General features: G+C 68.0%; 49 protein-coding genes (1 of these 49 cut by a window edge). 31 read left to right on the top strand and 18 right to left on the bottom strand.

Features of this window, described 5'->3' with window-relative positions; translation table 11 throughout:
• The first annotated feature begins 128 nt into the window (after positions 1–128).
• The 7 genes from BM004_RS15055 to BM004_RS15025 all read left to right on the top strand — a co-directional run bounded on the left by BM004_RS15055 (position 129) and on the right by BM004_RS15025 (position 8,240).
• A complete protein-coding gene (locus BM004_RS15055; RefSeq protein WP_093214480.1) occupies positions 129–1,019 on the top strand; it encodes a helix-turn-helix domain-containing protein in 891 nt (296 codons plus the stop codon).
• A 125-nt stretch (positions 1,020–1,144) separates the two neighbouring features.
• Positions 1,145–2,065, top strand: coding sequence for an ABC transporter substrate-binding protein (locus tag BM004_RS15050; RefSeq protein ID WP_093127569.1), 921 nt, complete (start codon positions 1,145–1,147; stop codon positions 2,063–2,065).
• A gap of 37 nt (positions 2,066–2,102) precedes the next feature.
• Positions 2,103–3,635, top strand: coding sequence for a sugar ABC transporter ATP-binding protein (locus tag BM004_RS15045; RefSeq protein ID WP_093214962.1), 1,533 nt, complete (start codon positions 2,103–2,105; stop codon positions 3,633–3,635).
• Positions 3,632–4,612 (top strand): ABC transporter permease, encoded by a 981-nt coding sequence (locus BM004_RS15040; RefSeq protein ID WP_093214477.1) that lies wholly within the window; start codon positions 3,632–3,634, stop codon positions 4,610–4,612. Before BM004_RS15045 ends, BM004_RS15040 begins: the two co-directional genes overlap by 4 nt.
• A 176-nt stretch (positions 4,613–4,788) precedes the next feature.
• Entirely contained in the window at positions 4,789–5,919 is a 1,131-nt protein-coding gene (locus tag BM004_RS15035; RefSeq protein WP_093214475.1) for an alcohol dehydrogenase catalytic domain-containing protein, read from the top strand.
• 12 nt (positions 5,920–5,931) lie between these two features.
• Positions 5,932–7,458: an FGGY-family carbohydrate kinase gene (locus tag BM004_RS15030; protein WP_093214472.1), complete on the top strand. Its 1,527-nt coding sequence runs from the start codon at positions 5,932–5,934 to the stop codon at positions 7,456–7,458.
• A 44-nt stretch (positions 7,459–7,502) separates the two neighbouring features.
• On the top strand, positions 7,503–8,240 hold the full coding sequence (locus tag BM004_RS15025) for an SDR family oxidoreductase (RefSeq protein WP_093214470.1): 738 nt from the start codon (positions 7,503–7,505) through the stop codon (positions 8,238–8,240).
• Positions 8,241–8,274: 34 nt separating this feature from the next.
• Here the strand turns inward: BM004_RS15025 and BM004_RS15020 are convergent, their stop codons facing one another.
• The 3 genes from BM004_RS15020 to BM004_RS15010 are packed head-to-tail and all read right to left on the bottom strand — an operon-like array spanning position 8,275 to position 11,766.
• Positions 8,275–8,589 (bottom strand): polyhydroxyalkanoic acid system family protein, encoded by a 315-nt coding sequence (locus BM004_RS15020; RefSeq protein WP_093127581.1) that lies wholly within the window; start codon positions 8,587–8,589, stop codon positions 8,275–8,277.
• Positions 8,582–9,706, bottom strand: coding sequence for an aminopeptidase (locus BM004_RS15015; RefSeq protein WP_093214467.1), 1,125 nt, complete (start codon positions 9,704–9,706; stop codon positions 8,582–8,584). Before BM004_RS15015 ends, BM004_RS15020 begins: the two co-directional genes overlap by 8 nt.
• Entirely contained in the window at positions 9,703–11,766 is a 2,064-nt protein-coding gene (locus tag BM004_RS15010) for a molybdopterin-containing oxidoreductase family protein (protein ID WP_093214464.1), read from the bottom strand. The genes BM004_RS15015 and BM004_RS15010 overlap by 4 nt, the downstream gene beginning before the upstream one ends.
• Before the next feature lie 51 nt (positions 11,767–11,817).
• Between BM004_RS15010 and BM004_RS15005 the strand changes: the two genes are divergently transcribed.
• Positions 11,818–12,945, top strand: coding sequence for an ABC transporter substrate-binding protein (locus BM004_RS15005; protein ID WP_093128103.1), 1,128 nt, complete (start codon positions 11,818–11,820; stop codon positions 12,943–12,945).
• A gap of 62 nt (positions 12,946–13,007) precedes the next feature.
• Here BM004_RS15005 and BM004_RS15000 read toward each other — a convergent pair whose 3' ends face one another.
• The 3 genes from BM004_RS15000 to BM004_RS14990 form a co-directional block, all read right to left on the bottom strand.
• Positions 13,008–14,111, bottom strand: a complete 1,104-nt coding sequence (locus BM004_RS15000; protein ID WP_093214461.1) for a M14 family metallopeptidase — start codon at positions 14,109–14,111, stop codon at positions 13,008–13,010.
• Positions 14,112–14,180: 69 nt separating this feature from the next.
• Positions 14,181–15,380 (bottom strand): M20 aminoacylase family protein, encoded by a 1,200-nt coding sequence (locus tag BM004_RS14995; RefSeq protein ID WP_093214459.1) that lies wholly within the window; start codon positions 15,378–15,380, stop codon positions 14,181–14,183.
• Positions 15,381–15,533: 153 nt separating this feature from the next.
• The gene (locus BM004_RS14990) at positions 15,534–16,730 is read right to left on the bottom strand and encodes a glycerophosphodiester phosphodiesterase (RefSeq protein ID WP_093214456.1); all 1,197 of its coding nucleotides are present in this window, start codon (positions 16,728–16,730) and stop codon (positions 15,534–15,536) included.
• Positions 16,731–16,832: 102 nt separating this feature from the next.
• On the opposite strand from BM004_RS14990, the gene argE reads away from it, so the two are divergent.
• The 12 genes from argE to BM004_RS14930 all read left to right on the top strand — a co-directional run bounded on the left by argE (position 16,833) and on the right by BM004_RS14930 (position 30,610).
• Positions 16,833–17,999 (top strand): acetylornithine deacetylase, encoded by a 1,167-nt coding sequence (gene argE, locus BM004_RS14985; RefSeq protein WP_093127596.1) that lies wholly within the window; start codon positions 16,833–16,835, stop codon positions 17,997–17,999.
• Positions 18,000–18,001: 2 nt separating this feature from the next.
• Positions 18,002–19,255 (top strand): DUF445 domain-containing protein, encoded by a 1,254-nt coding sequence (locus BM004_RS14980; RefSeq protein ID WP_256219906.1) that lies wholly within the window; start codon positions 18,002–18,004, stop codon positions 19,253–19,255.
• Between the two features lie 147 nt (positions 19,256–19,402).
• A complete protein-coding gene (locus tag BM004_RS14975) occupies positions 19,403–21,094 on the top strand; it encodes an NHL repeat-containing protein (protein ID WP_093214454.1) in 1,692 nt (563 codons plus the stop codon).
• 133 nt (positions 21,095–21,227) lie between these two features.
• Positions 21,228–22,007, top strand: a complete 780-nt coding sequence (locus BM004_RS14970) for an MHYT domain-containing protein (RefSeq protein ID WP_093127601.1) — start codon at positions 21,228–21,230, stop codon at positions 22,005–22,007.
• A gap of 73 nt (positions 22,008–22,080) precedes the next feature.
• Positions 22,081–23,691 carry an acyl-CoA carboxylase subunit beta gene (locus BM004_RS14965; RefSeq protein WP_093214451.1) on the top strand — a complete coding sequence of 537 codons (1,611 nt, stop codon included), beginning with the start codon at positions 22,081–22,083 and terminating at the stop codon, positions 23,689–23,691.
• Entirely contained in the window at positions 23,688–25,655 is a 1,968-nt protein-coding gene (locus BM004_RS14960; RefSeq protein ID WP_093214449.1) for an acetyl/propionyl/methylcrotonyl-CoA carboxylase subunit alpha, read from the top strand. Before BM004_RS14965 ends, BM004_RS14960 begins: the two co-directional genes overlap by 4 nt.
• A gap of 34 nt (positions 25,656–25,689) precedes the next feature.
• Positions 25,690–26,592, top strand: coding sequence for an SDR family oxidoreductase (locus BM004_RS14955; protein ID WP_093214446.1), 903 nt, complete (start codon positions 25,690–25,692; stop codon positions 26,590–26,592).
• Positions 26,593–26,618: 26 nt separating this feature from the next.
• Positions 26,619–27,779 (top strand): acyl-CoA dehydrogenase family protein, encoded by a 1,161-nt coding sequence (locus tag BM004_RS14950; RefSeq protein ID WP_093214444.1) that lies wholly within the window; start codon positions 26,619–26,621, stop codon positions 27,777–27,779.
• A gap of 10 nt (positions 27,780–27,789) precedes the next feature.
• Positions 27,790–28,977: an acyl-CoA dehydrogenase family protein gene (locus tag BM004_RS14945; RefSeq protein WP_093214441.1), complete on the top strand. Its 1,188-nt coding sequence runs from the start codon at positions 27,790–27,792 to the stop codon at positions 28,975–28,977.
• Positions 28,978–29,080: 103 nt separating this feature from the next.
• The gene (locus BM004_RS14940) at positions 29,081–29,839 is read left to right on the top strand and encodes a slipin family protein (protein WP_093127616.1); all 759 of its coding nucleotides are present in this window, start codon (positions 29,081–29,083) and stop codon (positions 29,837–29,839) included.
• A gap of 145 nt (positions 29,840–29,984) precedes the next feature.
• Positions 29,985–30,290: a YciI family protein gene (locus BM004_RS14935; RefSeq protein WP_093214438.1), complete on the top strand. Its 306-nt coding sequence runs from the start codon at positions 29,985–29,987 to the stop codon at positions 30,288–30,290.
• A 17-nt stretch (positions 30,291–30,307) separates the two neighbouring features.
• Entirely contained in the window at positions 30,308–30,610 is a 303-nt protein-coding gene (locus tag BM004_RS14930) for a Dabb family protein (protein WP_093128107.1), read from the top strand.
• Here BM004_RS14930 and BM004_RS14925 read toward each other — a convergent pair.
• Positions 30,595–31,524 (bottom strand): LysR family transcriptional regulator, encoded by a 930-nt coding sequence (locus BM004_RS14925; RefSeq protein ID WP_093214436.1) that lies wholly within the window; start codon positions 31,522–31,524, stop codon positions 30,595–30,597. The genes BM004_RS14930 and BM004_RS14925 overlap by 16 nt on opposite strands.
• Before the next feature lie 124 nt (positions 31,525–31,648).
• On the opposite strand from BM004_RS14925, the gene BM004_RS14920 reads away from it, so the two are divergent.
• The 4 genes from BM004_RS14920 (at position 31,649) to BM004_RS14905 (ending at position 36,309) form a co-directional block, all read left to right on the top strand.
• Positions 31,649–32,650, top strand: a complete 1,002-nt coding sequence (locus tag BM004_RS14920; protein ID WP_093214433.1) for a Bug family tripartite tricarboxylate transporter substrate binding protein — start codon at positions 31,649–31,651, stop codon at positions 32,648–32,650.
• Positions 32,651–32,678: 28 nt separating this feature from the next.
• Positions 32,679–34,379 (top strand): carboxylesterase/lipase family protein, encoded by a 1,701-nt coding sequence (locus BM004_RS14915; RefSeq protein ID WP_093214431.1) that lies wholly within the window; start codon positions 32,679–32,681, stop codon positions 34,377–34,379.
• 50 nt (positions 34,380–34,429) lie between these two features.
• Positions 34,430–35,830, top strand: a complete 1,401-nt coding sequence (locus BM004_RS14910) for a dipeptidase (RefSeq protein ID WP_093214428.1) — start codon at positions 34,430–34,432, stop codon at positions 35,828–35,830.
• A 146-nt stretch (positions 35,831–35,976) separates the two neighbouring features.
• Entirely contained in the window at positions 35,977–36,309 is a 333-nt protein-coding gene (locus BM004_RS14905) for a hypothetical protein (RefSeq protein ID WP_093214426.1), read from the top strand.
• An 84-nt stretch (positions 36,310–36,393) separates the two neighbouring features.
• On the opposite strand, the gene BM004_RS14900 is transcribed toward BM004_RS14905, so the two are convergent.
• Positions 36,394–37,680: a DEAD/DEAH box helicase gene (locus tag BM004_RS14900; RefSeq protein WP_093214423.1), complete on the bottom strand. Its 1,287-nt coding sequence runs from the start codon at positions 37,678–37,680 to the stop codon at positions 36,394–36,396.
• Between the two features lie 55 nt (positions 37,681–37,735).
• On the opposite strand from BM004_RS14900, the gene BM004_RS14895 reads away from it, so the two are divergent.
• The 5 genes from BM004_RS14895 to BM004_RS14875 all read left to right on the top strand — a co-directional run bounded on the left by BM004_RS14895 (position 37,736) and on the right by BM004_RS14875 (position 41,172).
• Complete coding sequence (locus BM004_RS14895) at positions 37,736–38,116, top strand: translation initiation factor Sui1 (RefSeq protein ID WP_093214421.1); 381 nt, start codon at positions 37,736–37,738, stop codon at positions 38,114–38,116.
• Between the two features lie 7 nt (positions 38,117–38,123).
• Positions 38,124–38,360, top strand: a complete 237-nt coding sequence (locus tag BM004_RS14890) for a DUF3820 family protein (protein WP_093127638.1) — start codon at positions 38,124–38,126, stop codon at positions 38,358–38,360.
• Between the two features lie 180 nt (positions 38,361–38,540).
• Positions 38,541–38,954, top strand: a complete 414-nt coding sequence (locus BM004_RS14885) for an RNA recognition motif domain-containing protein (protein WP_093214418.1) — start codon at positions 38,541–38,543, stop codon at positions 38,952–38,954.
• 205 nt (positions 38,955–39,159) lie between these two features.
• Positions 39,160–39,648 carry a tripartite tricarboxylate transporter TctB family protein gene (locus tag BM004_RS14880; protein WP_093127642.1) on the top strand — a complete coding sequence of 163 codons (489 nt, stop codon included), beginning with the start codon at positions 39,160–39,162 and terminating at the stop codon, positions 39,646–39,648.
• 12 nt (positions 39,649–39,660) lie between these two features.
• Positions 39,661–41,172, top strand: a complete 1,512-nt coding sequence (locus tag BM004_RS14875) for a tripartite tricarboxylate transporter permease (RefSeq protein ID WP_093127645.1) — start codon at positions 39,661–39,663, stop codon at positions 41,170–41,172.
• Between the two features lie 100 nt (positions 41,173–41,272).
• On the opposite strand, the gene BM004_RS14870 is transcribed toward BM004_RS14875, so the two are convergent.
• A complete protein-coding gene (locus BM004_RS14870; RefSeq protein ID WP_093127648.1) occupies positions 41,273–42,031 on the bottom strand; it encodes a TSUP family transporter in 759 nt (252 codons plus the stop codon).
• A gap of 417 nt (positions 42,032–42,448) precedes the next feature.
• Here BM004_RS14870 and BM004_RS14865 point away from each other — a divergent pair, with 417 nt between their 5' ends.
• A complete protein-coding gene (locus tag BM004_RS14865) occupies positions 42,449–43,684 on the top strand; it encodes an ammonium transporter (RefSeq protein ID WP_093214416.1) in 1,236 nt (411 codons plus the stop codon).
• A gap of 22 nt (positions 43,685–43,706) precedes the next feature.
• Positions 43,707–44,009 (top strand): hypothetical protein, encoded by a 303-nt coding sequence (locus BM004_RS14860; protein ID WP_093127653.1) that lies wholly within the window; start codon positions 43,707–43,709, stop codon positions 44,007–44,009.
• A 316-nt stretch (positions 44,010–44,325) separates the two neighbouring features.
• Here the strand turns inward: BM004_RS14860 and BM004_RS14855 are convergent, their stop codons facing one another.
• From BM004_RS14855 to BM004_RS14815, 9 genes are all read right to left on the bottom strand, one after another.
• Positions 44,326–44,820 (bottom strand): pentapeptide repeat-containing protein, encoded by a 495-nt coding sequence (locus BM004_RS14855; protein WP_093127655.1) that lies wholly within the window; start codon positions 44,818–44,820, stop codon positions 44,326–44,328.
• Positions 44,821–44,955: 135 nt separating this feature from the next.
• Complete coding sequence (locus BM004_RS14850; RefSeq protein ID WP_093127658.1) at positions 44,956–46,953, bottom strand: T6SS phospholipase effector Tle1-like catalytic domain-containing protein; 1,998 nt, start codon at positions 46,951–46,953, stop codon at positions 44,956–44,958.
• A 21-nt stretch (positions 46,954–46,974) separates the two neighbouring features.
• Entirely contained in the window at positions 46,975–47,517 is a 543-nt protein-coding gene (locus tag BM004_RS14845; RefSeq protein WP_093214413.1) for a Tli1a family immunity protein, read from the bottom strand.
• Complete coding sequence (locus tag BM004_RS14840) at positions 47,514–48,542, bottom strand: DUF4123 domain-containing protein (RefSeq protein WP_093214411.1); 1,029 nt, start codon at positions 48,540–48,542, stop codon at positions 47,514–47,516. The genes BM004_RS14845 and BM004_RS14840 overlap by 4 nt, the downstream gene beginning before the upstream one ends.
• A complete protein-coding gene (locus BM004_RS14835; protein WP_093214408.1) occupies positions 48,494–51,049 on the bottom strand; it encodes a type VI secretion system Vgr family protein in 2,556 nt (851 codons plus the stop codon). The genes BM004_RS14840 and BM004_RS14835 overlap by 49 nt, the downstream gene beginning before the upstream one ends.
• Positions 51,050–51,234: 185 nt before the next feature.
• A complete protein-coding gene (locus BM004_RS14830) occupies positions 51,235–52,908 on the bottom strand; it encodes a thiamine pyrophosphate-binding protein (RefSeq protein WP_093214406.1) in 1,674 nt (557 codons plus the stop codon).
• 157 nt (positions 52,909–53,065) lie between these two features.
• Complete coding sequence (locus BM004_RS14825; RefSeq protein WP_093214403.1) at positions 53,066–54,295, bottom strand: pyridoxal phosphate-dependent aminotransferase; 1,230 nt, start codon at positions 54,293–54,295, stop codon at positions 53,066–53,068.
• Entirely contained in the window at positions 54,292–55,200 is a 909-nt protein-coding gene (locus BM004_RS14820) for an amino acid ABC transporter substrate-binding protein (RefSeq protein ID WP_093127674.1), read from the bottom strand. The genes BM004_RS14825 and BM004_RS14820 overlap by 4 nt, the downstream gene beginning before the upstream one ends.
• Before the next feature lie 107 nt (positions 55,201–55,307).
• A protein-coding gene (locus BM004_RS14815) for an L-piperidine-6-carboxylate dehydrogenase (protein ID WP_093127676.1) crosses the window boundary here: on the bottom strand, positions 55,308–56,469 show its 3' portion. Its footprint extends 377 nt past the window's final position; the window shows 1,162 of its 1,539 coding nt (coding positions 378–1,539); its start codon lies off the right edge, out of view — the gene reads right to left on this strand; it ends in the stop codon at positions 55,308–55,310.

Here is a 56,469-nt window from a genome sequence, read left to right as displayed (position 1 = left end):
GAGGTTTGCTGCAGCGCAATGCAGGCCGCCGGGCGCGCCGACGCGGCCCGCGTCGAAGTCAAAAAAGTATCGGTTTCGCGGCCCATCTCTGGTTGTTGGCGCCGGGAGCGATTCGTACAGTCCGCCCCATGCAACCCGACCTGGAAATCGTCGAAGTCCGCGGTGACGAATCGTTCACCTGCTGGGCGCACGGCTACCCGTACCGCACGGTGCGCTGGCACTTCCACCCGGAGTACGAGATCCAGCTGATCGTGGAAACCCAGGGCGTGTATTTCGTGGGCGACCACGTCGGCCACTTCGAGCCCGGCAACCTCGTGCTGATGGGCCCCGACCTGCCGCACAACTGGATCAGCGACGTGCCCGCCGGCCAGAGCGTGGAGCGGCGCGGCATCGTGATCCAGTTCCCGGCCGCGCTGGTGCAGCACATGTCCGCCAGCTTTCCCGAGTTCCAGCACATCGCGCCGCTGCTGGCCGAATCGGGCTCGGGCCTGCTGTTCTCGGCGCAGACCGCCGCGGCCGCCAAGCCGCTCATGGAATCGCTGCTGGAGGCGCGCGGCCTGCGCCGCGTGATCCTGCTGCTGTCGCTGCTCGAGCTGCTGGCCGGCGGCCACGACCGCCAGCGCCTGGCAAGCCCGGCGTTCCGGCCCGACCCGAAGGCCTTCATGTCGCACGCCATCAACAACGTGCTGGCGCACATCACGGCCAACCTGGCCGACGACCTGCGCGAGCCGATGCTGGCCGAGCTGGTGGGCCAGAGCCCGAGCGCGTTCTCGCGCGCCTTTCGCAAGCACACGGGCCAGTCGTTCGTGCGCTACGTGAACCGGCTGCGCATCAGCCGCGCCTGCGAGCTGCTCACCAACAGCGAGAAGCCGGTGCTCGACGTCTGCATGGACGTGGGCTTCAACAACGTGTCGAACTTCAACCGGCAGTTCCTGCTGCACAAGCGCATGCCGCCGACCAAGTTCCGCAACTTCCACCGCATGCAGGCCGCCGCCTCGCGTGCCGCCAGCCCGCCGTAGCAGGGCCCGCCGCGTTCCCCCGTGCCGCTTGCGGCGCGGCGCTCCGGGCGCCGCGCGGGGCGGAGCTTTGCCAGCGTTTGTTCCGCGTTCTTCCACACAGAGACAACCCCCAGGAGACAGCCACCATGACGACACTTCTCAAGGCCATCGCCATCACCGCCGCGCTGGTCTGCGGCGCATCCGCCGCGCAGGCGCAGGCACCGAAACAGCCGCTGCGCATCGGCATGACCTTCCAGGAACTCAACAACCCCTACTTCGTGACCATGAAGCAGGCGCTGGAGGAGGCCGCCGCCAGCATCGGCGCCACGGTGGTCACCACCGACGCGCGGCACGACGTGGCCAAGCAGATCGGCGACGTGGAAGACATGATCCAGAAGAAGGTCGACATCCTGCTGCTGAACCCGACCGACTCCACCGGCGTGCAGTCGGCCGTGCGCTCGGCCAAGAAGGCGGGCCTGGTGGTGGTGGCGGTGGACGCCAACGCGCAGGGCCCGGTCGACTCCTTCGTGGGCTCGAAGAACACCGACGCGGGCCGCCTGGCCTGCGAGTACCTGGCCAAAAGCATCGGCGAGAAGGGCGATGTGGCCATCCTCGACGGCATTCCGGTGGTGCCGATCCTGGAGCGCGTGAAGGGCTGCCGCGAGGCACTGGCCAGGTACCCCGGCATCAAGGTGGTGAGCACGCAGAACGGCAAGCAGGAGCGCGCCACCGCGCTCACCGTGACCGAGAACATCCTGCAGGCCAACAAGGACCTGAAGGGCGTGTTCAGCGTGAACGACGGCGGCGCGATGGGCGCGCTCGCGGCCATCGAAGCGAGCGGCAAGGACGTGAAGCTCACCAGCGTGGACGGCGCGCCCGAGGCCATCAAGGCCATGCAGAAGCCGGGCTCCAAGTTCATCGCCACCACCGCGCAGTACCCGCGCGACCAGATCCGCCTGGCCATCGGCATCGCGCTGGCGAAGAAGTGGGGCGCCAACGTGCCGGCCGCTGTGCCGGTCGACGTGAAGCTGATCGACGCCGAAGGCGCGAAGACCTTCACCTGGTGAGCCGCGGTACACGTTGCACACACGGCAGCAGACCACCATGAACGACACCGTCGAAATGCTGCGGCTCGAAGGCGTCTCCAAGCGCTTTCCCGGCGTGAAGGCGCTCTCGGGCATCGACCTCTCGATCCGCAAGGGCGAGGTGCACGCGCTGCTCGGCGAGAACGGCGCGGGCAAGTCGACGCTGATGAAGATCCTCGGCGGCATCTACCGGGCCGACGAGGGCCGCATCTTCATCGACGGCAGCGAGCGCAGCTTCGCGGGCTACAGCGACGCCATCGCGGCGGGGGTGGGCATCATCTTCCAGGAGTTCAGCCTCATCCCGCACCTGAACGCGGTGGAGAACATCTTCCTGGGGCGCTACCTGAAGAACCGCTTCGGCCTGATGGACACGGCCGCGATGAAGCGCTCGGCGCAACAGCTCTTCGACGAGCTGGGCGTGCGTATCGACCTCGGCGTGCCGACCTGCCGGCTCTCGGTGGCGCAGCAGCAGTTCGTGGAAATCGGCAAGGCGCTGTCGCTGAAGGCGCGGCTGCTGGTGCTCGACGAGCCGACCGCCACGCTCACGCCGAACGAGGCCGGGCACCTGTTCAAGATCATGCGGGAGCTGCGCGCCAAGGGCGTGGCGATGATCTTCATCTCGCACCACCTCGACGAGATCTTCGAGGTGTGCGACCGCATCAGCGTGCTGCGCGACGGCGCTAATGCGGGGCATGCGGAGGTCGGCGCGACCGACGTCGACGCGCTGGTCGAGATGATGGTGGGGCGGCGCATCGAGCAGAACTTTCCGCCCAAGCCGGTGCCCGCGCCTCATGCGGGCCACGCGCGCAAGCTGCTGGAGGTGCCGCACATCCAGCTCGCGAAGGGCGGGCCCGTGAACGCCTTCGAGCTGCACGAAGGCGAGATCCTCGGCTTCGCCGGCCTCGTGGGCTCGGGCCGCACCGAGCTGGCGCTGGGCATGATGGGCGCCGACCGCGCCCACCGCAAGACGGTGCTGCGCAACGGCAGGCCCGTGCGCCTGAACGACCCGACGCAGGCACTCGAAGCCGGCATCGGCCTGCTGCCCGAAAGCCGAAAGGCCGAGGGGCTCATCACCGACTTCACGATCCGCTTCAACATCTCGCTGAACAACCTCGCCCGGCACCGCAGCGCCGGGCTGGTGAGCCAGGCGTCGGAGAAGCAGGCGGCCGGCGAACTGTCGCGCCGCGTGGGCGTGAAGGCGCCGGGCGTGGAGACGCGCGTGGCCACGCTGTCGGGCGGCAACCAGCAGAAGGTGGTGATCGCGCGCTGGCTCGGCCACGACTGCGAGGTGCTGATCTTCGACGAGCCCACGCGCGGCATCGACGTGGGCGCCAAGGCAGAGATCTACGGCCTCATGCGCGAGCTCACGCGCCAGGGCAAGGCCATCCTGATGATCTCCAGCGAGCTGCCCGAGATCGTGGGCATGTGCGACCGCGTCGCGGTGTTCTCGGGCGGCGCCATCGTGGCGACGCTGGAGGGCGACGCCATCAACGCGGGCGACATCATGCGCCACGCCACGTCAACCTCCATCACCTCAGGGAGCTTGCAATGAACGCAACCGCCACCCATCCCGTGCCGCCGGCGCCCGCCGGCGGCCTCTTCACCCGGCTGCGCCGCTCCACGGCCTTTCTTCCGCTGGTGGGGCTGGTCGCGATCTCGGTCTTCATGATCGTGGCGACCGACAACTTTCTGTCGTGGGGCAACCTGCAGAACATTGCGCTGCAGTCGTCGATCAACGCGATCATCGCGGTGGGCATGACGGCCGCCATCCTCACCGGCGGCATCGACCTGTCGGTGGGCGCGGTGGTGGCGCTGTCGGGCACGCTGGCCTCGGGGCTGATGGTGCAGTTCGGCCTGCCGCCGGTGCTCGCGGTGCCGCTCGGGCTGGCGGTGGGCGTGGTGATCGGCCTGTTCAACGGCTACTGCGTGGCCTGCCTGCGCATGCCGCCGATCATCGTGACGCTGGCCACCATGGGCATCGCGCGCGGCATTGCGCTGATCTACACCGGCGGCTACCCGATCGACGGCCTGCCCGAGTCGTTCGCCTTCCTGGGCGGCGGCGTGCTCGCGGGCGTCAAGGTGCCGATCCTCATCATGCTGGCGACCTACCTCGTGGCCTACGTGCTGCTGAACATGGCGCCGTTCGGGCGCTATGTGCATGCCATCGGCGGCAACGAGGAGGCCACGCGGCTGTCGGGCGTGCGGGTGTCGCGCTACAAGCTGCTGGTGTATGCGCTGAGCGGGCTGACCGCCGCCGTCGCGGGCATCGTGCAGGCCTCGCGCGTGACCAGCGGACAGCCCGGCGTGGGCGTGGGCTTCGAGCTCGACGCCATCGCGGCGGTGGTGATGGGCGGCACCTCGATCGCGGGCGGCCGCGGCGCCATCGTGGGCACGCTGGTGGGCGCGCTGCTGCTGGGCGTGCTGAACAACGGTCTCAACATGATCGGCGTGTCGCCGTACCTGCAACTGATCATCAAGGGCGCGATCGTGCTGCTGGCCATCTTCATCAGCCGGGAAGCCAAGCGCTGAGCCTCTTCGTCTCCTGTCTTGCTCCTTCCCCCTCCGGGGGAAGGCTGGGATGGGGGCAGGCAGAGCGTGCCCATCGGTGACGCCGCTTGCCCCCACCCCTGCCCTCCCCAGAGGGGGAGGGAGCCGACACCGACACCAACACCAATCCCAACACCCTCTTCGACCACAAGGAACCCATGTCTTATCAAAAGCTCCAGCCCGGCGCATCGGGCGCCATCGGTGAACTCGCCGCCATGCAGGCCGTCGTCTGCCACGGCCCCAAGGACTACCGGCTCGAAACCGTCGCCCTGCCCGCCATCGGCCCGAACGAGCTGCTGATCTCCATCGCCGCCTGCGGCATCTGCGCCTCAGACTGCAAGTGCCACTCGGGCGCGAAGATGTTCTGGGGCGGCGACGGCCAGCCCTCGTGGGTCAAGGCGCCGGTCATTCCGGGCCATGAATTCTTCGGCTACGTCGAGGCACTCGGCGAAGGCGCGGCGGACCACTTCGGCGTGGAAAAAGGCGACCGCGTGATCGCCGAGCAGATCGTGCCCTGCGGCAAGTGCCGCTTCTGCACCACCGGCAAGTACTGGATGTGCGAGGTGCACAACATCTTCGGCTTCCAGCGCGTCGTGGCCGACGGCGGCATGGCCGACTTCATGCGACTGCCGTCCACCTCGCGCGTGCACAAAATCCCCGACGGCATCCCGCTGGAAGACGCGGCCATCATCGAGCCGCTCGCCTGCGCGATCCACACCGTGAACCGCGGCGACATCCAGCTCGACGACGTGGTGGTGATCGCCGGCGCCGGCCCGCTGGGCCTGATGATGGTGCAGGTGGCCGCGCTGAAGACGCCGAAGAAGCTGATCGTGATCGACCTCGTGCCCGAGCGCCTCGCGCTGGCGAAGCAGTACGGCGCCGACGTCGTCGTCAACCCGAAGGCCGAGGACGCCGGCGCCGTCGTCAAGGACCTGACCGAAGGCTACGGCTGCGACGTGTACATCGAGACCACGGGCGCGCCCATCGGCGTGACGCAGGGCCTGGACATGATCCGCCGGCTCGGGCGTTTCGTGGAGTTCAGCGTGTTCGGCGCGGAAACCAGTGCCGACTGGTCGATCATCGGCGACCGCAAGGAGCTCGACGTGCGCGGCGCGCACCTCGGTCCCTACTGCTACCCCATCGCCATCGACCTGCTGGCGCGCGGCCTCGCCACCTCGAAGGGCATCGTCACGCACGACTTCCCGCTGACCGAATGGGAGCGCGCCTTCGCGCTGGCAAACTCGCTGGATTCCATCAAGGTGCTGCTCAAGCCGCAGCCCCGATCCTGAGAGACAACACCCATGAAATACGTGATCGGCGTCGACATCGGCACGCAGAGCACCAAGTGCCTGCTGGTCGGCATCGACGGCAAGGTGCATTCGCAACGCAGCGTGGCCTACCAGCCCGAAACACCCAAGCCCCTGTGGGCCCAGCAGGACTGCGCGGTGTGGTTCGACGCGGTGTGCGAGAGCGTGCGCGCCTGCGTGGCGGCCAGCGGCGTGGCCCCGGCCGACATCGCGGCGATGTGCGTGAGCAGCCTGTACGGCGGCGCGGGCATTCCGGTCGATGACGCGATGCAGCCGCTGCACCCCTGCCTGATCTGGATGGACCGCCGCGCCACCGACGAAGTGGCATGGGTGAACGCGAACGTCGACGTGCCGCGGCTCGAGGCCATCACCGGCAACGGCGTGGACAGCTACCACGGCTTCACCAAGATCCTGTGGGTGCGCGAGCACCTGCCGCGGGTGTGGGAGAACACGCGCCACTTCCTGCCGCCTAACAGCTACATCAACTGGCGGCTCACGGGCGAGCTCGCGGTGGACCACAGTTCGGCCGGAAACATCGGCGGCGTGTACGACGCGCAGCGGCGCCAGTGGTCCGGCGAGGCGATGGGCATGCTCGGCATTCCGGCGCGCATGATGCCGCCGCGCCTCGTGGAGTCGAGCGACGTGGTCGGCGGGCTGAGCGCCGAATGGGCCGAGAAGCTGGGCCTTGCCGAAGGCATGCCGCTGATGGCGGGCGGCGTCGATGCGGCGGTGGCCACCTTCTGCGCGGGCGTCACCGGCAGCGGCGACCACGTCGCGATGATCGGCACCAGCATGTGCTGGGGCTTCGTGAGCCCGACGGTCGATGCGCGGCACCAGCTCATCACCATGCCGCACGTGTACCGCGGCGCCGACCGCAGCTATGTGTTCGGCGGCGCGATCACCGCGGGCGCGGCCATCACGTGGTTCCGCGAAGCCTTCTGCCAGGCCGAGGTGGCCGAGGCCGCGCGCACCGGCGAGGACGCGCACGCGCTCATCGAGCGCAAGGCCGTCGACGTGCCGCCGGGCGCGCAGGGCCTGGTGTTCCTGCCCTACCTGATGGGCGAGCGCAGCCCCATCTGGGACGCGCAGGCCAAGGGCGCGTTCATCGGCCTGTCGCTCGCGCACAGCCGCGCGCACCTGTACCGCGCGGTGCTCGAAGGCGTGAGCTTCGCGCTGCAGCACAACATCGAGGCGGGGCGGCAAAGCGGCCAGCCGCTGGACGACCGGCTCATCGTGGTCGGCGGCGCGGCGCACTCCGACCTGTGGATGCAGATCGTGGCCGACATCACGGGCTACCCGGTGTTCACCATCGAGGAAGAGGTCGAGGCGGCACTCGGCGCGGCCATGCTCGCCGCGCTGGGCGCGGGGCTGGTCGATGCGGCGACGGCCGAGCGCGGCTGGGTCACGCTGGTGGAACGCGCGCGGCCCGAACCCGCGGCGCAGGCGGTGTACCGCGAGCGCTTCGAGATCTACAAGTCGCTTTATCCGGCGTTGCGCGATGCGATGCATCGGCTGAAGTGAATGGCTGCGCCCCGAGCACGAACGCCCATCGCGATGCATTCGACATGACAACCTCCTTCGACTTCTCCAACAAACGAGCGCTGGTGACGGGCGCGAGCAGCGGCATCGGCCGCGCGGTGGCCGCGCGCCTGGCGCAGGCCGGCGCGCAGGTCACGGCCGTGGGCCGCAACGCCGCGGCGCTGGCGGCCCTGCACATGGAGGCCGGCTGCACGCCGCTGGTGCTCGATGTGGCCGACACAGGCGCGCTGGAAAACGCACTGGCGGCATTGCCCGCATTCGACCTCGTGGTGAATTGCGCAGGCATCGCATTGCTCGAGCCGGCCGTCGACCTGCGGGCCGACAACTTCGACGCCGTGATGGCCGTGAACGCGCGCGCCGCGGCGCTCGTGGCCTCGCGCTGCGGCAAGGCGATGATCGCGGCCGGCGTGCGCGGCAGCATCGTCAACGTGTCGAGCCAGGCCGCGCTGGTGGCGCTCGACGCGCACCTTTGCTATTGCGCGTCGAAGGCCGCGATGGACGCGATCACGCGCTCGCTGTGCCTGGAGTTCGGGCCGCACGGCATCCGCGTGAACAGCGTGAACCCGACCGTCACGCTCACGCCGATGGCCGAGCAGGCCTGGGCCGATCCAGACAAGAGCGCCGCGGCCATCCGCGGGATTCCGCTGGGCCGCTTCGCGCAGGTCGAGGAAGTGGTGGCGCCGGTCCTGTTCCTGCTGAGCGACGGCGCGTCGATGGTGAGCGGCGTGGCGCTGCCGGTGGACGGCGGCTACACGATCGCCTGACTTCTCGAACCTGGCGGTGTCAGCTCAGCCCAGGTCAGGCGAGGCGGGTGCCGCCGCGCCGGGATTCGAGCATCGCGTCGAGGTTGCGCGTGATCTTCTGCTCGATCATTTCGCTGAAGCTGCTGAACAGGAAGCCCAGCGTCGCGTCGAGCTTGAAGGTGCTCTCGGTGACCTCGACGGTGCCGTCGATGCCGGCGCGGGTGAAGGTGGCCACGTCGAGGCCGTCGCCCTGGGTGTAGACGCATTCGAGGCCGAACTCCTGTTCGGCCTGCTGGATCCATTTGTGCGCGACGGCGCGCGCGCCGGCAATGCCCAGCGTGTGGTTGCGTTCGATGTGGATGTCAGGCACCGTGATCTCCGATTTTGTGTTCCGGGCTGGAATGGGTTTGCAGGACGCCGCTGGCCGCCTGGAGCGCGCTGCGGCGCTGCGCATCGGTCGGCAGCGCGGCAATGCGCTTGACTGCAGTGTAAAAGCGCGGCCAGTCGCGGCCTTCGCGGTCGAACAGCGCCTCGAAGCCGGGCACCAGGTCGTCGTAGGCGCCCTGCGCGCCGAACGCCGCGTTGTTGGCGCGCGCCACCCAGGCGTCGTAGGCGTTCTGGCGCGGGCCGCTCCAGGCGGCCTTGAGCTTCTGGTAGCGATCGCGGAAGTCGGCCATGGCGGCCTGCTTCATGGCTTCGACCCTGGTCCAGTCCTCGGCCTTGGCTTCGGGCGACTCGTAGACCTTCGTGAGCGCGCGGCGGGTGTCCAGCGCGAGCGCCCGGAAGTCCTGCCGCTGGCCGTCGAACTGCGCATACTCGCGCCGCGCCGGCTCGCCGGCCTCGCGCTGCAGCCACATCGCGCCGCCGATACGCTCGACCGCGGTGGCGTACGACTCGTTGAACACCGTGTCGCCGGCCACGTAGAGCACCTGGTGCGCGAGTTCGTGGAACACAAGGCGCGCCAGCTCGCCTTCGGGGTAGCCGATGAAGGTGGACAGCAGCGGATCGCCGCCGGCCCAGTTCATCCAGCCGAGCGTGGAGTACGCGGGCACGGGGTACACGGCCACTTCCATGCCGCTCGTCTTCTGCGTCTGGGCTTCGGCCTTGGCCGCCGCCTCGTCGTAGTAGCCGCGGTAGCCCACGCAACCCGCCACCGGGAAGCACCAGCTCTTCAGCGTGAGCGAGTACGGCGGCGCGGCCACCACGTTCCACACGGCGGCGGCGCGGTGCAGGTCGGCGTACGACTTGTAGCTGGGGTTGTCGGGCAGGCCCAGCTGCGACGAGGCGAAGGCGCGGATGCGCTGCGTGAGTTCGAGCTTGGCCTTCAGCGCCGCCGACACGGCCGGGTCGGCCAGCCACTCGGGCACGGGCTTGGCCGCCCGCATGATGCCGATGTGGCCGCTGGCCGACTGCCAGTAGTAGCCCAGGTCGGCGCAGCCGCCCAGCAACAGCGGGCCGGCCAGCGCGAGCGCGGAAAGAAGCCTCACGCCTTCTCGACCTCGACGAGGCAGTCGTAGAAGGTCGGGCCGCGGCCGATGTCGGTCAGGCGCTGGCTGGTCAGCTCGTTGACGTTGGTGCCGTCCATGCCGAGCTTGCGCCACCAGATGCCCATGCCGTGCACCACGCCCTGGCGCGCGCGGCGCGACACCTCGGCGCGGCAGCGGTGCTCGCCGCGCTTGTTGAACACGCGCACGAGCGAGCCGTCCTCGATGCCGCGGGCGGCGGCGTCTTCCGCATGGATCTCCAGCAGCGGCTCCACCTCGATGGCGCGCAGGCTGGTCACATTCACGAAGGTCGAATTGAGGAAGTTGCGCGCCGGCGGCGAGATCATGGCCAGCGGGAAGTCGGTCGAGCTGCCGGCCGGCTCCCAGTTGGGCACGTGGTCGGGCACGCCGTTCATGCCCATGGCCTCCAGCCGGGCGCTGAAGAATTCGCAGCGGCCCGAGGGCGTGGGGAACTTGCCTTCGGCGAACGGGGCCTCGGGCAGCTTCACGCTGGTGAAGCCCTGTTCCAGCAACTGGGGAAAGTCGATGGCGTTCTCGGCGAAGGCGGTGCGGCACAGCGCCTCGTCGGAATCGGAGAAGCAGGGCTCGGTGAAGCCCATGCGGCGCGCCAGTTCGCGGAACACCCAGGCGTTGCTGCGGGCCTCGCCGCGCGGCGCCACGGCCGGGCGGTTCAGCAGCACGTCGGTGTGGCCGTAGCTGCAGTGGATGTCCCAGTGCTCCAGCTGTGTGGTGGCGGGCAGCAGGTAGTCGGCGTAGTCGGCGGTGTCGGTGCGGAACTGCTCCAGCACCACGGTGAACAGGTCTTCGCGCGCGAAGCCCGCCGCCACCTTGGCCGACTCGGGCGCCACGGCCACCGGGTTGCTGTTGTAGACCACGATGGCCTTCACCGGGTGGGCGGTGTCCAGCAGCGCGTCGCCGATGGTGCTCATGTTGATGGTGCGCGGCTTGCGCCCGGCCAGCAGGTCGGGGCGCTGCAACGCGGCGCGGTCCACCGGGTAGTGGCCCGAGCTGCTCAGCAGCAGGCCGCCCGCGCGGTCGCGCCAGGCGCCCATCAGCGCCGGCAGGCAGGCGATGGCGCGCGCCGCGTTGCCGCCGCCGCGCACGCGCTGCATGCCGTAGTTCAGGCGGATGGCGGCCGGCTTGGTGGTGCCGTAGGCCTGGGCCAGCGCCACGATCTGCGCTTCGGGAATGCCGCAGACCTCGGCCGCGCGCGACGGCGGCCACTGCAGCGCGCGCTCGCGCAGTTGCTCCCAGCCCAGCGTGTGGCTGGCGATGTAGTCGTGGTCGAGCCAGTCGTGCACGATGAGCTCGTGCATCAGCGCCAGCGCCAGCGCGGCGTCGGTGCCGGGCAGCAGCGCGACGTGCTCGTCGCACTTGTCGGCGGTTTCGGTGCGGCGCGGGTCGATGCACACCAGCCGCGCGCCGGCGCGTTTGGCGGCCTGGGCGTGGCGCCAGAAATGCAGGTTGCTGGCGATCGAGTTGCTGCCCCAGATCAGGATCAGCTTGGCCTCGGCGAAGAACTCGATCCGCATGCCGACCTTGGCGCCCAGCGTGTAGACCATGGCCTCGCCGCCGGCCATGGAGCAGATCGTGCGGTCCAGCAGGGTGGCGCCCAGCTTGTGGAAAAAACGACGGTCCATCGACTCGCCCTGCACCAGACCCATGGTTCCCGCATAGCTGTAGGGGACAATGTCTTCGGGTTTTCCCTGTAATACTTCAAGATGCCTGGCGATGTCGTCCAGCGCGTCGTCCCAGCTCACCGGCTCGAACTGGCCGGAACCCTTGGGGCCGACGCGCTTGAGCGGCTGTACCAGCCTTTCGGCATGGTCGTTGCGCTCGATGTAGCGCGACACCTTGGTGCACAGCACACCCCCGGTATGCGAATGCGCGGCATTGCCCTGCAGCTTCACGGCCACCCCGTCCTTGACGGTGGTGACCAGGGCGCAGGTGTCCGGGCAGTCGTGGGGGCAGGCGCCCAGCACCGTGGAAACGGTGGCGGGCAGGGGTGCTTCTTCGAGCAGGGAATCCGGTGCGTGGGGCATCGGGCAAGTCTAATTTGTGCGCGAGACAGCGCGCGGGAGGGGGTTTTGAACATGACGATGAATCGACGACATTTTTCTTTGGCCGCAGGCGCGGCGGCGCTGGGCGGCTTCGGCATCGCCCGCGCGCAGGGCGACACGCCACTGGTGCTCGGCCAGTCGGCGCCTTTCACCGGCCCGGCGGCACAGCTGGGCGTGCAGTTCCACCAGGGCGCCAAGCTGTTCCTGGACCAGTACAACGCCCAGCCGGGCCGCCGCAACGTGGTGATCAAGAACCTCGACGACGGCTACGAGCCCGACCGCTGCGCGGCCAATACGCAGAAGCTCATCGACGAGGACGTGTTTGCGCTGTTCGGCTACGTCGGCACGCCGACCAGCCTGGCCGCGCTGCCGCTGGCGGTGAAGGACCGGGTGCCGTTCATCGCCCCGCTCACCGGCGCGATGTCGCTGCGCGAGCCGTTCCAGAAGAACGTGTTCCACCTGCGCGCCTCGTACAACGACGAGACGGCGCTGATGGTCAAGCAGCTCACCCACCTGGGCCTGAAGAAGATCGCGGTCTTCTATCAGAACGACGCCTACGGCAAGGCCGGCCTCGACGGCGTGACGCAGGCGCTCGAGCAGCAGCAGCTCAAGCCGGTGGCGCTGGGCACGGTGGAGCGCAACTCGTCCGACGTGGCCCAGGCGGTGAAGAACATCATGGACGCGCGGCCCGACGCCGTGGTGCAAGTGGGTGCTTACAAGGCCTGCGCCACGTTCATCCGCGAGGCGCGCAAGGCCGGCTTCGGCGGCACCTTCTTCAACCTGTCGTTCGTGGGCACGCAGGCGCTGTCGGACGAGCTGGGCAAGGACGCCTCGGGCGTGATGGTGACGCAGGTGATGCCGTCGCCCTTCAACCCCGCCAACGCGCTGGCGCGCGAGTTCACCGAGGCGGTGCGCAAGGCCGGCAACGGCGCCACCGCCAATTTCTCGGGCATCGAAGGCTACCTGGCCGCCAAGGTGCTGACCGAAGGCCTGCGCAAGGCGCCGGGCAAGCCCACGCGCGAGAGCCTGATCGCCGGGCTGGAAAGCATCGACCGCCAGCCGTTCGGCGGGTTCGAGGTGTCGTTCTCGCCGAAGAGCCACGTGGCGTCGAAGTTCGTGGAACTGTCGATGCTCACGGGCGACGGCAAGGTCCGGACCTGAAGACCTGAAAATCTGAAGACCGAGGAACGGACCCGCAAAAGGTCCGGGTCTCGGGATGCGGATCAGGCGGCGGTGCCGCTCAGGCCGTTCACGGCCTGGAACATCGCCTGCCTCGCCTGGCTGACGATCTGCCCGCGCCAGGCGTCGGTGTCCGTGTAGAACGCCTCCAGCATCCGCGCCCGGATGCCGTCGGCCAGGTCGGCCGGCGCCTGCGGGTGCTTGTGCAGCCAGTGGTCGGCGCGCAATGCGCCGGTCACCTCCAGGATGGGCAGCGTGCCGTATTCGAGCGCGATGCCGGTGTACTCGGCCTGCGGGCACTCTTCGTACACCGAGTCCCACATCAGCCCGCGCAGCAGCGCCGAGGTGGAAGAACCGTCGTAGATCGAGGTCACCGGCGCCGCCGGCGTACCCCACCACGCGTTGGCGCGGCCATAGGCGGTCTTGTCGTCCTTGCCGGCGTAGATGCGCTCGCCCAGGCCGTTCGGCCCGAGCCCCGTGTGCAGGTCGATCCAGGCGATGCGCCGGGCGTGGCCCGCGTGCCGGCGCAGCACGCCGCGAATGGTCTTGTTGCTCCAGGTCGGCGCCTTGCCGCCGAAGAACAGGCCGTCGTCGAACTGGTACTGCCCGCTGGTCACGGCCGCCTGGTAGGCGGTGGCGCCGTGCTTGTCGATCCACTTGGCCACGCCCGCCTGGTTCTCGGGCGTGGGCGGCCAGGTGGCGGGCAGCAGCAGCTCGTGCAGCTTGGCGTAGGGCTCGTTCACCGGTACCGGCTTCGAGAAGTCGATGAAGTTGCGGTTCAGGTCGACGTTCTCGTGCGTCACGCGCCGGCCGTGCGAAAAGCCGTGCGGGTTGAGCGCGTGCACGTACAGCACGGCCACGCCCTGCGCCCTGGCCTTCTCGCGCCATTCGGCGTCGTGCAGCGCGAACACCTGCACGCCGCTGCCGCAATGGCCCTCCACGCCGTGGCAGGCGCTGGTGACCACCAGCAGGTTGTCGGCATCGGCGTTGCCGTCGAGCGCGACGTCCATCGACAGTTCCTCGCCGTCGCGCCCCTTGAGCGGGTGCGCATGCGGCTCGACCGTGAGGCCGGCGCTCACGCAGCCCTGCAGGAACTTCTGGCGCGCCTGGGCGTAGCGCGAAGAAAAGGCCTCGGCGATTCCGATCATCTGGCGATCACCTCGCTACGGATTAGGGAAGGGACTGCGAACTCTGCGACTCGGCGAACAGCGCGCCGGTCAGCCGGCCGCGCCGGGCTTGAGGAACTGCTCGGCAATCTGCACCCAGCAGGTCGCGCCCAGCGGGATCAGGTCGTCGTTGAAGTCGTAGCTCGCGTTGTGCAGCGTGCACGGGCCTTCGCCGTGGTGCACGTCGCGGTGCGCGCCGTCGCCGTTGCCGATGAAGGCATAGGCGCCGGGCTTGGCCTGCAGCATGAAGGCGAAGTCTTCCGAGGTCATGGCGGCCTCCTGCCTGAGCACGTTGTCGGGGCCGACGATCTCGCCCATCACGCGGCGCGCGAAGTCGGCCTCGGCCTCGGTGTTGATGGTCGGCGGGTAGTAGCGCTCGAAGCGGAAGTCGCAGGTGGCGTCGTGCGCCGCGCAGATGTGCTCCGAGATCTGCTTCATCTTCGCCTCGATCATGTCGAGCACTTCCAGCGAGAAGGTGCGCACCGTGCCCGTCAGCTCGCAGTTGTCGGGAATCACGTTGTTGGTTTCGCCCGCGTGGATGGTCGTGACCGAGATCACGGCCGAATCGGTCGGCTTCATCTTGCGCGTGAGGATGGTCTGGAACGCCTGCACGATCTCGCAGGCGATCGGCACCGGGTCGACGCCGGTCTGCGGCAGCGCGGCGTGACCGCCCTTGCCGATCACGTTGACGTGGAACTTGTTGCCCGAGGCCATCACCGGCCCGGGGCTCACGGCGAACTGGCCGGCCTTCATGCCGGGCCAGTTGTGCATGCCGAACACGGCGTCCATGGGGAACTGCTCGAAGAGCCCTTCCTTGATCATCTCGCGCGCGCCGCCGCCGCCCTCTTCCGCCGGCTGGAAGATCAGGTAGACGGTGCCGTCGAAGTTGCGGTTCTTCGCCAGATGCTGCGCGGCCGCCAGCAGCATGGCGGTGTGGCCGTCGTGCCCGCAGGCGTGCATCTTGCCGTGGTGCTGGCTGGCGTGGGCGAAGGTGTTGAGCTCGGTGACGGGCAGCGCGTCCATGTCGGCGCGCAGGCCCACGGCGCGGTTGCCGGTGCCGTTCTTGATGATGCCCACCACGCCGGTGGTGCCCAGGCCGCGGTGAATGGGAATGCCCCATTCGGTGAGCTTGCCTGCCACCACGTCGGCGGTGCGGACTTCTTCGAAGCAGAGTTCGGGATGGGCGTGGAGGTCACGTCGGACGGCGGCGATGCCGGCCGCCTGCGTGACGAGCGAATCGATGAGTTTCATGTTTCACAGTCTAGGCTTTGCCACGACACCCGCAAAGACCGTGCCGGGTAATTCCTACGCTTGCCTCAAGCTGCGCGCACTTCGCTCCCCCCTGCCGGAGGCAACACCTGCGGCCCGGGAAAGCCGGTTGCGCGGTGTTCCTCCCCAAAAGATTCAGCGCCCGATGCTCTTCAGGTAGTCCGCGCGCGCGGCCAGCGCGGTGTCGGTGAAGTCGGTGAACACGCCGTCCACGCCGAGCTTGTAGTACACGCCGTATTCGTTCCTGCCGTCCTTGGCGTAGTCGGCCGCCAGGCGGCGCGACTCGTTGCGGAAGGTGAAGGGGTGCACGAACAGGCCGGCCTTGTGCGCGTCGGCGATCAGCGAGGTGGGCGCGGTGGAGGTGGCGTCGGCGTCGTTGATCTTGCCGTCCTTGTTCACGTCCACCGGCTTGCCGTCGGCGCCGATCGTGCCCTTGATGCTCACGATGTAGCGCTTCCACGGCCCGATGCCGTCGGCATAGGTCTTGATCTCGGCCAGCCCCGCGGGCGTGACCATGGCGTCGAAGTTGCGCTTGTCGCCGGCCTTGGTCCAGTCGTAGGGGCGGTCGCTGGGCACGGCGAAGGTCACGGCGCCGGTCTTCAGGTCGACGCTGTCGCCGTCGATCAGCTGGATGAGCCGGGTGTTCAGGCCCTTGCTCTTCATGTACTTCAGGCTGCCCGGCTCGAACGACTGCACATAGATGGGCGCGGTCTTGCTGTTCCAGCCGGCGGCGTTGATGGCGGCGATCATCTTGTCTTCCAGCGGCAGCCCCAGGTCGCGGAAGTAGGTCGGGTTCTTCGACTCGGGATAGATCGCGATGGTGCGGCCGGTTTCCTTCGACTTGGCCTTGGCGAAGTCGATGATCTCCTGGAAGGTGACGATCTTGTACTTGCCGTTGAATTCCTGCGGCCGCTCGGCGTCGGTCGAGATGCCGCCCAGCGTCCTGATCTCGGCCAGCGTGAAGTCGTTGCTGAACCAGCCGGTCTGGGTCTCGCCGTCGACCTTGATGGTCTTCTTGCGCGAGGCGAAGCGCGGGTGCCTGGCCACGTCGGTGCTGATGGCCAGGTTGGGGTCGTGGCGGGCGATGAGCACGCCGTCCTTGGTGGAGACCAGGTCCATCTCGATGACGTCGGCGCCGAGCTCGACGGCGCGCGCGTAGGCCTCGAGGGTTTCCTCCGGCAGGTAGCCCGAGGCGCCGCGGTGGGCAATGACCAGCGGCGGCTTGCCGTCGAGCGTCATCGGCTTGTTGGTGGAACCGGTGGGGCCGCTGGTGCTGCAGGCCGCAACACAAAGGGCGGCGGTGGCCGTCAGGGCGAGTTGAAGGGTGCGCATGGTCTTGGGCTCTCCATCCAAAAGAAGCGCAGGGTACCCGCTGCGCGTGACAGCCGCGACTCGCGCGCACACGCGGCGCCGACTTCCGGGAGAATGCGCCGCATGCTCCATACGCTTTCACCCCAAAGCCTTCTGATGGCCCAGACCCTGGTGCGCATGAACACCGTCAGTGCCAACAGCAACCTCCAACTGATCGACTTCGCACAGAGCCACCTCGCGGGCCTGGGCGTGAAAAGCCGCATCACCTACAACGCCGAGCGCACCAAGGCGAACCTGTTCGCCACGCTGGGCGAAGGCAAGCCGGCCGGCGTGATCGTCTCGGGCCACACCGACACGGTGCCCTGGGACGGCCAGGACTGGAGCGTCGACCCGCTCTCCGCGGTGGTGCAGAACGAGCGCCTGTACGGGCGTGGCTCGGCCGACATGAAGAGCTTCATCGCCATTGCACTGTCGAACGCCCACCGCTTCCTGGAAAGCGACTCGCCCTTCGCGGTGCACTTCGCCTTCAGCTACGAGGAAGAGATCGGCTGCTTCGGCGTGAAGGAACTCATTGCCGACATGCGCGAAGCCGGCATCAAGCCGCTGGCCTGCATCGTGGGCGAGCCCACCAGCATGGTGCCGGCCATCGCGCACAAGGGCGTGTACCGCTACAAGTGCTGCGTGCGCGGCAAGGAAGCGCACTCGTCGCTCACGCCGAAGTCGGTCAACGCCATCGAGATGGCGGCCCGGGTGATCGGCAAGGTGCGCGACATGGCCGAGGACTTCGAGCGCAGCGAGCCGCGCTACGAAGGCTTCGACGTGCCCTTCAGCACCGCCAGCGTGGGCCAGTTCCACGGCGGCATCGCCGACAACGTGGTGCCGCGCGACGCCGAGTTCCGCTACGAATTCCGCGACCTGCCCACCGCCGACGCCAAGCGCATGCAGGCCGACGTGGTGGCCTACGCGGGCAGCCTGGAGCCGGCCATGAAGAAGGTCGCGCAGGACACCGGCTTCCAGTTCGAGACCATCTGCGAGATCCCCAGCTTCCTGGGTTCGGCCGACGACCCCATCACGCTGCTGGCACAGCGCCTGGCCAGCGAAGACCGCACCACGCTGGTGGCCTTCGGCACCGAAGCGGGCCTGTTCAAGAACGCCGGCATCCCCACCGTGGTGTGCGGCCCCGGCAGCATCGAGCAGGCGCACCAGCCCGACGAGTTCGTGAGCCTCGAGCAGCTCGCGCGCTGCGAGCTGTTCATGGAGCGCCTGGCGTCCAGCCCCACCATCGGTTGAGATTGGCCGAAGGCAACGACGCACTGCAGCGCATGAAGCGCGTCGCGCTCGGCCTGCTGTGCGGCGCGGCGCTGCTCTATGCGCTGGCCAGCGCGCTGCACGCGCAGCATCCGGCCTGGGGCTACGTGGCGGCCTTTGCCGAGGCCGCCATGGTCGGCGCCATTGCCGACTGGTTCGCGGTGGTGGCGCTGTTTCGCCATCCGCTGGGCCTGCCGATTCCGCACACGGCCATCATCCCCAGCAACAAGGACCGCATCGGCGCCAAGCTCGCCGGCTTCATCTGCGACAACTTCCTGAGCACCGCGCAGGTGCTCGACAAGGTGCGCCAGTTCGACACCGCCGGGCGCATTGCCGGCTGGCTCGCGCGCCCCGCCAGCGGCCAGAAGCTCGGTGAATGGGGCGTGGCCGCCACGCGCTACGGCCTCTCGGCCTTCGACGACGAACGCGTGCGCGACTTCATGGGCCGCGCCGCCGCGGCGGGCCTGCAGAAGATCGACCTGTCGCGCCTCACCGGCCAGGCACTCGACGCGCTCACGGCCGGCGGGCGCCACCAGGCGCTGCTCGACGACGTGCTGCAGCAGGTGGCCGGGCTGCTCGAGGGCGACGAGCTGCAGGCGCACATCACCGAGGCCATTGCGCGCGAGATCAAGACGCTGCGCTACGTGGGCCTGGACCAGGTGGCGGCCAAGCTGGCCACGCGCAAGATCGTGGCCGCCGTGGCGCGCACCATCGGCGAGCTGGCGGCCGAGCCCGACCACCCCATGCGCAAGCGCTTCGACCATTTCGTCGACGACTTCGTGGTGCGCCTGAAGCTCGACCCCGAGTTCCAGCAGCGCGGCGAGCAGATCCGCGCCGAGCTCATCGCGCACCCCGCGCTGGGCGACTACCTGCACGGGCTGTGGGGCGAGCTGCTGGCCTGGCTGCACGACGACCTGGGCCGCGGCGACTCCACCATCCGCCAGCGCATCGCCTCGATGGCCGGCGCGCTGGGCACGCGGCTGCAGGGCGACGAGGCCATCCGCCGCTGGATCAACGAGCAGGTCGAGGCCGCCGCGCCGCTGGCCATCGAGCGCTACCGCGAGGACATCCGCCGCTACATCGAGGAGCGCGTGGGCGAGTGGAACGCACAGGAGATGACGCTGGAGCTGGAGCGCCACATCGGGCGCGACCTGCAGTTCATCCGCATCAACGGCACGCTGGTGGGCGGGCTGGTGGGGCTGCTGATCCACACCGTCACGCAGCTGCTGCGCGGCTGACCCGCCGGCCGGACGACGGCCCGCGCAGGCCCGGGTAATCCACAGCGGACGAAAGTCCGCATCGTGTCCCCCGAGAGACTTCAGGGCCGCGGCCTCCTCCTAGACTGCTTCGCGCACCCAGCATCAACAGAAGAGGAGACACGCACCATGCCCCGTCGAAGCCTTCGCGCGAACCTGCAAGCGAGCCTGCAAGCGAACCTGCGAGCCGCCGCGCTGACCGCCACCCTCACCCTGCTGGCCGCCTGCAGCAGCCTCTCGCCACCGCCCACCCGGCCCGCCGCGTGGGCCGCGCCCGAGGTGCTGGTGGCGCCCTCGTCCTTCGCCGGCGTGCACGGCCTGGCCATCGACGCCAAGGGCCGCCTGCTCGCGGGCTCGGTGCTGGGCAACACGCTGTGGGAGGTCGACCGCACCACCGGCGCGGCCAAGGTGCTCGTCGATGCGCCCGAAGGCCAGGCCGACGACATCGCCGTGGGCCCCAAGGGCGAGCTGGCGTGGACCAACTACCTCATGGGCATGCTGCGCTACCGCGAGAACGACGGCGCGCCGCTGCAGGTGCTCGCCAAGGACCTGCCCGGCCTCAACTCGCTCGACTTCGACCGCCGCAACGGCAAGCTCTACGCCTCGCAGGTGTTCCTGGGCGACGCGCTCTGGGAAATCGACCGCGCGGGCCAGAAGCCGCCGCGGCTCATCAAGAAGGACATGGGCGGCTTCAACGGCTTCGAGGTCAGGCCCGACGGCCTGCTCTACGGCCCGCTGTGGTTCAAGGGGCAGGTGGTGAAGATCGATCCGGCGAACGGCAACATGACCGTGATCGCCGACGGCTTCAAGATTCCGGCCGCGGCCAACCTCGACGGCAAGGGCAACCTCTGGGTGGTCGATGCGCGCAGCGGCGAACTGGTCAAGGTGGACCTGGCCACCGGCCGCAAGACCGTGGCCAAGCAGCTGCGGCCCTCGCTCGACAACCTGGCCATCGCCAAGGACACGCCGGACGGCACCATCTACGTATCGAACATGGCCAACAACGAGGTGCAGGCCTTCAACCCCGCCACCGGCGAGCTGCGCACGCTCACCAGCGGCAAGGTGGCGGTGCCGGCCGGCATGAAGATCGACGGCAACGACCTCTGGGTGGCCGACGTGTTCGGCTTCCGCCAGGTCGACGTGCGCACGGGCGAGGTGCGCGACGTGTTCCGCATGCAGCGCGAGCCCGAGCTCGACTACCCGTTCGCGGTCGGCCTGTCGCCCCAGTTGTTCGCGCTGACCTCGTGGTTCACCGGCACGGTGCAGCTGGTGGACCGCCAGACGCTGAAGACCGTGGAAATCGTGCACGGCCTGAAGGCCCCGTTCGACGCCATTCCCATGCCCGACGGCAGCCTGGTCTACGCGGAGATCGCCACCGGCAGCATCACGCGCGCCAGCGGTCCGAAGTTTGCCCAGAAGTCGGTGCTTGCCAGCGGCCTGAACGGCCCGGTGCAGATGGTCATCGGGCAGGACGGCGCGCTCTACGTGACCGAGGCGGCCGGCAAGCTGCTGCGCATTCCGCTGGACGCCAGCGCGCCGCTGCGCACCGTGGCCGACGGGCTCGCCCTGCCCGAGGGCCTGGCGCAGACGCCGTGGGGCAGCTTCATCGTGGCCGAGAGCGCGGCGCGCCGGCTGCTCGAGATCGACCCCGTCACCGGCAGCCGCCGCACGGTGGCCGAGAACCTGCCGATCGGCCTCGCCCCCGGGGCCGGCCTGCCGCCGCCGTACGTGGTCACGGGCGTGGCCGTGGGCCGCGACGGCACGGTCTACATGAGCGCCGACAAGAACAATGCGATATATCGGATTCGCGCCGTAAGGTAGGGTAACAAGAAGTGTAATTACCTGTTTACTTTTTAAAACAAACATTACAGACTGGCCGGGACGCCCTGCGGTGTCCCGGCTGCAATCCGGCCGTCGGGGGTCCGCGAAGCGTTCTTTCTCGAAAGGAAAACGCATGACTCCGCTCGTCGTAGGCCAGTTGCTGTCGCCCGAGTACACCCCGGGCATGGTGGCGCTCTCCTTCCTCATCTCCTTCGCGGGCTCGCTGGTGGCCCTCATCTGCGCCGGGCGCATGGTCGGCCCCGACGGCAAGCCCAACCTGGCCATCGTGGCCTGCGCCGCGGTGGCGCTGGGCGGCATCGGCATCTGGTCGATGCACTTCATCGGCATGCTGGCGTACCGCCTGCCGATCGCCATCTCGTACAACATTCCGCTCACCGTGGTGTCGCTGGTGGCGGCCATCCTGATCTCGGGCATCGCGCTGTACATGGCGGGCGGCCAAAGCCGGTTCAGCCGCTCGGGCTGGCTGGGCGGCAGCCTGCTGGCCGGTGCCGGCGTGTGCGTGATGCACTACATGGGCATGTTCGCGATGAACATGCGCGCCTCGATGGACTTCGACCTCGCGCGCGTCGCCCTGTCGGTGGTGATTGCCGTGAGCGCGGCCGCGGCGGCGCTGTGGTTGGCCTTCAACCTGCGCAAGTTCACGCACAAGGTGGCCGCGGCCGCCGTGATGGGCGTGGCCGTGTGCACAATGCACTACGTGGGCATGAGCGCGGCCGGCATGGTGTGCACCGCCGCCGCGCCGATCGACGCGCTGGCCATCGGCGGCAGCTCGATGGGGCTCACGGTGTTCGGCACGGCCGGCGCGGTGCTGATCTTCATCTACTGGGTGGTCACGGGCAGCAGCCTGGACACCACGCCGGCCGCGGGCGTGCGCCGCCCCCACACCAGCTAATTGGCACAAGCGGGCGCGGCACCCGCCTCCTACAGTCTGTGCAGAGCGACAACAGCGACCTGCACAGACCTTCATGCCCCTCATCGAATCCCGGCTGCACGCGGCCAGCGACACCTTCCAGGCCAACCGCGCCAGCATGCTCGCGCTGCTCGGCGAGGTGCGCGCGCACGAGGCCCGCGCCGCGGCCGCCTCGAACGCCTCGGCCGAGCGCTTCGCCAGGCGCGGGCAGCTGCTGCCGCGCGAGCGCCTCGCGCTGCTGCTGGACACCGGCGCGCCCTTCCTGCCGCTGGCCTCGCTCGCGGGGCTGGGCCAGGACAACCCCGACCTGTCGAAGAGCGTGCCGGGCGGCGGCCTGCTCTCGGGCATCGGCCGCGTGGCGGGCGTGCGCTGCATGGTGAACGCCTCCGACTCGGGCATCGACGCCGGCGCGCTGCAGCCCATGGGGCTGGACAAGCAGCTGCGCGTGCAGGAGATCGCGCTGGAGAACAAGCTGCCCTACGTGCAGCTGGTGGAAAGCGCCGGCGCCAACCTCATGCAGTACCGCGTGCAGGACTTCGTGCGCGGCGGCAACATCTTTCGCAACCTCGCGCGCCTGTCGGCCGCGGGGCTGCCGGTGGTGACGGTGACGCACGGCTCCTCGACCGCGGGCGGCGCCTACCAGACGGGCCTGTCCGACTACATCGTGATGGTGCGCGACCGCACGCGGGCCTTCCTGGCCGGGCCGCCGCTGCTGAAGGCCGCCACCGGCGAGATCGCCACCGAAGAAGAACTGGGCGGCGCCGTGATGCACACGCACATCTCCGGCCTGGGCGACTACCTGGCCGAGGACGACCGCGACGCGATCCGCATCGCGCGCGCCATCCTCGGCGGCATCGACTGGGCGCGCGACGAAGCGCCGCGCACGTTCGCGCCGCCGCGCTGCGACGCCGAAGACCTGCTGGGCCTCATGCCCAGCGACGGACGGCGTCCGGTGGACATGCGCGAGGTCATCGCGCGCATCGCCGACGGCTCGGAGTTCCTCGAATTCAGCGCGCACTACGGCAGCGCCACCGTCTGCGGCCACATCCGGCTCGAGGGGCATGCGGTGGGCCTCATCACCAACAACGGCCCCATCGACTCCGACGGCGCCACCAAGGCCACGCACTTCATCCAGGCCTGCTGCCAGTCGCGCACGCCCATCGTCTACCTGCAGAACATCACCGGCTACATGGTGGGCCGCGCGCACGAGGAGGCCGGCATCATCAAGCACGGCGCCAAGATGATCCAGGCCGTGACCAGCGCCACCGTGCCGCAGATCACGCTGCACTGCGGCGCCTCGTACGGCGCGGGCAACTACGGTATGTGCGGGCGGGGCTTTGCGCCGCGCTTCTGCTTCAGCTGGCCCAACGCGCGCACCGCGGTGATGGGCGGCGAGCAGGCCGCGAAAACCATGGCCATCGTGATGGAGGCGGGCATGGCCAGAAAAGGCAGCGTCGACCACGCAAAGATCGACGCCATGCAGCAGCAGATCGTCGAGCGCTTCGAGCGCCAGATGAGCGTGTTCACCACCAGCGCGCTGCTGCTGGACGACGGCGTGATCGACCCGCGCGACACGCGCGCGGTGCTGGCCGAAGCGCTGTCCGTGTGCCGCGACGCCGACGCGCGCGTGCCGCAACCCATGCAGTTCTCGGTGGCACGGCCATGAGCGCATTTCACAAGATCCTGATCGCCAACCGCGGCGAGATCGCGGTGCGCGTGATGCGCACGGCGCGCGCCATGGGCTACCGCACGGTGGCCGTGTACTCGAGCGCCGACGCCGATGCCGAGCACGTGCGCCAGGCCGACCAGTCGGTGTGGATCGGCGAGCCGCTGCCCGCGCAGAGCTACCTGGACATCGCCGCCATCGTCGAGGCCGCGCGCATCAGCGGCGCCGACGCGGTGCACCCCGGCTACGGTTTCCTCGCCGAGAACGCCGCTTTCGCGCAGGCCTGCCGCGATGCGGGCCTGGTCTTCATCGGGCCGTCGCCCGAGGCCATTCGCGCCATGGGCGACAAGGCCGGCGCCAAGCGGCTGATGCAGGCAGCGGGCGTGCCGTGCATTCCGGGCTACCAGGGCACGGACCAGAGCCCGCAGAAGCTGGCGGCGGAGGCCGCGCGCATCGGCTGGCCCGTGATGATCAAGGCCACGGCCGGCGGCGGCGGGCGCGGCATGCGCCTGGTCGGCTCGGCCGCGCAGTTCGGCGAACTGCTGCACAGCGCGCAGTCGGAAGCGCTCAATGCCTTCGGCGACGCCACCGTGATCCTGGAGCGCGCCATCGTCGCGCCGCGCCACATCGAGATCCAGGTGTTCGCCGACCGGCACGGCAACGCCATCCACCTCGGCGAGCGCGACTGCTCGGTGCAGCGCCGGCACCAGAAGGTGATCGAGGAAGCGCCCTCGCCCGCGGTGTCCGGCGCCCTGCGCGAGCGCATGGGCGCCACGGCCGTCGCGGCGGCGAAGGCGATTGCGTACGAAGGCGCGGGCACGCTCGAATTCCTGCTCGACGCCGAAGGCCAGTACTGGTTCATGGAAATGAACACGCGCCTGCAGGTCGAGCACCCGGTGACCGAGGCGGTGACCGGGCTCGACCTGGTCGAGCTGCAACTGCGCGTGGCGGCCGGCGAGCCGCTGCCGCTCACGCAAGAAGACGTGCGCATCGACGGCCATGCGATCGAGGTGCGCCTGTGCGCCGAAGACCCGCGGCAGGGCTTCATGCCGCAGAGCGGCACCTTCGCGGCCTGGCGGCCTTCACCGTCGCTGCGCACCGAACACGCGCTGCGCGACGGTGCGGCCGTGCCGCCCTACTACGACTCGATGGTTGCCAAGCTGGTGGCGCACGGCCGCACGCGCGATGAAGCCAGGCACCGGCTCGTCGCGGGCCTGCAGGACACCGTCGCGCTCGGCATTGCGACCAACCAGCCACTGCTGCTGCGCGCGCTGTCGCACGAGGTGTTCGCCAGCGGCGCGGCCACGACGGCCTTCATTGCCGATCATCTCGATGCGCTGCTCGCGCCCGACGCGGCCACCGATGCCCAAGCGGCGCTGCTGGCCGCGCTGCTGCTGCAACTCGGCGAGCACGGATGGCCGTCGCCGCTGGCGCACACGCTGCCCAATGCCTTGCGCTTCGCACTCGACGGCACCGTGCACACGGCCCGCGTGACGCCGCGCGGCAAGGGCGCCTTCGATGTCGCACTCGACGACCGCGACGCCGTGCAGCTCACGCTGCTCGCGTGGCAGGACGACGGCACCGTGCGCTTCTCGTGCGGCGGTCTCTCCGAACAGGCGCTTGCCGTGCGCGAGACAGAACACGCGGGCGATCGCGTCCTGTTCAATTTCCGTGGCCGCGCCTTCCGGCTCGACAACCTCACGCACGTGGCCGTGGCCCGCGGCGGCAACGCCGGGGCCGACGGCCTGCTGCGCGCCTCGATGAACGGCCGCGTCATCGCCCTGCTGGTGGCCGAGGGCGATGCCGTCGCCGCCGGGCAGCCGCTGGTCACGCTCGAAGCGATGAAGATGGAGCACGTGCACTGCGCGCCGCGCGCCGGCCGGGTCGCGCTGCATGTCGCGGTGGGCGCGCAGGTGGCGGCGCGCCACGTGGTCGCAGAGATTGCCGAGATCGCCGGCGCCTGATGCGCGTCCCCCCAAATTTCCGAAAGCCTGTCGCATGAACACTCCGTCGTCCCGCTATCGCTCCGTCTTCACGCCCGGCCTGTTCGACGGCCAGGTCATCGTCGTCACGGGCGGCGGCTCCGGCATCGGCCGCTGCACCGCGCACGAACTCGCCGCGCTCGGCGCGCACGTCGTGCTGGTCGGGCGCAAGCAGGAGAAGCTCGACGCAGTGAAGGCCGAGATCGAGGCCGCCGGCGGCAAGGCCGGCACGCAGGCCTTCGACATCCGCCAGGAAGAGGCCGTGCGCGCGGCCGTGGCCGCCATCGTCGCCGCGCAGGGCCGCATCGACGGCCTGGTGAACAACGCGGGCGGCCAGTACATCACGCCGCTGCACGCCATCTCGGCCAAGGGCTGGGAGGCGGTGATCCACACCAACCTCACGGGCGGCTTCCTGGTCGCGCGCGAGTGCTACCTGCAGAGCATGCAGGCGCGCGGCGGCGCCATCGTCAACATCGTGGCCGACATCTGGGGCTCCATGCCCAACATGGGCCACAGCGGCGCGGCGCGCGCCGGCATGGTGAGCTTCACCGAGACGGCCGCCGCCGAATGGGCCGTGAGCGGCGTGCGCGTGAACGCGGTGGCGCCCGGCTACATCGCCTCCAGCGGCATGGACCACTACCCGCCCGAGGCCGGCGACATGCTGCGCGCCATGCGCAAGACCCTGCCCGCGGGCCGCTTCGGCACCGAAGCCGAGACCTCCGCCGCCATCGCTTTCCTGCTGTGCCCGGCGGCCAGCTTCATCAGCGGCACCGTGCTGCGCGTGGACGGCGCACGGCCGCAGGTGCGCATGGGCTGGCCGATGGAGCTGCCCGATGCGCAGGCGCAGCAGCGCGCGGCCGTGAAGCCTTTCGACGGCTTTCACCTGGCGCAGACGCCGCGCGTGTTCCAGGACAACTGAAGAACGACGACAGACGGAGACACCCCATGCACTACACCCACGAACACCTCGAGATCCAGAAGACCCTGCGCCGCTTCATCGACGAAGAGATCAACCCCCATGTGGACGAATGGGAGGAGGCCGAGATCTTTCCCGCGCACGAGGTCTTCAAGAAGCTCGGCGACCTCGGGCTGCTGGGGCTGAACAAGCCCGAGGCCTTCGGCGGCGGCGGGCTCGACTATTCGTATGCCATGGCCATGGCCGAGGCGCTGGGCCACATCAGCTGTGGCGGCGTACCCATGGCCATCGGCGTGCAGACCGACATGTGCACGCCCGCGCTTGCGCGCTTCGGCAGCGACGCGCTGCGCCGCGAGTTCCTGGCACCCGCCATTGCCGGCGACATGGTCGGCTGCATCGGCGTGAGCGAGCCCGGCGCGGGCAGCGACGTGGCGGGCCTGAAGAGCCACGCGCGCAAGGACGGCGACGACTACCTCATCAGCGGCCAGAAGATGTGGATCACCAACAGCCTGCAGGCCGACTGGATGTGCATGCTGGTCAACACCAGCGACGGGCCCGTGCACCGCAACAAGTCGCTGGTGATGGTGCCGATGGACAGCCCCGGCATCGAGAAGGCGAAGAAGATCCGCAAGATCGGCATGAACTCGAGCGACACCGGGCTCATCTACTTCGACAACGTGCGCGTGCCGCAGCGCTACCGCATCGGCGAGGAGGGCCAGGGCTTCATCTACCAGATGCAGCAGTTCCAGGAAGAGCGGCTGTGGGCCGCCGCGAGTTCGCTCGAGTCGATGGAAGACTGCATCGCGCAGACCATCGAGTGGGCGCAGCAACGCCAGATGTTCGGCGCCACGCTGGCCGACCAGCAGTGGGTGCAGTTCAAGCTGGCCGAGCTCAAGACCGAGGTGGAGGCGCTGCGCGCGCTCACCTACCGCGCCTGCGACCTGCATGTGCAGGGCGAGGACGTGCTCGAACTCGCGTCGATGGCCAAGCTCAAGACCGGGCGCCTCACGCGGCAGGTGGCCGACACCTGCCTGCAGTTCTGGGGCGGCATGGGCTTCACGCTGGAAAACCGCGTGTCGCGCCTGTACCGCGACGGCCGGCTGGGCTCCATCGGCGGCGGCGCGGACGAGGTGATGCTCGGCATCCTCGCCAAGACCATGGGCATCGCCAAGCGGCCGCCGCGCGGCTGAGCACCGCCGCATGAACGCCGAACTGCAAGCCGACCGCGCGGCGCTCGCCGACACGGTGCGCCGCTTCGCCGAAAACGAGATCGCGCCGAACGTGCAGGCCTGGGACGACGCGGGCGAGTTTCCGCGCGCGCTGTACACGCGCGCCGCCGAGCTCGGCCTGCTCGGGCTGAGCTACCCCGAGGAGCTGGGCGGCACGCCCGCTTCGTATTCGCTGAAGCTGCCCGCATGGGTCGCGCTCGCGCGCCACGGCAAGAGCGGCGGCGTGCTCGCCAGCCTGTTCTCGCACAACATCGGCCTGCCGCCGGTGGTGCTGCATGGAAGCGACGCGGTGCGCCGCGAGGTCGTGCCGCCGGTGCTGCGCGGCGAGAAGATCGCGGCGCTGGCCATCACCGAACCCGGCGGCGGCTCCGACGTGGCCGCGCTGCGAACCACCGCGCGCCGGGAAAGCGGCGGCGGCGGCGGCAGCGATGGCGATCACTACGTGGTGAACGGCGAGAAGACCTTCATCACCTCCGGCATGCGCGCCGACTGGATCACCGTGGCCGTGCGCACCGGCGAAGGCCGCGGCGCGGGCGGCATCTCGATGCTGCTGGTGCCGGGCGACACGCCGGGCCTTTCGCGCACGCGCCTGGCGAAGATGGGCTGGCTGTGCTCGGACACCGCCGCGCTGCACTTCGACAACGTGCGCGTGCCGGCGCGCTACCTGCTCGGCGACGAAGGCGCGGGTTTCCGCATGGTCATGGGCAACTTCAACGGCGAACGCATCGGCCTGGCCGCGGGCGCGCTGGGCTTCGCGCAGGCCTGCCTCGACGAGGCGCTGGCCTGGGCGCGCGAGCGCAAGACCTTCGGCCACGCGCTCATCGAGCACCAGGCGGTGCGCCACAAGCTGGTCGACATGCAGATGCGCATCGCCTCCACCGAGGCGTGGATCGAGGCCGTGTCCACCGAGGGCGATGCCCTCGAGGCTGCCGGGCGCTTCAACGCGCCGGAGTGGGTGGCGCAGATCTGCATGCTGAAGAACCACGCCACGCAGACCATGCAGTTCTGCGCCGACCAGGCGGTGCAGATCCTGGGCGGCATGGGCTTCATGCGCGGCACGGTGAGCGAGCGCATCTACCGCGAGGTGAAGGTGATGATGATCGGCGGCGGGGCCGAGGAGATCATGAAAGAGCTGGCCGCCAGGCAGATGGGCTGGTAGGCACGGGGGCTCCAGCGGGGCCTTTATTCGCGCCGGGGCGGAACGCCGCCGCGCGCCGGGTGTCCAACGCTCCAGCACTCTCGCTGGGTCGCAGGAGACCGACATGCTCTCTTTCACCTCCGGCATTGGCGCCGTCGTCATCGTCCTGTTGGCGGTGCTGCTTTTTTGCGCAATCTGGATCTTCCGGGAATACGAGCGCGGCATCGTGTTCACCCTGGGGCGCTTCTCGAAAGTGTCGGGGCCCGGGCTGGTGCTCGTGATCCCGGGCATCCAGCAGGTGGTGCGCGTCGACCTGCGCACCGTGGTGCTCGAGGTGCCCACGCAGGACGTGATCTCGCGCGACAACGTGTCGGTGAAGGTCAGCGCGGTCGTGTACTTCCGCATCGTCGACGCCGAGAAGGCCATCGTCGAAGTGAAGGACTTCTTCAACGCCACCAGCCAGCTGGCGCAGACCACGCTGCGTTCGGTGCTGGGCAAGCACCAGCTCGACGACATGCTCGCCGAGCGCGAGAAGCTCAACCTCGACGTGCGCGAATCGCTCGACGTGCAGACCGCCTCTTGGGGCATCAAGGTGTCGAACGTGGAGATCAAGCAGATCGACCTGACCGAGTCGATGGTGCGCGCCATTGCGCGGCAGGCCGAGGCCGAGCGCGAACGGCGCGCCAAGGTGATCCATGCCGAGGGCGAACTGCAGGCCTCGGAAAAGCTGTTCCAGGCCGCGCGCGTGCTGGCGCAGGAGCCACAGGCCATCCAGCTGCGCTACCTGGAGACGCTCACCGTGATCGGCGCGGACAAGAACACCACCATCGTGTTCCCGCTGCCGGTGGACCTGCTCACGAGCTTCCTCGGACCGCGCGGCTGATGCGCCTGGCAAGCCCGCCGCGGATCACGCACATCACGCACATCACGCAAGCGGAAAACTGTTCTTCACCGGCGAGCCCGGCGGTGCATGGCGTTTCGCGCGCGGCGTGCTTACCATCGCCCGGACACCCCCAGCAGGAGCCCGCGTGATCTTCGTCTTCCATCTTCTCGACAAGCCCGATTCGGCCGCGCTGCGCACCGCGGTGCGCCCCGAACACAAGGCCTGCATCGCGCAAGTGGCCGACCGCATGGCCTTCGCCGGCCCGCTGCTGGCCGACGACGGCAAGACCATGCTCGGCAGCCTGCTGGCCATCGACTTCGACAGCCGCGCGGCCGCCGAGGCATGGCAGGCGAACGAGCCCTTCACGCGCGCCGGGCTCTACGCCAGCAGTTCGGTGCTTGCCTTCACGAACCTCTGGCCGCAGAAGGTCGGCTTCGCGCCCGCCGAATGAGCGAGCGCGCCGCCGCCATGTTCAAGCACATCGTGATGTGGGACCTGCGTGGCGACACGCCGGAAGAAAAAGCGCGGGCCCGCGACCTGCTCAAGCGCCGGTTCGAATCGCTGCGCGGTCAGATCCCCGGCCTGCTGCACCTGGAAGTGGGCGTCGACTCGAGCCGCGTGGGCTATGCCTGCGACGTGGTGCTCTACAGCGAGTTCGACAGCCAGGCCTCGCTCGACGGCTACGCCACGCACCCGGCGCACCTGCGGGTGCGCGAGGAGCTGGGTGACCTGCGTATCGCGCGGCACCAGGTGGACTACGCGGTGGACTGAGCCGCCTCGGCTTGCGCGAGTTCGACGCAGAACGCCCGCACCAGTTGCAGCGCGGGCGCCTCGGTGCGGCCTTCGAGGGTGACGAAGGCGAACTGCGCGCTGAGCCCCGCCGCGGGGTTCACCTTCAGCTCAGCCAGTTCCCCGTTGTCCTGCAATGCGCGCGTGGCCGCCAGCACACCGAGAAAGACGGCATCGGTGTTGCGCACCGCCTGCACCAGCGCGCCGATGTCCTCCGATGACACCTGCAGCCAGCGTTGCGGGCTGGCGTCGCTGCCGTAGCGCTCGACCAGGCTGCGCGCCACGTCGTCGCTCACCATCGTCGAGATCACCGGAAAGCGCGTGAGCTCGTCGAAGCGCACCGGCTTGCCGCGGCGCTGCGTCAACAGCGGATGGCCGCACCGGCAGACGAAGCCCGAGCGCATGGTCGGCAGCACGTCGATGTGCAGGTCTTCGCGCGGCGGCACCGCGCGGTAGGTGAGCACCAGCGCGTCGAGCGTGCGCGCGCGCAACGCCGCCAACTGGAGCTCCGGGCTGCCGCCATGCAGCTGCAGGCCCACGCGCGGATGGCGGCTGAGCATCTCGACCAGCAGCGGCCCCGAGAACAGCGCGCCGGGCGCCGCGCCGAGCCCCAGCCTCACGGAGCCGGCCTGCCCGTCGGCCAGCAGCGCGGCGGCACGCTTGAGCTCGTGCGTTTCCGTCGAGATGCGCTTGGCGCGCGCCAGCACCATCGCGCCGAAGGGCGTGAGCTCGTTGCGCTTGCCGATGCGGTCGACCAGCGGCATGCCCAGCTCCTGTTCGAGCATCTGGATGCTGCGGCTGAGCGCCGGTTGGGTGAGGTGCACCTTCTCGGACGCGCGGCTGAAGGAGCCGGTTTCGGCCAGCGCGAGCAGGTGGTCGAGTTGTTGCAGGTTCATGGGAAGCCGTTGGTGGTCATATGCATGAGACAAACTCATGGTAATGACAAAAACAATGCATTGGACGGATGAAAGCCCGATTCCTAGCATCCAGCAACTCCCACTCTGGACGCAGGAATTCCCCATGAAACGGTTCGCTCGATGGCTCTGCACGCTGGCTTTTCTAGGCTGTGGCACTGCGGCGACGGCACAGGCGCAGATGCAGCCGCCTGCATTCCCCTCGAAGGTCGTCACGCTGATGGTCCCCTACCCGGCCGGCGCGGCCAGCGACTTCACCGCGCGGGCCTTGAGCGAGCCGTTCGGCAAGGCGCTCGGCGGGCCGGTCATCGTGGAGAACATCGGCGGGGCGACCGGCGCCATCGCCGCGGCCAAGGTGCTGGCCGCGCCCGCCGACGGCCACTACCTGTTCCAGGGCTCGCCCAACGAGCTGATCCTGTCGGGGCTGGTCAACAGGAGCACGCGCTACAGGCCGGAAGATTTCCAGTGGATCGCGCCGGTGGCCACCTCGCCGCTGGTGCTGGTGGTCAACAGCAAGCTGCCCGTGCATTCGCTCGACGAGTTCGTGGCGCTGGCGCGATCGCGCAAGGACGCCCCGCTGAGCTACGGCACACCGGGCCCGGGCACGCTGTACCACCTGCTGGGCGAGCTCTTCACCAAGCGCACCGGCGCGCCCATCACGCATGTGCCCTACAAGGGCGGCGCACCGATCATCCAGGACCTGCTGGGCGGGCAGATCGACTTCGCCTTCATGCCGTACCAGGCCTTCTATGCCGACTACGTGAAGCAGGGCCGCCTGCGCCTGATCGGTTCGCTCTCGCCGGGCAAGCCGCTGCCCGCACCGTTCGACGCGCTGCCCACGAGCGCGCAGAGCAAGGACATGAAGGAGTTCGACTTCGGCATCTGGACCTCGTACATGGTGCGCAAGGGCACGCCGGCGAGCGTGGCCGAGCGGCTCAACGCGGCCATCGCGACCGCGCTGAAGAACCCGCATGCGCGCGCGCAACTGGCGTCGCAGGCCAAGACCGTCTTCGAGCCGATGAGCCTGGAGGCGGGCGAGAAGTTCTACGCGAGCGAGATCGCGCGCTACCGCGAACTGGTCAAGACCATCGGCTACGAGTCGCCCTGACACCCCTTCCATTCCCGGAGACGCATTCATGAAGACGAGACACATCCACGGCCTGGCACTGCCACTGGCGTTCGCGCTGTCGCTCTCCGCTTGCGGCGGCGGTGGCAGTGGTGGTGGCGCGGGGTTCGGCGGCATCGCGCCGCCGCCAACCGCACCGGCACCGGCAGCGCCCCCCGCAGCGCAAGACCTCACGGTCGCGGTGACCGCCGAAGGAAAGGTGGCGGGCACCGCCAGTACGGACACGGTGGCCTTCCTCGGCATCCCCTACGCGCAGCCGCCGGTGGGCGATCTGCGATGGGCACCGCCCCAGCCGCCGGCCGCGCACACCGCCACGTTGCAGGCCACGGCCTTCGGCAACGCCTGCCCGCAGGCGCCCGGCGCGGTGGCCGCGCCGATCGCCGAAGACTGCCTCCACCTGAACGTGTGGAAGCCGGCGGGCACGAAGCCCGGCGACCAGTTGCCGGTGGTCTTCTACATCCACGGCGGCGCCTTCACGCTGGGCTCGGGCGAGATGGGCCCCAGCCCGCTGGCCAGCCGCGGCGTGGTGGTGGTCAGCCTGAACTACCGGCTGGGCGCGCTCGGCTACCTCGCGAACCAGGCGCTGCGCGCGGCCAACAAGGACGGCAGCCTCGGCAACTTCGCGGTGATGGACCAGCTGGCGGCACTCGGCTGGGTGCAGAAGAACATCGCGGCCTTCGGCGGCGACGCGGGCAACGTCACGCTGTGGGGCACCTCGGCCGGCGCAACGCAGAGTTTCTCGCTGCTGCAGTCGCCCAAGGCCAAGGGCCTGTTCCATCGCGCGGTGATGCAAAGCGGCGGCGCGGCCGAGTACTCCAACCCGAGCGTGGACACCTCGCTGGCCGTGGGCGACACCGCGGTGAAGAACCTCGGCTGCGACAAGCGTGCCGCGGCCGACGTCGTCGCCTGCCTGCGTGCCCTGCCCGTGTCGGCGCTGCTCGCGCAGGGCGGCCTGAAATGGCGGCCCACGGTGGACGCGCAGGTCCTCACGCAGGTGCCGGCGCGCGCCTTCGCGACCGGCAACTTCAACCAGGTGCCCGTGATGATCGGCGGCGTGTTCGACGAAGGCACGCTGTTCGTCGACACCAAGCTCAGCGCCGGCTACTACCCTCTGTACCTGCGCGGCCTGGCGCCGGCCGGCTACGACACCACGGCCATCGAGGCGGCCTACCCGATCGGCGACTACGCGGTGCCGGCACAGGGCGTGGCACGGGCCATGGGCGATGCGATGTACGCCTGCGGCAACAGCGCGCGGCGCGATGCGCTCGCGGCCTGGGTACCGGTGTACGGCTGGGAAATGACCGACCCGCAGCTGTCGTTGCCGTCGCCGAAGCCGGTGGGTTTCTACTACGGCACGGCGCACGGCATGGACAGCTACTACCTCACCGGCACGGTCGACGCGCTGCCCGGCTATCCGTACTTCGACCCCGGACGCGCCACGCCCGACGCCGCCACCACCGCGCAGCGCAAGGCGCTGTCGGCGCAGATGGTGGCGTACCTGCTCAACTTCGCGAAGAACGGCGACCCGAACAGCGACTCGAACAGCGACGCGCGCAACCTCACGACGCGCTGGCCGCGCTTCATGGGACCGGCGGACCGCGCGCTGATCGACTTCAGCTACCCCGCCGTCAAGACGTCGAGCAACGTGTTCGAGCACACGCACAAGTGCGACACGCTGTGGGGGCCGGGCGTGTTCCCGCCCCTGTACTGACGGCCATGAACACCCCTTTTGCAAGCTCTGCCTCCTCCACACGCACGCTCATGAACGAACCACACCCCGTCATCGACCACCTTCGCGCCCGCGAGCCCGAGATCGTGGACTGGCTCAAGGCCTTCCTGCGCATTCCCAGCGTGAGCGCCGACCCGGCCTTTGCGCCGGGCATGCGCGAGGCGCGGCGCTTTCTGCTGGAGCGGATGGAACAGATCGGCCTGGCCGGCGTGCGCCTGCTCGACGGCGGCGGCGAGCCCGCCGTGTACGGCGAATGGAACGGCGCGCCGGGCCGGCCCACGCTGATGGTCTACGGCCACTACGACGTGCAGCCCGCCGACCCCGTCGAGCAATGGCGCACACCGCCGTTCGAGCCGACCGAGGTGGACGGCCGGCTCTACGGGCGCGGCACGTCGGACGTGAAAGGCTCGACCACCATCGCGCTCGAGGTGATCGCGTCGTTCCTCGCGGTGCAGGGCGCGTGCCCCGTGAACATCAAGGTGTTTCTCGAGGGCGAGGAAGAAACGGGCAGCCCGTCGCTGCGCATCATCGTCGAGCGCCACCGCGCGCTGCTGCAGGCCGACGCGGTGCTGTCGGCCGACGGCGGCCGCGCCAGTGCGAGCGTGCCGACGCTCAACACCGGCGCCCGCGGCAACGCGCAGCTCGAAGTGCGGCTGCGCACCGCGCACAAGGACCTGCATTCGGGCCGCTACGGCGGCAGCGTGCGCAACGCGCTGCACGACATGGCGCGGCTCGTGGCCTCGCTGCACCATGCCGACGGCGGCGTGGCGGTCGACGGTTTCCATGACGGCGCCGTGCCGCCCACCGAACGGCAGCGCGCCGACACCGCGGCGTTTCCGTACGACGAGGCGGCGTTCTTCTCGGACGTGGGCGGCAGCGCGCACGGCGAGTCCGGCTACAGCGCGCGCGAACGTGTCACGCTGCGGCCCGCGCTCGACGTCAACGGCCTGTGGGGCGGCTACACCGGTGGCGGCGGCAAGACCATCGTGCCGTGCGAGGCGCAGGTCAAGCTCACTCCGCGCGTGGTCGAGGGGCAAGACCCGCGCGCCGTAGTCCGCGCCGTGCTGCGCCACCTGCAGGCCCATTGCCCCGCGGGCTGCACGCTCGACGTGGTGGCCATGAACGACGGCTCGCCCGCCTCCACACTGGCCCCCGGCCATCCGCTGGTGCGCGCGGCCGAGGCGGTGCTCGAGCGCGAAACGGGCCGCCGGCCCATCCACGTACGGCTTGGCGCGAGCGTGCCGGTCACGTCGATCTTCAAGGAGATGCTGGGCATCGACACGCTGATGTTCGGCTTCAACCTGCCCGACGAAGACGTGCACGCGCCCAACGAGTTCTTCAGGCTGCAGTCGATCGGGGAAGGCACGCGGGCGTGGACACTGCTGCTGGCGGAACTGGCGACGCATTCGCCGGCGTCGTTCCATGCGGCGTAGCGGCGGCGACATGGCGGGGATCTCGGCCGAGGTCGATGGCTCGGCCCTCGTCCTTCGCCTTGGCCCTTCGCCCTCCTCCGGAGGGCAGTAACATCCCGCCGTGATCCGCCGTCCCACCCTCGCCGGACCCTCAGGAGAGAAAAGCAATGGTCCAGGGTGTCACCGCGAAATGGAGCACCCCGATGTGGAGCATCCTGGCCGATCTTTTCATCGGACTCTTCGAATTCATTGCCGATGTCTTCCTGTTCCGGAGGCTGCGCCGCACGCATGGCCGCCAAGGCCGCAGCGTCACCGAGGACACCCTGGAGGTTGCGCGCTTCGATTTCGTCACGCTCGTGCTCATCGCACTGGTGAGCGCCGCATTGATGCTCGTCCTGTCTTTCGGATTCGGCGTGCCAGCGGGCTGGAGCGTGGGCATCGGGATCGCAGTGGGCGCGATCTGGGGCGTCTGGCGCTACCGGCAATTGGTTCACGAGTGATCGGGGCGATCGGGGCGATCGGGGCGATCGGGTGAGGCACCCGACGGCCTCGCCTCGTTCCTAGCCGCATGACCGCGGCGGCGCTCAGCGCTCGGCGTCGTTGCCGCCTTCGCGCCCTTCTTGCTCTTGCGCGGCCTTCGCCGCGGCGCGCAGCTTGTCCTTCTTGCTCGGCCGCGCGCCCTTCACGCCACCCGTGCCCGACGCGTCCACCACCGGCGGCGCCACCTCGGTCGGCTCGAAGCCCTCGACACGCTCGCGCGGCAGGCTCAGGCCCTGGCGCTTCTCGATCAGGCGGAAGTGCGCCTCGGTCGAGGCGCTCACGAAGCTGATGGCCAGGCCGCTTTCTCCCGCGCGGCCGGTGCGGCCGATGCGGTGGATGTAGTCGGTCGGCGAACGCGGCAGGTCGTAGTTGATGACCACCGGCAGCTGCGCGATGTCGATGCCGCGCGCCGCGAGGTCGGTGGCAATCACCACGTCCCAGCGGCTCTGCTTGAAGTCCGACAGGATGTTGGTGCGCGTGCCCTGTGCAATGTCGCCGTGGAAGGGCACGGCGTAGATGCCGTTCTTGTAGAGCTTCTCGGCCACGGTCTGCGCCGCGTGCTGCGTGGCGACGAAGACCAGCACGCGGTCCCATTCGCCTTCGTGCTGCTTGAGCAGGTGGCGCAGCAGCTGCGTGCGGCGCACCGGGTCGACCTCGATCACGCGCTGCACGATGTTCGGCTCGGTGCCCGGCTCGCCCTGCACGTCGATCACACCGGGTTCGCGCAGCATGCCGTCGGCCAGCGCCTGGATGGCGGGCGGGAAGGTGGCGGAGAACAGCAGGTTCTGGCGCTGCGCGGGCAGCAGCGCGAGGATGCGGCCGAGCTCTTCGGCAAAGCCCAGGTCGAACAGGCGGTCGGCCTCGTCGAGCACCAGCGTCGACACGGCGTTGAGCTTGAGCGCATTGTGGTCGGCCAGGTCGAGCAGGCGGCCGGGCGTGGCAACCACGATGTCGGCGCCGCCGCGCAGGCTCATCATCTGCGGGTTGATCGACACGCCGCCGAAGGCGACGACGATCTTCAGGCGCTCGGGCAGGTGCTGCGCCAGGCTGCGCATGGTCTCGCCGACCTGGGCCGCGAGTTCACGCGTGGGCACCAGCACCAGCGCGCGCACGCGGCGCGAGCCCTGCGCGGGCTCGGCCGCCAGGCGCTGCAGCAGCGGCAGGGAAAATGCGGCGGTCTTGCCGGAACCGGTCTGCGCCGAGCCCCGCACGTCGCGACCTTGCAGAATCGCGGGGATGGCCGCGGCCTGGATGGCGGTCGGCGCGGCATAGCCGCTTTCGGCGGCAGCGTGCACGAGCGCGGGCACCAGGCCCAGTGAATCGAATGGCATGTGAGCAGACAGAGAGAAGAACCCGGGTCGAAGAAGGAAAAGAAAGACGCAACGAATGTCGACGATGAAACAGCGCAATCAGGCGGGCAGCACCCTGGTCTATTCCACCGAGGCGGGCGGGCGCATGTGCCCCGGCTGCGGCGAGCCCGTGGCCCAGTGCCGCTGCAAGGAACTCGAGGCGCGCATGCCCGCCACCGACGGCATTGTCCGCGTATCGCACGAGACCAAGGGACGCAAAGGCAAGGGCGTGACCGTGGTGAAGGGCGTTGCGCTTGACGCGGAGGGCCTCGTGGCGCTCGGCAAGCAGCTGAAAACGGCCTGCGGCTCGGGCGGCACGGTGAAGGACGGCGTGATCGAGATCCAGGGCGACCACCGCGAAACGGTAATCGCCGCCCTGGTGAAGCAGGGCCACACGGTCAAGCGGGCGGGAGGCTGAGCGCGCGATGAAACCCGAAGACCTGCAACGCCTGGTGACGCTCCAGATGCCTTTTGGCAAGCACAAGGGAACGCTGATTGCCGATTTGCCCGGAAATTACCTGACCTGGTTCGCACGCGAGGGTTTTCCCTCAGGAGAAATCGGCCGACTGCTCGAGCTGATGCATGAAATAGACCACAACGGGCTCTCGGATCTGCTCAAACCGTTGCGAAACCGCCCGGCGGGACAAGGTGTTTCTCAATAACACACGAATTTCCCACAATTTTTTCAATTCGCACTGGATAATCCGGCCCACGTGTCTGTGAGCTTTGTCTCCCGTGCACGTAATTCGGTGATCGGTCAGTTTCGCGCCACAGCGCACTTGTTTGTTGTGATTCTGGGACTCCATCGCTTTGTCTTGTTGGTTTGAATTAGGAGTCCCTCAATGGGCAAGAAACTCTACGTAGGCAACCTCGCCTACTCCGTGCGTGACAACGACCTGGAACAAGCTTTCGGCGAGTTCGGCGCAATCGTCAGCGCAAAGGTCATGATGGAACGTGACACCGGCCGTTCGAAGGGCTTCGGCTTTGTCGAAATGGGTTCGGATGCTGAAGCACTCGCAGCCATCGAAGCCATGAACGGCCACTCGCTGCAGGGCCGCGCCCTGACGGTGAATGAAGCCCGTCCGATGGAAGCTCGTCCCCCCCGCACCGGTGGTGGCGGCGGCTACGGCGGTGGTGGCGGCGGTGGCGGCTACGGTGGTGGTGGTGGTGGCGGCGGTTACGGCGGCGGCGGTGGCCGCAGCGGTGGTGGCGGCGGTTACGGCGGCGGCGGCGGCGGTGGCCGTGGCGGCTACTAAGCCCTCCCCTGCACTCCGAGAGCTTCGGCTCTCTGAATGAAAAGAAGCTCCTTCGGGAGCTTTTTTCGTTTCTGCGCCCGGTGCGAAAGCCCTGGTCAGCTGGCCCTAATGAAAACCCGGTAAGCAATAGTCCGTACAGCCGCGGTCAGCCAACGGTCAGCCGCGCAGAACGACCCTCACCCCTCCATACAAGAGGGGCGAGACAATGCGTATCAAGAGTCAGGCGGACTTCTTCTCAGGAGTCATGTTCACCAGCGTGGGGGGCGCTTTCGCGATAGGCGCGACCACCTACACCATCGGCGACGGGGCCCGCATGGGGCCGGGTTATTTCCCGTTGATGCTCGGCATCCTGCTGTCCATCCTCGGCGCGATCATCATGTTCCAGGCGCTGGTGGTCGAGACCACTGACGGCGACCCGATCGGCAAATGGGCCTGGAAGCCGCTGGCCTTCGTGCTCGGCGCCAACCTGGCCTTCGGCGTGCTGCTGGGCGGCCTGCCCAGCATCGGACTGCCGGCCATGGGGATGATCATCGCGATCTACGCGCTGACCATCATCTCGAGCATGGCGGGCGAGCACTTCAAGCTGCGCGACGTGCTGATCCTGTCGACCATCCTGGCGGCCGGCAGCTATGTGGCCTTCATCTGGGCGCTGAAGCTCCAGATCCAGGTCTGGCCCACTTTCATTTCGGGCTGAGGAGCACGCACCATGGACCTGATCCACAACCTTTCCATCGGTTTCGGCGTTGCCTTCACCTTCACCAACCTGCTGTACTGCCTGCTGGGCTGCATCCTTGGCACGCTGATCGGCGTGCTGCCGGGCATCGGCCCGGTCGCGACCATCGCGATGCTGCTGCCCGCCACGTACGCGCTGCCGCCCGTGTCGGCGCTGATCATGCTGGCCGGCATCTACTACGGCGCGCAGTACGGCGGCTCCACCACGGCCATTCTCGTGAACCTGCCGGGCGAGTCGTCGTCGGTGGTCACCTGCATCGACGGCTACCAGATGGCAAGGCAGGGCCGCGCAGGCCCCGCACTGGCCGCGGCCGGCCTCGGCTCGTTCTTCGCCGGTTGCGTGGGCACGCTGATCCTGGCCGCCTTCGCGCCGCCGCTGACCGAGCTGGCCTTCAAGTTCGGCCCGGCCGAGTACTTCTCGCTGATGACCCTGGGCCTGATCGGCGCGGTGGTGCTGGCTTCGGGCTCGCTGATCAAGGCGGTGGCCATGATCGTGCTGGGCCTGCTGCTGGGCATCGTGGGCACGGACGTGAACTCGGGCGTGGCGCGCTACAGCTTCGACATCCCTGAGCTCACCGACGGCATCGGCTTCGTGGTGATCGCCATGGGCGTGTTCGGCTACGGCGAAATCATCGGCAACCTCTCGCAGCCCGACGACGAGCGCGAAGTGTTCACGCACAAGGTGAAGGGCCTGTGGCCCACCAAGGAAGACTTCAAGCGCATGACGCCCGCGGTGCTGCGCGGCACGGCGCTGGGTTCGGCCCTGGGCATCCTGCCCGGCGGCGGCGCGCTGCTGGCCTCCTTCGCCTCGTATGCGCTGGAGAAGAAGATCAAGATGCGCCCCGGCGAAGTGCCCTTCGGCAAGGGCAACATCCGCGGCGTGGCGTCGCCCGAGTCGGCCAACAACGCCGGCGCGCAGACTTCCTTCATCCCGCTGCTGACGCTGGGCATTCCGCCCAACGCCGTGATGGCGCTGATGGTGGGCGCCATGACGATCCACAACATCCAGCCCGGCCCGCAGGTGATGACCAGCAACCCGGAACTGTTCTGGGGCCTGATCGCCTCGATGTGGATCGGCAACGCGATGCTGATCATCCTGAACCTGCCGCTGATCGGCATGTGGATCAAGCTGCTGACGGTGCCCTACAAGTTCCTGTTCCCCGCCATCGTGCTGTTCTGCGCGATCGGCGTGTACTCGACCAACAACAACACCTTCGACGTATGGATGGTGGCGGCCTTCGGCTTCATCGGCTACCTGTTCATCAAGCTGCGCACCGAGCCCGCGCCGCTGCTGCTGGGCTTCATCCTGGGCCCGATGATGGAAGAGAACCTGCGGCGCGCGCTGCTGCTGTCGCGCGGCGCGTGGAGCGTGTTCGTCACGCGGCCGCTGTCGGCGGGGCTGCTGGTGGCCGCGGTGATGCTGCTCGGGATCGTGCTGCTGCCCGCCATCAAGGCCAAGCGCGAAGAGGCATTCGTCGAGGAGTGAAGACGCCTTGCGGTCTTGCAGGAAGCCCCCATCCGGGGGCTTTTTTCATTCCAGCCTGCGACGAGCCGGGCGCCCGCAGCCGGGACCGCGCTTGGAGCTGCTACCGCAGGAACGCGTCGTAAGCCGTCTTCAGGATCAGCGCGCTCACCACCACGATGAACACCACCCGCACGAAGCCCGCGCCGTGCTTCAGCGCCACGCGCGTGCCCAGCAGGCTGCCGGCCACATTGGCCACCGCCATCACCAGCCCGTAGTGCCACCACACGTGGCCCTTGGCGGCCAGCAGGATGAGCGCGGCCGCGTTGGTCAGCGTGTTGATGATCTTGGCGGAGGCCGAGGCGTTCAGGAAGTCGTAGCCCATCCAGCGCACGAACAGGAACACCAGGAAGCTGCCCGCCCCCGGGCCGAAGAAGCCGTCGTACAGCCCGATCGACAAGCCGATGGTGCAGGCCGCCAGCGTTTCGGCCCGGCCGCTGAAGCGCGGCGCGTGCAGCCGGCCCATGTCCTTGCGCGCCAGGGTGTAGAGCAGCACGCCCAGCAGGATGACCGGCAGCGCCCGGCGCAGGAAGTCGCCGGGGAACATCGTGACGCCCCAGGCGCCCAGCATCGCGCCGGCGAAACCGAGCAACGCGGCAGGCCACAGGGCACCCCAGCGCATCTGCACGCGCTGGCTGAACTGGGCCGCGGCGGCGGCCGTGCCCCAAATGGACGCACTCTTGTTGGTGCCCAGCAGGGTCGCTGGTGGTGCGCCCGGAAACACGGCAAACAGCGCCGGCACCAGGATCAACCCGCCTCCACCCACGATCGAATCGACAAAACCCGCGAGCAGCGAGGCACCCGTGACCACCAGCATTTCCATGGCGGCGATTGTCGCACCCGCAGAACTATCAAAAAGATAGCTGCATTCGCACGTGCGACAAGCGCAAGAGGCCGATTTCGCTTGAGGAAAATGCCTGCCGCGCACGCGGTGAGCGGGCATAAAAAAGGCGCCGACCAGCGGCGCCTTTCAAGTTCTGACCAGGCATCTCGTACGGAGCCTTTGAGCATTTTTCTTGTTGATCGGGAATTTGTCTCCTCGGACCCTCGGCAGTACGAGCAGGGCCCGTTCGCGAGTGGGCAGACTTTAGGGCGTGCACCGCGCCAGTGCATTGGGAATTACCCGCTTTGCCTTACGTTCGAAATGCATTTCGCGTACGAAAGTGTTTCCGAGCGTTAACGGCATGGCACGACTTGTGCACGTAAGGCCTCAGTCCGCAACTCGAAGAAGACAACCGCCATGGCCTTGGCTCCCCAAGCCTCCATCAACGCGGCAGACACCGCGTGGATGATGACCTCGACCGCGCTGGTGCTGCTCATGACGCTGCCCGGCATCGCGCTCTTCTACGCGGGCATGGTGCGCCGCAAGAACGTGCTGGCCACCATGGCCGCCGTGGTGGCGATCGCCGCGGCGGTGTCGCTCACATGGTTCGCGGTGGGCTACTCGCTGGCCTTCACGCCCGGCTGGCCCTGGCTGGGCGGCCTCGGCCGGCTCTGGTTCTCGGGCTTCGAGTACCTGAAGGACGCGGGCCAGGTGGCGGTGAGCCACGTGGCGCCCAACATTCCGGAGTCGGTCTACGCGATGTTCCAGCTGACCTTCGCGATCATCACCACCGCGCTGGTGCTGGGCGCCTTCGTCGAGCGCATGCGCTTCTCGGCGGTGCTGTGGTTCGCGCTGCTGTGGAGCGTGCTGGTCTATGCGCCCGTCGCGCACTGGGTGTGGGAGCCGGGCGGCTGGCTCGCGCAGATGGGCGCGCTCGACTTTGCGGGCGGCTCGGTGGTGCACGTCAACGCGGGCATCGCGGGGCTGGTGTGCGCCTATGCGCTGGGCCCGCGCAAGGGCTACGGGCGCGAGGCCTTCGAGCCCTACAACCTGGCCTTCACCATGGTGGGCGCGGGCCTGCTGTGGGTGGGCTGGTTCGGCTTCAATGCGGGCTCGGCGGTGGCGGCCGACGGGCGCGCCGGCCTCGCCATGCTGGTGACGCACATCGCCGCGGCGGCGGGCGCCATGAGCTGGATGGTGGGCGAGTGGACCGTGCGGCGGCGCCCCTCGCTGCTGGGCCTGTGCTCGGGCCTGGTGGCCGGGCTGGTGGCCATCACGCCGGCGGCGGGCTTCGTCACGCCGCTGGCCGCGCTGGCCATCGGCGCCATCGCGGGGCTGGCCTGCTATTGGGGCGCCACGGGCCTGAAGCACCTGCTGGGGGCGGACGACTCGCTGGACGTGTTCGGCGTGCACGGCATCGGCGGCATCGTGGGCGCGCTGCTCACGGGCGTGTTCGCCGACCCTCGCATCTCGGGCGCCGGCGGCGACGTGCTGACCCAGGCCATTGCCGTGGGCAGCGTCGCCATCTACAGCGCCACCGGCACGGCGGTGGTGCTTCTCCTGGTGCACCTGCTCGTGGGCCTGCGCGTCGACGCCGAGAGCGAACTGGCGGGCCTCGATCTTGCACAGCACAGGGAACACCTGGGGAGTTGATCCACCGACGGAGGGAACCGCCATGCCATCCATGTCCGAAAGCGAACGCATCGCCCTCGCCGCCCGCCTGCACGTGGCGCTGCGGCGAAAGCACGGGCGCGTGACCGACACCGAGTGGATGGCGACCAACGCCGAGTACGCCGCCGAGATCGTGCGCATGACCCGCGCGCACGCGGCGGACACGAAGGACGAGGAGCTCTACCTGCTCGCCACGCGGCTCGAGCAGGCGATGGAGCCGCTGGCCCGCGCGGCGCGGTTGGCGGCGCGGCAGCCGGACGGAAATCCGCCTACGCCGCCGCCGCGCTACGTGGGCGGGCTGCGCTGACTCTTTCTTGCTGGCGCATTGTTCAAGGTGCGAGCGTCTCGGGGCGTCAGCGCTCGACGCTGCCGTTCTCGCGGCGCCGCGTGCACCGCCCGGAACACCGCTCTTGACGGAACTCCCGAACCGGGACGCATCATTGCGCCGCGGAACCGGCAGGCGCTGACGCACGATGCGGTCGCGCCAGACCTGCGCGGAGCAGCATCGCATTCCCGTTACACCTTGACCGAGAAACCGTGGATCCAACGCCATAGAAGGCGACGGTTCAATGCCCAGTCTTGTGACCAAGAACTGTGCGGCTCCAGCGGCGGTCCGCGGAGATTCAGTTGATGCGCGCGTTCCTGAATTCCGTGTACTCAAAGCTGCTGCCCGTGAAATCAACCTGTTTGCCTCGGAGATCAATCGCTTCGACTCGCGTGCCGGTGCAGCCCAGCACGTCGACACCAGACCAATGGGCCGAATCGAAGTTCAGGTCGTCCCAGGTGCACAGGTTGAATTTGCAGGCGGTGAGTCGACTTCGGCGAAACTGAGATTTGGCAAAAGTGCAGTTGCTGAAGGTGCAACCTGTGACAACGACGCCCTCGAAATCACAAGCGCTGAAGACGCATTTGGTGAACTGGCATGTCGTCCACTCGGCTTGTTTGAAGGTGGTCGAAGCAAAGCTGCTGCCGCTGAATGTGCTGCCAGCAAACGTGATCAGGTTCAAATCCAGGCCCGCATAGGCATTGCTGTCGCTCTCACCGGTCACACCAGCCAACGCACCGCCGACACGTTTGCGCCACTTGTCATGGTTCAGGATGAGTTTTTCCGCGCTCATGTCACTCTCTCTGCTTCAAGATATTGAGATGTCATATGAGGCCGCCTCACACGCCCATTTCCGTGGAAACATCCCGACGGCCTTGTTGAAGGTGGCCGCTCGCAGTCGTGGGAGAAACCGCCGGGTCCATGCCCATCAACTTCTGTCGAACACGCGCCGATAACGCACATGACCGCCAAGTTCCCGGCGCGTCTTGTTGGTGACAAGGCGCACGGCGCCGCTGGTCACGAGGTCTTCCATCGCCAGCAACTGTTCGCGGTCGGCATCGGTGAGTTGAGGGAATTCGTCCGGATGGGTCTTCTGGTATTCCCATATGCGCCGCTCCAGTTCGGAAAGCGATCGCGCTTCGTCCATCGGTGGCAGCGGCCCACGGACAGCACCTGGAGGCAGGATGAGTGTCGCGCTCGTATCCTTTACCCACGCGATGTGCCGTCGGGTGATTTCGACCTTCTTCTCGATCTGCTTGATCTTCTCTTTGCGATCGAAGGCTGTCACCGGTCCTACCATGTAGAAGGAGGCATGCGAGTCGTGCACCAACTCGTCGAAGAAACGATTGGCGGCCGTCGGCAACTTGCTCGCAGGAGCGTTCGTAGAGAACTCCTGGTAGATGCGCAAGAAATCCTTTTGCACTGCTGAAAGAGCAGAAGTCCCGCCAGACAAAGGCTCCGTCCGCGCGAGATCGGCTTCCATTCTTTTTTGCCCGAGTGCGGCAGCCACGTCCGACGCAAAGTCGGCATCGCTTTCGCGCATGTCGATACGGTCCTGTTCGGAAGCACGCTGGTAGCTCGGGAGCTTGGGCACGCTGTTCATGTGCATCAGCCGCCAGCGCCAGTACAGTTGCATATGGCCGTGCTGTGCTGCCTCGATGCTGCCGCCCACGCCGCTGCGAGCGGACCATTCGCGGTAGGCATTGAACAGAACGATGCTCTCGTCATCCATTTCCAGATCGCTGGCGACTGCGGCACCGGCGGCACCAAGCGCCTTGAGCTTTTCGATACTCAACAGCGGCACTGCGCTAATGCGCGCCTCGTTGTACATGTCCAGCAACGGCATCTGAGACAGCAGCTTGGCACGCGCGCCCACGGCCTTTCCCTGGCAGCCCGGATCGTAGCCGCCGCCAACATTCGAGTGGGCGCCCGGGTATACCTTCTCGACGCAGTTGAGTGGGTACTTGTTGTCGCGCTGGCGGCCAGTCGATAGTGGAAAGTTGATGCGGATTTCATGCGCAGCGCACAGGTGCACCGTGCGCTCCACGCTGGGCGCAATGTCCAGCGTGCCGTTGGCCCACCCGCCAAGACCTCGCCAGAAGGGCGAGCTGTCTGCCAACCCGACAGAGGCCACAGAGTCGAACAGACCGAGAAACTGAACGCGAAACGGCACGTCCGCCAGCGTGTAGCCGCCGTTCTTTTCTCTCAGAAGCAGATGGTGCAAGAAGTGGCAGAACGCCCGCGCCTGCGCCGCACCCCGTGAGAAACCAAACACGGAAAGATTGACTTGCACCAGCTTCTTCGGTGGCTTGCTTTGCAGGGCCTTTTTCAGTTCCCCGAGCTTGCCACCGGGTTCGGCGTCCAGCCCGGTCGCACGGCCGACGAAGTACACCCGTTTTCCGGACATGTTGGGGCCGGCGCTTCCGACGTGCAGCGGTTGCTTGGTGGCCAAACGGCCCGCCTCCTCATTTTTTACCAGCGGCTCGCTCATGATGGACCGATGCATCGCATTGAGCAGTTGGATCAACGCCCAATTGATCCGTGCATCCCCACCTGTGGCCTTGGCCTTGCCGTCAGGAGTTTCCGTCTTCTCGCCGATCTCCGGAAAAGGAGTTCCGACACCGGGAACGTAGAACCGGTAGTAGCCCTCCTTGGCATTTCCTTGAAAGGCGTCGTGCAGCACTACTACATTGCTGTGGCTGCATTTGTTGAGAGCTTTTGGATCCCCATCCAAGACATCCAGTTGATCGCGCTTCTTGTTGTTATTGGTGCCGTCAAAGAAGATTCCGACATGAATCATCGATGCGCAAAGCGCAGTTTTGTCGCCACGTTCGATGCAGCTCACGGCCGCAGCACGTTGCACCTGCTCTTTAAGACTCAGGCGGCGGTCGCCTGGCAGAGCAGGCGGCATGAATTGAACTGACATTACTTGACACTCCCTGGTTTTCTATTTGCTGATTGAAGGCTTTTCCGGATAGGCCATGCCCGAAGGATGTTCTTCGTGCCCTAAGTCATAGTCGGAGACATAAACCTTGATCTCGTCGTTCGGCAAGAAGAACACTTGCACTACGCCTCCTTCTTTGCCATAGCGCTCAATAGGAACTGTCTTGGCCAACGAACGGCGATCCAGACAGCATTCAATCGCCTCTTTGATACTCATTGCCTGAATCTTTTCGATTGGCACAGCCCAGTGTCCCATGATCCAACTTACTTCGACAGTCAATCCAGGACTCCATTCAACGGACAACGATACGCAGCACGACAGCGATCCTCCCCCTCCATAGGGAGGCAGATTCGAGCCACGTTGGCCGTTCACGTAATAGTCCTGCACACCTTCACTGGTGAAGTTGTAGCCCGTGATTCCGACGACCATAGGTTCCGGCGGCTTGGGCTCGCATCCACTCGCCCCAGCCAATAGCAGCGCAGTCATTAACCCTCGAAGCAACCACCTCGCAAGCAGTTGAACCAGGGTTCTGTGATCCGGCGTCATAGACCCATTCCTTTCAGGATGCGGGCGGCGCGTTCCTCGGTCTGACGCTTGGCCAAGTTCCGCTGAAGATGCTCGATGGCGCCCCACTCGATGTCGCCCCAACGCTCAATGCGTTTGCCCAAAAGGGTCGCGCCTTCGCCCACATCGCGCCAGGTTTGTCCAAGTTCGTCCAGCGCTTCGAAGCCGTCAGGCGCCTCCAAGGCCAGTACTGCAAACATCACCTGATCCGTCAGCCGTACCAGTCCCAATGCCTCGGCGCGTTCCATGACTTTTCCCAGCCACGAATGCAGTTCGGCCGAAGTGCGGGGATCGCGCGAGTCGGGCAATGCCCGACGCACTTCCACATGCAGGATGTCGACGGCAGCGTCGGCAAGCAAGGCCGCGTACTGGGCATCGCTGATGCAGCAATCCTCTGTCAGAACGGAAGACGCAGCCCCGCCGTCCGATTGCGCGACGTGTACTTCGGATGCCCGGTCGAACCAGATCCACTCCTTGACCGCACCCTGCATGACGGCATCCTGCTCGGGAGAGAGGTGACTGATGAGGCTGCGTAATACGCGGGTGTCGCCGATGCGCAGGTACAGCGGCAATCCGTCTTCGGCAACGACACCGCTCAGCCAGGTCAACGTGTGGGTCAGGAGTGCCAATGAGTTGTTCGTGCGCACGAAGCTCAATCCAGGTCGCCCCGAAAGGACTGCGCGCAATGTCTCCGCCGAATCCTTTTCTATGGCACGCGACAAGGGCCACAGCAAAAGGCCGAGCTCCTCGTAGTCGGCCAACGCCGTGTTGTCGAAGGCGCGAATGGGATCGCCGTATGCGGTTCGCAAATCTTCGAATCCCAGTGTGTCAAGAATGGCTCCGTCTGCGATGACCCATAGCGTGTCCCGGGGTGCTTCGATGGCAATCCTCTGATTCCAGTCCACGATGAATTGAATCTTTTCGCGCGGCAGAGCATCCTGCAGATACAGGCGCTCCATCAGCGACGCCCCAAGGGCGAAGCGGCGGCCAAGGCCTTGCGCAGGCATTCCTTGCAAACTGCTTCGGGAAATTTGAACTCCGGCAGGGGCAGGCTTCGAGGGCCGATCAGCGAATGGGTGGCCGCATGCTCGATCCATGCCCCCTTGGTCCCGTGCGTAATTCCTTGTGCCTTCCAGTGGGTGAAGCTGCCTCCGCCATTGACGATGACCTCTTCCTTGGCGGTGATCTCGATGCGGTTGGCGGTGAGGGTGATGTCCAGCTTGGCGAGCAGCTTGAGGTTTTTCTCCAGTGCCTGAATGTCAATGTCGCCCTGTGCGGCCACGAGGCGCATGCCGGCCTTGTAGGCAAACAACCGGATTGCGCCCGTCACGCTTGCCAACAAACTGGCGCCTGCGCTCAAACTGGTATGCCCGGCGCTGGTCAACGCAATGTGCTCGCCGCTGGCCACATGGGTGCTGCCGGGCGTGCTGGCCTCGATGCCGGCAGGACTCGCCAGCACCAGATGCGGCGCGCTCAGCTCCGGGAAGTCGCCCTGTTTGCTTGCCCCTTGGGCGAGCCCGGCAATGTCTTCGTTCTGCGATTTCAGGACTGCGGCAACATCGCTCTGGTCGCCGTCGGCGTCTTGTGCTCGGGCCTGCCGGGCTGCGTCGGCGAGGCTCTCGTGTTGTTCGCGCGCCTGCGTCAGCAGCGTCGCCGTCTCGCCCAGATCCTTGGCGTGCTTGACTGCGTTGGTTCGCGCTTCGGTGGTGATGAGCAGACCGTCCTTGGCTCGAATCGCTCCATGCCCGTCGGTGCGCAACTCGAACCCTTCGCCTCTGGCATCTTTGCGCCCGGCGTTGTCTTCGATGCGTGTGATATGCCCGAGCGAGAGCTGGCTGTGCTGGTGATCGCTCTTGAGCTGAACCTGAATCCTCGAAGCCGTGTCATCCATCAGCAGGTGGTTGCTGCGACCCGCTGCACTGTTGCCGCCTTCCTTGCCGAGTTCCCGGCTGCGAAAGCCGCTGAGAGCCGACTGATCGGGCAATGCCCAAGGCGGCAGGTTCGCCTGGTTGTGCACACGGCCCGTGCAGATGGGCAGATCAGGGTCGCCGCCGAAGAAGTCGACGACCACTTCCTGCCCGATGCGGGGGATATGAATGCCGCCCAACTGGTTGCCCGCCCACGGCGAGCTGACGCGCAGCCAGCAGGTGCTGTGCTGGTTCTTCTGGCCGATGCGATCCCAGGGGAACTGAACCTTGATGCGGCCCAGCGCGTCAGTCCACAGGTTCTGCCCTTCGGGGCCGACGACCAGCGCGGACTGCGGACCACCGGTCTGCGGTTTGCTGCGCGTCGGTACAGGGCGCAAGGGCTCGTTGACCGGATGAGCCGTGAAGGCCACATGAACGCGCCATTGTTGCTGCCGGTCTTGAACCGCGTCCTTGTTCTGGCTGTCTTGCGCGACGTCCTCGACGACGAAGTGGGTGTCCAGGATCAGGTACTCGGCATTGGCTCTCTCGCGGGGATGCTTCGCCAGCCTGAAGGTACAGCCCGGCACCATGCCGCGCAGATTGCCGCGGCCCTCGGCACGCTCGCCATGTGTGCGCAGGGCCTGCATGCGCAGCAAGGCCAGTTGTCGCCCTTCGTCGTGGGGGTCGTTGGCCTCGGCGATGCCGGCGAGCGGCTGGGCGTAGTGGCTGCCTGCATGGGCGGAGTGCCATTGGTAGACCTCGCCGTCGGCCAGCCCTGTGGGCCTCGGGGCCTTGCGGTCCACGCTCAGGTCGGCCCGCGGTCTCGTGTAGTCGTAGTCCCGGGTGCTGTACTGGCCGCTCGTGAGATGGCTGCGCGGAACGAAGCTGCTGATGTATTCGGCATCGGTTTTCCAGCCGGGCACGTGGTACTCGACCTCGCGGTATGCGGCACTGTCGGCCTGTTTGTAGGCGCCCATGGCATCCGAGAGGACCAGCCGGTGTTTGTCCTCGGCAGACTCGAAGTGGTAGCTGATTCCCCATTCTTCGCACAAGCGGCTGAAGAAGTCGAAATCGGACTCGTTGTATTGCGTCTGGAATTCGCGCTGGGGGTATGTCTCGAACAGGCGCTTTTCGACGGGGAAGGCATAGTCGGCCAGCAGCTCATCGAGGATCTGGATGACGCTCTTGTTCTGGAAGATCTTGCAGTTGGCCGTGAGGGTGGCCCGATGCAGCCAGGGACGCAGCGTGAGCTTGTATTGGATGTGCCGGCCTTCTTCGCCCCACATGGCGGCATCGGTGATCAGGGCGTTGATCTGGCGCACGCCGGCACCGATCTGGCCAGAGCTTCGACCGGCGATTCCGGGAAGCAGTGCGCCCGAGCCGTCGAGCTCGATCCGGCAACTGATCTCGCGGCCGACGAACGCATCGAGATCGAAATCGGCCGCGCCGCTCGCGGCAACGTTCAACGCGTCGGGGGTCTTCAGCAGCAGTTCGTATTCGAAGAGGCTGTTGATGCCCTCTCGGCCCGACAAGCGAACAGGCGCCAGCGCAGGCTGGCCCAGCACAAGGGGAATCGCGGGCGATTGAACAGTGAGAGTTCGCAACATGGACCACTGACTGGTTGGTGATCCAGGAAGTTTGGAGCGCCCCCTCGCCGCAGCTTTGCGAACAATAGTCAATCGGCCTTCAACGCCGAATGCAACCCGAAGGAACGCGACAAATTCACGATGAACGAAACGCCGCGCGAAGACCGGGCGCCCCGTCGGCGTGATTGCGGCCCGCCTCGCCCGAGCTAATTCGCCGCCAGCGCCGCCTTGCGGATCGACTGCAGCGTGCTGCCCGGCGTGATCGCCTCCGGGTCCAGCAGGCAATGCAGGATGGCCGGCTTGCAGCTGGCGCGCGCGCGGGCCAGCGCCGGGCCGAATTCGTCGGTGCTGGTCACGCGCTCGCCGTGGCCGCCGAACACCTCGGCGTAGCCGCGGAAGTCGGGGTTCTTCAGCTGCGTGGCGCTGATGCGGCCGGGGTAATGCTTCTCCTGGTGCATGCGGATCGTGCCGTACATGGCGTTGTCCAGCAGCACCACGATGATCGGCAGGCCGTACTGCACCGCGGTGGCGAACTCCTGGCCGTGCATCATGAAGTCGCCGTCGCCCGCGAACACCACCACCTCGCGCTGCGGCCACAGCCGCTTGGCCCCCACGCCGGCCGGCAGGCCGTAGCCCATCGAGCCGCTGGTGGGCGCGAGCTGGCTGGCGAACGCGCGGAACGGCCAGAAGCGGTGCACCCAGGTCGCGAAGTTGCCCGCGCCGTTGCAGAAGATGGTGTCGGCCGGCAGCACCTCGCGCAAGTGCTGCATGACCTCGCCCATCTGCAGGGGGCCTGGAATGCGGATGGGCGCCGGGTCGCTCCAGCGCAGAAAGTCTTCGCGCGCGACGATCGTTTCCGGCTGCCAGACCGGCGTTTGCGCAGGGCGCAGCGTGGCCACGGCTTCGGCAAAAGCTTGCGGCGTGGCATGGATGCCCTGCGCCGGGCGGTAGAGCTTGCCGAGCTCGTCGGCGTCGGCATGCACGTGCACCAGTGCTTGCTTCGGTTGCGGAATGGCCAGCAGCTCGTAGCCCTGCGACGGCACCTCCGACAGCCGACCGCCGACCAGCAGCACCAGGTCGGCATGGCGGATGCGCTCGAGCATGCGCGGGTTGCCGCCCAGGCCCAGGTCGCCGGCATAGCTGGGGTGCTCGGCCGACATCAGCATCTGGCGGCGGAACGAGCAGTACACGGGCAGCGAGTACGCGGCCGCGAAATCCGCGAACTGCTGCGTGGCCTTCTCCGACCAGCGGCTGCCGCCGAGGATGACGACCGGGCGCTGCGCCTGCGACAAACGCTGCTGCAGCTCCGCAAGCTGCGCCGCGCCGGGATGGGTTTCGGTGACGGCGTAGGGCAGCGCGTCGGCCACGGTGGCGGCCTCGGTCAGCATGTCTTCGGGCAGCGCGATCACCACCGGGCCGGGCCGGCCCGAGGTGGCGACGTGGAAGGCGCGCGACACCAGTTCGGGCACGCGCGCGGGGTCGTCGATCTGCACGACCCACTTGGCCATGGTGCCGAACACCGCGCCGTAGTCCAGTTCCTGGAAGGCCTCGCGGCCCAGCGCTTCGCGCGCGACCTGGCCGACGAACAGCAGCAGCGGCGTGGAGTCCTGGTGCGCAATGTGCACGCCGGCCGCCGCGTTGGTGGCGCCGGGGCCGCGCGTGACGAAGCACACGCCCGGCTTGCCGGTGAGCTTGCCCTGCGCCTCGGCCATCATCGTGGCGCCGCCTTCCTGGCGGCACACGGTCACGTCGATCGATGCGTCATGCAGCGCGTCGAGCACGGCGAGAAAGCTCTCGCCGGGCACGCAGAAGAGCTGCTGGACGCCGTGGGTGATGAGCTGGTCGACCAGGATCTGGCCGCCGGTGCGGGGTGAGGTCATGAGATTTCCAAGGGCGTGAAAGTGTGAGGTCTTGCTTCTTCCCCTCCCGGGGGAAGGCTGGGATGGGGGCAAGCGGCGTTCGATACGCCGACAGCAATTGACATGCCGCGAGCCCCCACCCCTGCCCTCCCCCGGAAGGGGAGGGAGAAATGCGGGGTCATTCGAGGGCGTCGCACGCGGCAATGATGCGCTGGCACGCCTCTTCCAGCTGCGACATCGACGTCGCATACGAAATCCGGAAATACGGCGCCAGCCCGAACACGCTGCCCGGCACCACCGCCACCTCGAAGTCCTGCAGCAGGTAGCGGCAGAAGTCGCTGTCGCTTTGCAGCAGCGTGCCGCCGCGCGTGCGCTTGCCAAGCACGCCGGCGCAGCTCGCGAAGGTATAGAACGCGCCCTCGGGCACGCGGCAGTGCAGGCCCGGCGCGCGGTTCAGCGCGGCCACCACGAAGTCGCGCCGCACCTGGAAGTCGGCGCAGCGCTCGGCCACGATGCCCTGCGGTCCGGTCAGCGCCTCGATGGCCGCGGCCTGGCTGATCGACGAAGGGCACGACGTGGTCTGGCTCTGCACCACGGCCATGGCCGCGATGAGCGCGCGCGGGCCCGCGCCGTAGCCCACGCGCCAGCCCGTCATGGCATAGGCCTTCGACACGCCGTTGATGGTCAGCGTGCGCTCGCGCAGGCGCGGCTCCACGGCCACGGGCGTGGCGAACGCCAGGCCGTCGTAGAGGATGTGTTCGTAGATGTCGTCCGCCAGCACCCACACCTGCGGGTGGCGCAGCAGCACCTCGCACAGCGGCTTCAGCTGCGCCGCGCTGTAGGCGGCGCCGCTGGGGTTCGACGGCGAGTTGACGAACAGCCAGCGCGTGCGCGGCGTGATGGCCGCCTCGAGCTGCGCCGCCTCGAGCCGGAAACCGTTGGCCTCGGCGCACGCGACGGACACCGGCACGCCGCCGCAGATCTGCACGATGTCGGCGTACGAGGTCCAGTACGGCGCGGGCAGGATCACCTCGTCGCCGGGGTTCAGGCTGGCCATCAGCGCGTTGAAGATCACCTGCTTGGCGCCCGCGCTCACGCTGATCTCGTCGAGCGCGAAGTCCAGCGCGTTGTCGCGCTTGAACTTCAGCTGCACCGCCGCCTTCATCGCCGGGCTGCCGTCGAGCACCGTGTAGCGCGTGTCGCCGCGCTCGATGGCACGCACCGCGGCCTCGCGCACGTTCTGCGGCGTGTCGAAATCGGGCTCGCCCGCGCCCAGCACGATCACCGGACGGCCCGCGCGCTTGAGCGCATTGGCGTGGTCGGTGATGCGCAGGATTTCCGACACGCCGATGGCGCGCACGCGCTGCGCCGGCTGGAAGGCGATGGAGTCGGCGGTGTCCGGGGTCACTTGGCGTAGGCTTCCAGCGGCTTGTCGTTGGGCTCGGCCATCAGCTGCTTGAGCGCCGGGCTCATCGGCAGGTTCAGGCTGGTGTTCTTCGGCGGAATGGCCGCCACGAACCACTTGGTGTAGATCTTTTCCAGGTCGCCGTTCTTCATCATGCGGCGCAGCGAGTCGTCCACCGCGGCCTTGAAGGCCGGGTCGTCCTTGCGGAACAGCAGCGCGATGGGCTCGGAACCCAGCGCCTCGCCCACGATGCGGTACGACGCGGGGCTCTTCGAGTTGGCGATGATGCCGGCCAGCAGGTTGTCGTCGAGCACGAAGGCATCGGCGCGGCCCGACTCCATCAGCAGGAAGCTCTCGAGGTGGTCCTTGCCCAGCATGGTGTTGTAAGACACGTTCTGCGCGCGCTCGCGCTTGCGCAGCAGCTGCACGGCGGTGGTGCCGGTCGATGCCGACACGTTGCGGCCCGCGAGCTGCTCCAGCGTGGTGATGCCCGAGTCGACCTTGGTGGCCATGCGCACTTCGCTCACGTACGTGGTGAGCGCAAAGGCCACCTGCTGCTGGCGCGCGGTGTTGTTGGTGGTGGGGCCGCAGCCGATGTCCAGCGTGCCGTTCTGCACCAGCGGAATGGTGTTCTGCGCCGTGACGGCCATGTACTCGAGCTTGGCCTGCGGCGCGATGTCCTTCAGCACGCGCTCGCACAGCTCCACGTGGTAGCCCACGTACTTCTCGCCGGCGCCCAGCATGTAGGCCATGGGCGGCGAGGCTTCGCGCACGCCGAGCACCACCTTGCCGCTGGTCTTGATCTTGTCGAGCGTGCCGGTGGCGGTCTGCGCGGTGGCGCCGAAGGCGAGCGCGAGCAGCGCGGCGGCAATGCCGGTCGTTGCGGCGGTCTTGAAGGGAATGTTCATGTTCTCTGTCTCCTGGTTATGGTTCTGGTTGCGTGAATGCATGCGGCCGCCCGCCCGCCACCGCGGCACAGTGCCGCGCGGCGGGTTCGGGCGAACCGGGAAGGCGATCAGTCGCCGATGTCGAAGGTCACGCCTTGGGCCAAGGGCAACGCGGTCGAATAGTTGATGGTGTTGGTGGCGCGGCGCATGTACGCCTTCCAGCTGTCGGAGCCGGCTTCGCGGCCGCCGCCGGTTTCCTTCTCGCCACCGAAGGCACCGCCGATTTCAGCGCCGCTCGGGCCGATGTTGACGTTGGCAATGCCGCAGTCGGAGCCCGCGCTCGACATGAAGCGCTCGGCCTCGCGCACGTTCAGCGTGAAGATCGACGACGACAGGCCCGCGCCCACCGCGTTGTGCCACTCGATGGCTTCGTCCAGCGTGCCGTAGCGCACCACGTACAGGATGGGCGCGAAGGTTTCGCGCAGCACCGGGCCGTCGTGCGACTTCAGTTCCACCAGCGCGGGGCGCACGTAGAAGGCGTCGTTCGTGCCGATGCCCTCCACGCGCTGGCCGCCATGCACCGTGGCGCCGATCTCGCGGCTTTCGCCCAGCGCCTTCTGCATGCCGTCGAAGGCCGCGCGGTCGATCAGCGGGCCGACCAGCGTGCCGGCCGCGCGCGGGTCGCCGACCTGCACGTTGCCGTAGACCTTGGCCAGCTTGGGCACCAGCGCGTCGTACACGCTGTCGTGCACAAACAGGCGGCGCAGCGTGGTGCAGCGCTGGCCGGCCGTGCCCATGGCCGCGAAGGCGATGCCGCGCAGCGTGAGGTCGAGGTCAGCCGAGGGCGTGACGATGGCGGCGTTGTTGCCGCCCAGCTCGAGAATGGCGCGAGCGAAGCGCGCGGCCAGCTTCGGCCCCACCTGGCGGCCCATGGCGGTCGAGCCGGTGGCCGAGAGAATCGGCACGCGGTGGTCGTCCACCAGCACCTCGCCGATGTCGCGCTGGCCCAGCAGCAGGCCCAGCAAGCCCTCGGGCGCGTCGCCGAAACGCGCGATGGCGCGCTGCGCGATGGCATGCACGGCCAGCGCCGTGAGCGGGGTCTTCTCGGAAGGCTTCCACACCACCGAGTCACCGCACACCAGTGCCAGCGCGGCGTTCCACGACCACACAGCCACGGGGAAGTTGAAGGCCGAGATCACGCCGCACACGCCCAGCGGATGCCAGGTTTCCATCATGCGGTGCTCGGCGCGCTCGGTGGCCAGCGTGAGGCCGTAGAGCTGGCGCGACAGG

This window comes from Variovorax sp. OK212, assembly GCF_900112425.1.
Taxonomy (GTDB): Bacteria; Pseudomonadota; Gammaproteobacteria; order Burkholderiales; family Burkholderiaceae_C; genus Variovorax.
The sequence above is the reverse complement of the archived record's forward strand: the minus strand, read 5'-3'. Positions and strand labels throughout refer to the sequence as shown.

What these genes read in the sequence shown, in the direction of transcription:
- BM004_RS14975 (WP_093214454.1), top strand. Translation starts at nt 19,403, where the DNA reads ATGCCCCGTCGAAGCCTTCGCGCGAACCTGCAAGCGAGCCTGCAAGCG.
- BM004_RS14925 (WP_093214436.1), bottom strand. Translation starts at nt 31,524, where the DNA reads ATGAACCTGCAACAACTCGACCACCTGCTCGCGCTGGCCGAAACCGGC.
- argE (WP_093127596.1), top strand. Translation starts at nt 16,833, where the DNA reads ATGCTCCATACGCTTTCACCCCAAAGCCTTCTGATGGCCCAGACCCTG.
- BM004_RS15050 (WP_093127569.1), top strand. Translation starts at nt 1,145, where the DNA reads ATGACGACACTTCTCAAGGCCATCGCCATCACCGCCGCGCTGGTCTGC.
- BM004_RS14960 (WP_093214449.1), top strand. Translation starts at nt 23,688, where the DNA reads ATGAGCGCATTTCACAAGATCCTGATCGCCAACCGCGGCGAGATCGCG.
- BM004_RS14895 (WP_093214421.1), top strand. Translation starts at nt 37,736, where the DNA reads ATGTCGACGATGAAACAGCGCAATCAGGCGGGCAGCACCCTGGTCTAT.
- BM004_RS14820 (WP_093127674.1), bottom strand. Translation starts at nt 55,200, where the DNA reads ATGAACATTCCCTTCAAGACCGCCGCAACGACCGGCATTGCCGCCGCG.
- BM004_RS15040 (WP_093214477.1), top strand. Translation starts at nt 3,632, where the DNA reads ATGAACGCAACCGCCACCCATCCCGTGCCGCCGGCGCCCGCCGGCGGC.
- BM004_RS15030 (WP_093214472.1), top strand. Translation starts at nt 5,932, where the DNA reads ATGAAATACGTGATCGGCGTCGACATCGGCACGCAGAGCACCAAGTGC.
- BM004_RS15025 (WP_093214470.1), top strand. Translation starts at nt 7,503, where the DNA reads ATGACAACCTCCTTCGACTTCTCCAACAAACGAGCGCTGGTGACGGGC.
- BM004_RS14950 (WP_093214444.1), top strand. Translation starts at nt 26,619, where the DNA reads ATGCACTACACCCACGAACACCTCGAGATCCAGAAGACCCTGCGCCGC.
- BM004_RS15055 (WP_093214480.1), top strand. Translation starts at nt 129, where the DNA reads ATGCAACCCGACCTGGAAATCGTCGAAGTCCGCGGTGACGAATCGTTC.
- BM004_RS14880 (WP_093127642.1), top strand. Translation starts at nt 39,160, where the DNA reads ATGCGTATCAAGAGTCAGGCGGACTTCTTCTCAGGAGTCATGTTCACC.
- BM004_RS14945 (WP_093214441.1), top strand. Translation starts at nt 27,790, where the DNA reads ATGAACGCCGAACTGCAAGCCGACCGCGCGGCGCTCGCCGACACGGTG.
- BM004_RS14860 (WP_093127653.1), top strand. Translation starts at nt 43,707, where the DNA reads ATGCCATCCATGTCCGAAAGCGAACGCATCGCCCTCGCCGCCCGCCTG.
- BM004_RS14845 (WP_093214413.1), bottom strand. Translation starts at nt 47,517, where the DNA reads ATGACGCCGGATCACAGAACCCTGGTTCAACTGCTTGCGAGGTGGTTG.
- BM004_RS15005 (WP_093128103.1), top strand. Translation starts at nt 11,818, where the DNA reads ATGACGATGAATCGACGACATTTTTCTTTGGCCGCAGGCGCGGCGGCG.
- BM004_RS14865 (WP_093214416.1), top strand. Translation starts at nt 42,449, where the DNA reads ATGGCCTTGGCTCCCCAAGCCTCCATCAACGCGGCAGACACCGCGTGG.
- BM004_RS14905 (WP_093214426.1), top strand. Translation starts at nt 35,977, where the DNA reads ATGGTCCAGGGTGTCACCGCGAAATGGAGCACCCCGATGTGGAGCATC.
- BM004_RS14870 (WP_093127648.1), bottom strand. Translation starts at nt 42,031, where the DNA reads ATGGAAATGCTGGTGGTCACGGGTGCCTCGCTGCTCGCGGGTTTTGTC.
- BM004_RS14965 (WP_093214451.1), top strand. Translation starts at nt 22,081, where the DNA reads ATGCCCCTCATCGAATCCCGGCTGCACGCGGCCAGCGACACCTTCCAG.
- BM004_RS14850 (WP_093127658.1), bottom strand. Translation starts at nt 46,953, where the DNA reads ATGTCAGTTCAATTCATGCCGCCTGCTCTGCCAGGCGACCGCCGCCTG.
- BM004_RS15010 (WP_093214464.1), bottom strand. Translation starts at nt 11,766, where the DNA reads ATGCCCCACGCACCGGATTCCCTGCTCGAAGAAGCACCCCTGCCCGCC.
- BM004_RS14990 (WP_093214456.1), bottom strand. Translation starts at nt 16,730, where the DNA reads ATGCGCACCCTTCAACTCGCCCTGACGGCCACCGCCGCCCTTTGTGTT.
- BM004_RS14930 (WP_093128107.1), top strand. Translation starts at nt 30,308, where the DNA reads ATGTTCAAGCACATCGTGATGTGGGACCTGCGTGGCGACACGCCGGAA.
- BM004_RS14840 (WP_093214411.1), bottom strand. Translation starts at nt 48,542, where the DNA reads ATGCCTGCGCAAGGCCTTGGCCGCCGCTTCGCCCTTGGGGCGTCGCTG.
- BM004_RS14835 (WP_093214408.1), bottom strand. Translation starts at nt 51,049, where the DNA reads ATGTTGCGAACTCTCACTGTTCAATCGCCCGCGATTCCCCTTGTGCTG.
- BM004_RS14900 (WP_093214423.1), bottom strand. Translation starts at nt 37,680, where the DNA reads ATGCCATTCGATTCACTGGGCCTGGTGCCCGCGCTCGTGCACGCTGCC.
- BM004_RS15035 (WP_093214475.1), top strand. Translation starts at nt 4,789, where the DNA reads ATGTCTTATCAAAAGCTCCAGCCCGGCGCATCGGGCGCCATCGGTGAA.
- BM004_RS14955 (WP_093214446.1), top strand. Translation starts at nt 25,690, where the DNA reads ATGAACACTCCGTCGTCCCGCTATCGCTCCGTCTTCACGCCCGGCCTG.
- BM004_RS14830 (WP_093214406.1), bottom strand. Translation starts at nt 52,908, where the DNA reads ATGACCTCACCCCGCACCGGCGGCCAGATCCTGGTCGACCAGCTCATC.
- BM004_RS14995 (WP_093214459.1), bottom strand. Translation starts at nt 15,380, where the DNA reads ATGAAACTCATCGATTCGCTCGTCACGCAGGCGGCCGGCATCGCCGCC.
- BM004_RS14885 (WP_093214418.1), top strand. Translation starts at nt 38,541, where the DNA reads ATGGGCAAGAAACTCTACGTAGGCAACCTCGCCTACTCCGTGCGTGAC.
- BM004_RS14915 (WP_093214431.1), top strand. Translation starts at nt 32,679, where the DNA reads ATGAAGACGAGACACATCCACGGCCTGGCACTGCCACTGGCGTTCGCG.
- BM004_RS14875 (WP_093127645.1), top strand. Translation starts at nt 39,661, where the DNA reads ATGGACCTGATCCACAACCTTTCCATCGGTTTCGGCGTTGCCTTCACC.
- BM004_RS15000 (WP_093214461.1), bottom strand. Translation starts at nt 14,111, where the DNA reads ATGATCGGAATCGCCGAGGCCTTTTCTTCGCGCTACGCCCAGGCGCGC.
- BM004_RS15045 (WP_093214962.1), top strand. Translation starts at nt 2,103, where the DNA reads ATGAACGACACCGTCGAAATGCTGCGGCTCGAAGGCGTCTCCAAGCGC.
- BM004_RS14890 (WP_093127638.1), top strand. Translation starts at nt 38,124, where the DNA reads ATGAAACCCGAAGACCTGCAACGCCTGGTGACGCTCCAGATGCCTTTT.
- BM004_RS14910 (WP_093214428.1), top strand. Translation starts at nt 34,430, where the DNA reads ATGAACGAACCACACCCCGTCATCGACCACCTTCGCGCCCGCGAGCCC.
- BM004_RS14920 (WP_093214433.1), top strand. Translation starts at nt 31,649, where the DNA reads ATGAAACGGTTCGCTCGATGGCTCTGCACGCTGGCTTTTCTAGGCTGT.
- BM004_RS14940 (WP_093127616.1), top strand. Translation starts at nt 29,081, where the DNA reads ATGCTCTCTTTCACCTCCGGCATTGGCGCCGTCGTCATCGTCCTGTTG.
- BM004_RS14970 (WP_093127601.1), top strand. Translation starts at nt 21,228, where the DNA reads ATGACTCCGCTCGTCGTAGGCCAGTTGCTGTCGCCCGAGTACACCCCG.
- BM004_RS14855 (WP_093127655.1), bottom strand. Translation starts at nt 44,820, where the DNA reads ATGAGCGCGGAAAAACTCATCCTGAACCATGACAAGTGGCGCAAACGT.